25 protein-coding genes and 2 pseudogenes (1 of these 27 running past the window's edge) are annotated in these 57,671 nt (G+C 42.8%); 18 read left to right on the forward strand and 9 right to left on the reverse strand.

Annotation, left to right across the window (positions count from 1 at the left end; genetic code table 11):
- A pseudogene (locus LC586_RS20590) lies at window positions 1–465 on the forward strand (filamentous hemagglutinin N-terminal domain-containing protein); the annotation flags it as partial.
- 454 nt (window positions 466–919) lie between these two features.
- On the opposite strand, the gene LC586_RS20595 reads toward LC586_RS20590, so the two are convergent.
- From LC586_RS20595 to LC586_RS20615, 5 genes are all read right to left on the reverse strand, one after another.
- Window positions 920–3,625 (reverse strand): CHAT domain-containing protein, encoded by a 2,706-nt coding sequence (locus tag LC586_RS20595; RefSeq protein WP_229486565.1) that lies wholly within the window; start codon window positions 3,623–3,625, stop codon window positions 920–922.
- A gap of 220 nt (window positions 3,626–3,845) precedes the next feature.
- On the reverse strand, window positions 3,846–4,631 hold the full coding sequence (locus tag LC586_RS20600) for a DUF928 domain-containing protein (protein WP_229486566.1): 786 nt from the start codon (window positions 4,629–4,631) through the stop codon (window positions 3,846–3,848).
- An 825-nt stretch (window positions 4,632–5,456) separates the two neighbouring features.
- Complete coding sequence (locus tag LC586_RS20605; protein ID WP_229486567.1) at window positions 5,457–7,829, reverse strand: CHASE2 domain-containing protein; 2,373 nt, start codon at window positions 7,827–7,829, stop codon at window positions 5,457–5,459.
- 26 nt (window positions 7,830–7,855) lie between these two features.
- Window positions 7,856–8,773, reverse strand: coding sequence for a DUF1822 family protein (locus LC586_RS20610; RefSeq protein ID WP_229486568.1), 918 nt, complete (start codon window positions 8,771–8,773; stop codon window positions 7,856–7,858).
- A gap of 49 nt (window positions 8,774–8,822) precedes the next feature.
- The gene (locus LC586_RS20615) at window positions 8,823–9,476 is read right to left on the reverse strand and encodes a sigma-70 family RNA polymerase sigma factor (protein ID WP_229486569.1); all 654 of its coding nucleotides are present in this window, start codon (window positions 9,474–9,476) and stop codon (window positions 8,823–8,825) included.
- A 1,805-nt stretch (window positions 9,477–11,281) separates the two neighbouring features.
- On the opposite strand from LC586_RS20615, the pseudogene LC586_RS20620 reads away from it, so the two are divergent.
- From LC586_RS20620 to LC586_RS20695, 17 genes and pseudogenes are all read left to right on the forward strand, one after another.
- Window positions 11,282–15,013: pseudogene (locus tag LC586_RS20620) on the forward strand (beta-ketoacyl synthase N-terminal-like domain-containing protein); the annotation flags it as partial.
- A 99-nt stretch (window positions 15,014–15,112) separates the two neighbouring features.
- Complete coding sequence (locus tag LC586_RS42705) at window positions 15,113–15,361, forward strand: phosphopantetheine-binding protein (RefSeq protein WP_438822917.1); 249 nt, start codon at window positions 15,113–15,115, stop codon at window positions 15,359–15,361.
- A gap of 52 nt (window positions 15,362–15,413) precedes the next feature.
- Window positions 15,414–16,100: a Rossmann-fold NAD(P)-binding domain-containing protein gene (locus LC586_RS20625; RefSeq protein ID WP_229486571.1), complete on the forward strand. Its 687-nt coding sequence runs from the start codon at window positions 15,414–15,416 to the stop codon at window positions 16,098–16,100.
- A gap of 154 nt (window positions 16,101–16,254) precedes the next feature.
- Entirely contained in the window at window positions 16,255–18,021 is a 1,767-nt protein-coding gene (locus LC586_RS20630) for an SDR family NAD(P)-dependent oxidoreductase (RefSeq protein ID WP_229486572.1), read from the forward strand.
- Window positions 18,022–18,051: 30 nt separating this feature from the next.
- Window positions 18,052–22,218 carry a type I polyketide synthase gene (locus LC586_RS20635; RefSeq protein ID WP_229486573.1) on the forward strand — a complete coding sequence of 1,389 codons (4,167 nt, stop codon included), beginning with the start codon at window positions 18,052–18,054 and terminating at the stop codon, window positions 22,216–22,218.
- 48 nt (window positions 22,219–22,266) lie between these two features.
- The gene (locus tag LC586_RS20640) at window positions 22,267–23,946 is read left to right on the forward strand and encodes a PfaD family polyunsaturated fatty acid/polyketide biosynthesis protein (RefSeq protein WP_229486574.1); all 1,680 of its coding nucleotides are present in this window, start codon (window positions 22,267–22,269) and stop codon (window positions 23,944–23,946) included.
- Between the two features lie 227 nt (window positions 23,947–24,173).
- Window positions 24,174–24,497 (forward strand): acyl carrier protein, encoded by a 324-nt coding sequence (locus LC586_RS20645; protein ID WP_229486575.1) that lies wholly within the window; start codon window positions 24,174–24,176, stop codon window positions 24,495–24,497.
- Window positions 24,498–29,990 carry a type I polyketide synthase gene (locus tag LC586_RS20650; RefSeq protein ID WP_229486576.1) on the forward strand — a complete coding sequence of 1,831 codons (5,493 nt, stop codon included), beginning with the start codon at window positions 24,498–24,500 and terminating at the stop codon, window positions 29,988–29,990.
- A 307-nt stretch (window positions 29,991–30,297) separates the two neighbouring features.
- Window positions 30,298–31,572, forward strand: a complete 1,275-nt coding sequence (locus LC586_RS20655) for an NAD(P)/FAD-dependent oxidoreductase (RefSeq protein WP_229486577.1) — start codon at window positions 30,298–30,300, stop codon at window positions 31,570–31,572.
- Between the two features lie 168 nt (window positions 31,573–31,740).
- On the forward strand, window positions 31,741–36,726 hold the full coding sequence (locus LC586_RS20660; RefSeq protein WP_229486578.1) for a type I polyketide synthase: 4,986 nt from the start codon (window positions 31,741–31,743) through the stop codon (window positions 36,724–36,726).
- A gap of 470 nt (window positions 36,727–37,196) precedes the next feature.
- Window positions 37,197–41,960, forward strand: a complete 4,764-nt coding sequence (locus LC586_RS20665) for a type I polyketide synthase (RefSeq protein WP_229486579.1) — start codon at window positions 37,197–37,199, stop codon at window positions 41,958–41,960.
- A gap of 242 nt (window positions 41,961–42,202) precedes the next feature.
- Complete coding sequence (locus LC586_RS20670; protein ID WP_229486580.1) at window positions 42,203–45,169, forward strand: amino acid adenylation domain-containing protein; 2,967 nt, start codon at window positions 42,203–42,205, stop codon at window positions 45,167–45,169.
- 129 nt (window positions 45,170–45,298) lie between these two features.
- Entirely contained in the window at window positions 45,299–46,441 is a 1,143-nt protein-coding gene (locus LC586_RS20675; protein WP_229486581.1) for an MFS transporter, read from the forward strand.
- A gap of 68 nt (window positions 46,442–46,509) precedes the next feature.
- Entirely contained in the window at window positions 46,510–46,992 is a 483-nt protein-coding gene (locus LC586_RS20680; RefSeq protein ID WP_229486582.1) for an SRPBCC domain-containing protein, read from the forward strand.
- A 369-nt stretch (window positions 46,993–47,361) separates the two neighbouring features.
- A complete protein-coding gene (locus tag LC586_RS20685) occupies window positions 47,362–48,723 on the forward strand; it encodes a cytochrome P450 (RefSeq protein WP_229486583.1) in 1,362 nt (453 codons plus the stop codon).
- Window positions 48,724–48,882: 159 nt separating this feature from the next.
- Window positions 48,883–49,617, forward strand: coding sequence for a DUF4386 domain-containing protein (locus tag LC586_RS20690; protein WP_229486584.1), 735 nt, complete (start codon window positions 48,883–48,885; stop codon window positions 49,615–49,617).
- A gap of 441 nt (window positions 49,618–50,058) precedes the next feature.
- Window positions 50,059–51,015: a hypothetical protein gene (locus tag LC586_RS20695; protein ID WP_229486585.1), complete on the forward strand. Its 957-nt coding sequence runs from the start codon at window positions 50,059–50,061 to the stop codon at window positions 51,013–51,015.
- Between the two features lie 448 nt (window positions 51,016–51,463).
- Here the strand turns inward: LC586_RS20695 and LC586_RS20700 are convergent, their stop codons facing one another.
- The 4 genes in view from LC586_RS20700 to LC586_RS20715 are tightly spaced (at most 49 nt apart) and all read right to left on the reverse strand, a layout consistent with a single transcriptional unit that may run on beyond the window.
- Window positions 51,464–54,352, reverse strand: coding sequence for an NHLP bacteriocin export ABC transporter permease/ATPase subunit (locus tag LC586_RS20700; RefSeq protein WP_229486586.1), 2,889 nt, complete (start codon window positions 54,350–54,352; stop codon window positions 51,464–51,466).
- 19 nt (window positions 54,353–54,371) lie between these two features.
- Window positions 54,372–54,638 carry a ribosomal eL19 family protein gene (locus LC586_RS20705; protein ID WP_229486587.1) on the reverse strand — a complete coding sequence of 89 codons (267 nt, stop codon included), beginning with the start codon at window positions 54,636–54,638 and terminating at the stop codon, window positions 54,372–54,374.
- 49 nt (window positions 54,639–54,687) lie between these two features.
- The gene (locus LC586_RS20710) at window positions 54,688–57,084 is read right to left on the reverse strand and encodes an NHLP family bacteriocin export ABC transporter peptidase/permease/ATPase subunit (protein ID WP_229486588.1); all 2,397 of its coding nucleotides are present in this window, start codon (window positions 57,082–57,084) and stop codon (window positions 54,688–54,690) included.
- Window positions 57,071–57,671 carry the end of an NHLP bacteriocin system secretion protein gene (locus tag LC586_RS20715; protein ID WP_229486589.1) on the reverse strand. Its footprint extends 845 nt past the window's final position, so the window shows 601 of its 1,446 coding nt (coding positions 846–1,446); the start codon falls outside the window, past its right edge; the stop codon is at window positions 57,071–57,073. Before LC586_RS20715 ends, LC586_RS20710 begins: the two co-directional genes overlap by 14 nt.

Raw genomic sequence — 57,671 nt, forward strand, 5'->3', positions numbered from 1 at the left:
GACATCACTGCTACAGGAGCAAGTTCTCAATTCAACGGTTCAGTAGAACTTAATACACCTGGTATCGATCCCAACAGTGGCTTAGTTGAGCTACCCACAATAGCTGTAGAAACTGAAGTCGCGCAAGCCTGCGATAGTCCAGGTTATGCTCAAAGCAGCTTTATTATCACCGGACGAGGGGGTTTACCTCCTAATCCCACTAAGGATGTTCTCCCGAATGGCACAGTAGAAGTAGCTTGGGTGGCGCTCAAACCTAGCAGCGATGCCTTTGGCGGGCTACGCCGGAGCAACAGTCAACCTGTTACTACTAACCCAGTTACCACCACACCAGAACGTATTGTAGAAGCAAATGGATGGGTGGTAAATGAAAAAGGAGAAGTGGTACTTACAGCTAATGTTCCAGGTGGGGGTCGTGGTTCATGGCACAAGGCTGTATCTTGCAGTAATTATCAAGCTCATCAGTAAATGAGCGTCAATAATTGCTCAAATACTAGACATCTCCAGAAATTAAATATGCGTTATCTAAAACCCTTGTAGAGACGTAGCAATGCTACGTCTCTACATTCTTTTCACCAGATGTCTAATGAACAATACAGGAATATGTCTCATATAATGTCCGCTTGATTGCTTACTAAATCCCAAGAACCCCACCCCGCCAAAGCTACGCTTCGTCTCCCCTCCCCGCAAGCGGGGAGGGGTTGGGGGTGGGGTGTAATGACTGTGGTAATCATAACTAATTATCCGGACTTGATATCAATACGGTTGGGTTAAGAAGAATAGTAGGTTGGGTTGAGCATAAGCGAAACCCAACAAAGCCTTGATAATGTTGGGTCTACGTTCCTCAACCCAACCTACGCCAGTTTTAGTTTTTAGCCTTAACCCAAGCGTATTGGAATATGTCTTGTAGCAATTGTATATCTCAAAGCCAATTTCCTACTAAAACATAAGGTGCCCAGAAATAAGGGCTTTTTTGTTTAGCAAATACAGTTAATTGAGCACGCTGGAGTGCTTGGGCTTTACTGATCCCAGTATTTAAGTTTCGATAAAACTCACTCATAAGTTTAGCAGTCCATTGGTCATCCACTGACCATAAACTTGCTAGCGTACTGCGTGCGCCTGCTCGTACAGCTATACCAGCTAATCCTAAAGCAGCTCGCTGATCACCAAGAGCAGTTTTGCAAGCACTCAAGACAAGTAACTCGATGTTACCAGACCTACTTCTATCGCCAACTCGTAATAAACTATCAAATTGCTTAACTTTCAGTAGCTTATCCCAGGTGAGAAGAAAAGTTCTTTCAGGATCTGAACTAAACTCACCGTGAGTTGCTAAGTGAATTATAGAAAAAGGAGTTGCAAGCAATTGTTTTTGCAGGTTGCTATCGAGAAACTGCTGATTTAACAGTTCTTCACTTCTAGGAACCTCAGTTTGAATTTCTTTGAGTTCCCGTGCTACATTTTTCAGGGCTGAAAATTTCTGACCTCCTATAGAACGCGCTTCTCCTACTCCGGCAGTTAAAGCATTTAACTGTACTTTTTGCAAGGGTTTAGGATTAAACAATTGTAAACCAGGAGTTAAAGCGATCGCATATTTCTCCATGAGATATTTATTTTGCTGTGGATCGTAAAGAACCCCCATCGGAATATTTCTTAATTCCCCATCCAGTACAAAAACTAAAGTATTGATGCCACTTTTAACTAATTCAGTTTCGGCTCGTTGAATTAACCAGTTATATATTTTTTGGGACTGTTCTTTCACTTCATAAGTGCCCGCGACATCTGTTAAAGATTTCCGTAGTGAAGTAACAGTACTCTCTACTTTTTCTTGAGGTATCTTAGTGGTATAGTGCTGTAATTGTTGATTAGGCAAGGTAAGGATAACATCGAAACGATCGGGCAAAATAACTGAATAGATAACTGCTGCCTTTTTATCCTGCTCCACCACTTTGTCAATCTCTACAATTGGTTCTAAACAAGGTGAGCGAAAAAAGTTATTCAGTTCTGCAACCTGGAGTGACTCAATGACTTTACGTGCCTGTTTAAGATTGTATTGACTACTCTGTTGATCCTCTTGGGTATTTTCTGTTAGCAACTGTAATTCAACTAACTCTCGATAGATAGGTTCTACACTTTCTCGGAAAGAAAACTGAACATCTAAATTACTAGCAACTAAATCACCACGAAGAGATTCTAAAGTTTTGTAAGCTGTATCATACGCCTTGAGCGCAGCATTGAGATTTCCTTGTTGCTTGAGTAAACGTCCTTGCTGCCATTGCCACTGATAGAGAATGTCTGATGCATCAACAGTTTGAGCAATAAATAAAGCTTTTGTTGTTAGTTCTAGAGCATCAGCTAACTGCTTATTCTTTTCATACAGACGACCCAAAGTTCCAAGAGCATAAGATTGGGCTTGCTGGTCTTTTAGGCTTTGGGCCTCCTGTATCGCGGTAGACAAGAGTTGGGCAATATTTAAATTTGATAAAATAGGTGCATTAGTTTTTTGTGTTAAGTCCATTAAAATAGAGGCGAATTGAATCCGAGCGTATACTGAGTTTCGGCTAGGAACCAATTTATTAATTTCAGCCAGAATTTGCTCAGACAAGGATAAAGCTTGTTTAAACGTATTTGCGGCTTCTTTTTTAGAGAAAAATTCTAGAAGCAGGCTAAGTTGATTTAGCTGTGCTTGAATGCGCGTAGTACCTAGTGCGTTTATAGCCGCTTGCTGATAAAAGTTTAAAGCAGCTTGAAATTCTTGTTGACTAAGGTCTGTATTCCCTACCTCATGTTGAGTTTTTCCTTCGGCAAAGGCTGTATTACCTAAACTTAAAAAGGTATCACCTATAGCTGTTGGAGATTGTATAGCTGTTGCTAGAGTTAAACTTTGCTCTAAAACTTTTCGTGATTCATTGAAATCACCAATAACTCGTAGGACATTGCCAAGGCTATCTAGTCCAGCAACTTTGAGCGATGAATCTGGAAGAGTAGTAAGGTTTTGTTGAACTTCAGTTAAAGTTTTTTGTGCTTGGCGATAAAGCCCTAAAGCCTGCATAGCTTGAGCAGAGTTAATCTGATTACGAGTTAGTGTGGCGCGATCGCCTATTTGCTCATATATATCAGCAGCTTTTTGCCAAGTGGACAACGCGATTTCAGTTTGTCCTTGGGCTAATTGTAACTTTCCTTGTACATCTAGAGATTGCGCTATAATTGCAGCACGGTCTTTTGAGCTATCTAAATTCTTTAACAAATTAAGACTTTGGTTAATTGTTTGTTCGGCTTGTGTCTGTTTGCCAAGCTGTTGATAAATCAAGGCAAGATTGCTTAACACTACAGCTTGGTTAAGTTTGTCTCCTGTGTTATAGAAGCCAATAGCAGCTTGTTCTAAAACCTGAAGTGCTTCAGTAAATAAACCCGCCTCATACAAAGCTTTACCCTGTTCTACTAAGCTTTGATCTAAGGCAGATGAGTTTTGAATCTTAGTTTGTGGAATATTTAGGCTTATATGAGAAAAAGTTGCTAAAACAGGTGAACTAAAAATGCACAGTATGGCTGTTCCTACTAGGAGTAAGAAAAAGGTCAAGAATCTCGAACAAGATTGTAGCATACGCAATAATATTGTTAATTTAGCCATATCTCTTAGAGGTTGTTTGAAAAGTGGTTGGCTGTATCTTTGCACTAACTGATCCCCCCTAGCCCACGCCAGTCGCTCCACTTGGGGAGACCCCAAGACCGCGCTGGCTCCCCTTAAAAAGGGGGGAACCGGAATTAAAGTCCCCCAATGTATCGGGGGATTTAGGGGGATCTAGAACGTTTTGTTACCGAGAAGAAAACTTTTCAAACATCCTCTTATACTAATTTGATTGAGTTACGGTCTTTTCCTCACTCTCAAGTTCTACAATCGGTGCTGTTGCAAGTTCTGCCAAACCAACATCTTTTAACAAAAGTGTCCAATCTTCTGTAAAAATGCGTGAGTTGGGATTAGAACGATGCAGAGTAGCTAAATTAGTTAAAGCATCTTGCCAAATTTGGTTACGAGCATAGGTAGTATATTCTTGTGGTGTGCTTTTCAATTGAATTTCAAGATTAGAATTTAATGGCACACGCTGTATCCATGCATTCACATAAAAATACTCTGATTGTTCCTGGAGATTGCCACAGAAAACTTTAAAATACCACTGATAGTTTTTCTTGATTTTTAGAGCCGACTGTGAATTGTGCGGTAACTTAATACCAAAAATACTAGCCTTTCGTGGTAGTGATAGAGATGTCGTGTAGATGTTTTTGCCATTTTCATCTTGAAGTTTAAACTCCCCAAGAACAGCATTCTTTGGTAATTCGGGTACAAAAAACCAAAAAGTTGGATATTCAGAGATAGTGAATGTTAAAAAAGATTTTGATTCATCCCCAATTTCTTCACCAGGAACTAAAGCAGTAATTGGCGTGTTCAACGGAGTGCAACCATCACGGCTTGTACCTCCTTTACGACGTCCAGTAGGTGCGCCGCCGCCGCTAGCTGGAAATTTTGGAAGTTGAGTAGATTGGCTAGGTTTATTAACAAGGGGTTGGTTAAGTAATTGAACCAGTTGTGCCGAAACTGTTGTGGGGCAACTTACCAATCCAAAAAGTACTAAAGTCATAATGCAAGTAAGTTTCATCAAAAATATACTCCGTTGAACTAAGCAATATAAACGTCAGTAACAGAAAAGAAACTAACTTTAAGCTTGTAGTAAGAATGATAAATGTGAAACACACTAAAGTTTTATAAGCAGCGATGAAAGCAGGGCAAACACACGTAATTATTGAAATCCTTAATGTGTAAGGATATTGATTTAAAATAGCCGAGACAATGAAAAGTCCAAACCCTTGCTATTAAAGGGTTTTTATTCTTTAAATGCATTTACCGTGACTATGAAAGACATTGCAGTAATTTACTGTATTCAACAATTTACTAATGTAACTACACTAGAAAGATATAAGATTACGGAAAGTGAGTTTATCTAAATTTTTCTTGACAAAAACTTTAATTTGTGTATAAACGAATAATTAAAGTTTCTCGTTTGGTTTGTTTCCCAAGGATTAAAGCGATGCCTAAGCACTTACCCTATAAAAAGATACCATCTGTCACATTTTAGATCCACGCTACACAACAAATAATTACGCCTAAAATAATATCAATAATGCTTACTTATTGATACTAAGTCTTCTTCTTGATCAGATGTGCTGAACCTCTAAGATTACGGTAGATATAAACTATAAAATGCTTAATCTAATTTCCGCTCAAATATATAATTTTGAGTTAAGTAAAGAATTGTAAATATTCTTGACTACTTTGGGAATGAAAAATTTTATATTTATTTACAATGTTTGCAATGTTGCATGGTGTTATTTTGAGCTTTTTAGCGTGTTAATACTAAATATAATAACATTATCAATGTAAATATATAAAAAGTTGCTTACGAAAGCTACCGATTACGAACGCCTCTAGACACAACAGCTACTTGTGTAGCTATTAATGCCAATGCTGGTGGGATAAATGGTATCCATCCTGCCTGGGTAAAAATCCCAAAACATATATTAAATAATGAGAATAGCATTATTATCCCAGCTGCCCCAAGACGCATAGGATGCCGAATATACCATGCTAAAATTCCTCCTAATAACGACCATCCCCATACCCAAAGTGCTTCAACCCAAGTCGGCCACCACCAAAGCAGAGGTCGATGATCTAGAACAGCACTGAGGATCTGGCTGGTCATGTGAGCTTGAACAAAGACCCCTGGTATCAGCTTTTGATTTGACTCTGCTTTAGCACTATAAGGAGTTTTCCAGTAATCAGTAGTTGTTGGAGCAGTAACACCAATCAAAATAATCTGCCCCTTCAATAACTCGACTAATTCCGAATTAATTTTATTGTTAAGAACATCTCTGAGAGATACTTGTTGAGCAATGTTTTGAGGAGAAGAAAGCGAACGGTAATTTGCTAGCACTTGATAACCCGATGCATCGATTCCTTGGTAGCCGCTAGTATGAGATTTTAATTGCTTAAATACGACGTTGCCTATCTGCAAGTTACCTTGTGAGTTGATATATGAATTGATACCTTTAGCCTCCAAATAATGAAGCGCGATTTGGAGGCTAAAAGCATATTCTGCCGCACACGGAGATGTTAAAGGAGGTGTTAAATGCAAAAGCTGACGGCGGGCTATGTCATTATCATCTGCAACAAAATCACTAAAGCTTTGGCGTTCTTCTGGAACTTCAGGCGGTGGAGGAGTGCCTTCTGGCGCACCATCAAGAGCCGCAGAAACTTTGCATACGGTAAAAAGACGTTTATCTTGTTGTAGCCTAGTTGCTAAATCTGCACTATTGGAGTCTACAGGAAAATCACGATAGATGTCTAAGCCGATAGTTCTTGGCTGATACTGATCTAGTTTTTTTAATAATTCTGCGAGTGCTTGGTCTGAGAGTGACCATCGCATATTCATATTCATGCGGTTCTGATACTGGATATCCGCTTCATCAATAGTGACGATCACAAAACGCGAATCTGGTTTTTCCTCTGGGCGTAGCCCCATCATGTGGTCGAAAGCTTTTAATTCTGATGGTTGCAATAACCCAAGCGATCGCACCCCCATTACCAAACCACTAATAACCAAACTTGATAACAGCACTGCTTGAATACTACGCCACCGTAACTGTGCTTTAGTTCTATATTTATTTACTTGAGGCTTGCTAATTTCTGTTTGGGGATTTCTCAGAAAATCTTTCCAAGTAGGTGGCACTGCTGCTGGATTTTGGCAAATTACAGGTAAGCAAACCGCACAAGGATATTTATCTTCAATGCCATGTAATTTTTCCCTTGATTCTCGTACTGCTAAGTACATAGACTCACCACTGGAAAATTTTTTGAGGAAATTCTTTAAAAATTCCTGTGCCACTAAGTCTGGCACTGCTTCCCGCATAACGATAATTTGTGGGATGTGCAAGTCTTCTAATTGATGTGCTAGTCCTAGTCCATCACAAGAATTAAAAATCGCTAACTGCAACCCTTTGCTGACAGCTTTTAAAAGACCATACTTTAGTTCATCAATTGTCAAGCAATCTGTTTTATTAATATAAATATTGCCGCTCTTACCATCCTCAAGGCTCTCACTATGACCTGCAAAAAATAATATGTCCCAGTCTTGTTCCCAAATTTGTTCATTTAACTGGCTGCGCTGTGGTTCTACGAGAAAAGTTGTTTCTGCATCTGGTAACATCTCCAATAGCTCTCGATCTTTCTCAATTAAGATTCCCTCACTATTACCCAGAATTGCTAAGATTTTTACCTTCCCTCCAGTAGTACTTGTCTTTGATTTTGCCAGATATTCATATTCTGGTGCGCTTAAGGCAACTTCTGCTTGAGAGTAATCCTCAAAAAAATCCCATAAATGCCACGGAAGACGACGTAGCCAAGTGTCACTGGTTTTAATTAGTACGCGCACTGTATCATCTAATGTTAGCTGTTTGAGTAATTTCTCCTTGAGTGGGCGAAACGAGTTACAGTTGAGCCAACTATTCATTTGCTGACTTAACTTTTCGTTTAACTTGCGGCATTTTTTAAGATACTCACTAAGAGAACTTCCGACATGAATGTTCACAGGTGTAAGGCGAAAATTTGATAAACTGCGATAGGTTATTCGCCAAAGCTCATAATCTGCAATGATCTCTGGCTTTGGGGTCAGATAGCCTTGAACTTCTATACTGGCGCGATCGCCTTCTGCTCCGATCTCAAGTGTGACTTTTACCCCCTGGCTTAAATCACCATCTAGCTTCAACACAACCAACTTCTGCATGAGTAGGAATCAACCAATGTATGTACTTAAATAACAAAATTCTCAGTAATATTAGTATTTCCCAATTCTAAGTTAACGCTAAAATGTTCTCCTATTTGAGCATTAAACTCTAGTGTTACATGAGTACTGCCACTTCTAGCGTGAGCTTCCATAACAGTAGTCCCTTTCTCATCTATCACTTTAACGATGAGATTGTTGGGTAAGTAGGCTTGCTCATCGGATGGATGCACCTGCAATTTCAGTTGGATTTCTACAGAATTTTTTGGTGTGAGTGTAACAACTAATGCCAGCGATTGTCCCGGAAGTTCTATCCCCATGTCAATTAGCTTACCCCGCGTCACTCCGTTTAGATAACGAAAAGCTAATTGTGGTGTTTTTGATGCTAAAATTTTTTCTATTGGCTGCCAACCTGCATCAATTATATTTTGTAACCAGTAGCTCAACTTGACTTCCGTCGGGTTGCTTTCAAGTGAATCAAGATATGCAAGTAAGTCTTCAATAGTCTCTAACTCGTTAAAAAAAAGTTCACCAGCTTTTACTGTTTTAGCAAACCCCACTAAAACTGCTTGTTGATGTTCTATGTCTAGCTCAACTACAACTACGCCGATTCTGTCATCCGGGATTTCTGGTGGAATATAGCAGAGATGACCAGGGCTTGCGGGGCGACATTCTAAGTGACCCAATGCACTCAACTTGAGGTCAGCCACATCTGCATAATAGCGCATGGCACAATTCCAACTATCGCTAGCCTTTGGGTATGTGGGAATGTTCATCATTTCCATATAATCATTTACCGCACATACGGCCAACGTATTAAGATATACCTGCTTTTTCTTTTCTGGTGTCACCTGTTCATCAGCAAAAAAGCGTGCTATCTTTAGCGCTGCTTGGGTAATAGATACCGGAATGGATTTTTCTTCTAAGTTTTTAGTGTTATGAATCATAAATTTCCTTCCACTTTATAGATAGTCTTCTACTTTAGATATCTCTGCCTTAATCCCAAATTTCGTGATACCCTTGCCTGAGAGCAAAATTTCGTAAGCGAGGTAAGCATTCACGTTTATAGAAATTGGGTGCAGTTGATGGGGGTAAGTTGAATTCCTTAGCGATGTTTTTCCAGGGAGTTTCTGGAGGCAGGCGTCGCAGGATCAATATTTGGCAAGTTACCTCAGGTCGTCCTTTAACATGAGTACTGGCTAAGTCATTGTCTGGATCTGTAAAAGCCCATTGGTAAGTCTCTTCCAAAATTGGTGGAATATCAGCTGCTGCTGGCAAACTTTCGATTGCTTCCGTTGTATTTTCAATTTCCAAGCTAGATATAAAAACAGTCTTAGCTTGAATTTGGGCTTCTCTAGAGCGAAAATCTTGCAGTCGCCACTTGAGACAATTGTCGAGCCAGGTGATCACACTACAACTCTCCGGGTTATACTGCTCTGGGTTCCGGCAGAAATATAACCAAGTTTGTTGCAGAGCATCATTATAATAAGCTGTGTTCTCTTTCCAGAGTTTGCCCGATTTCATTACGACTCTAACTATCTCACTAAGTTTTTGCCGCCGCATCAAACTTTTTGCTGGATACGAACAGGCTTGGGCAACGAGATGCTGGAGTTGTTGGTTTAGATTACTTACTGTGTGGACGTTTGTCATAGAAAATCTCCTGGTGAAATACTTGCAGAAGTAGTCTAGAGATGCCTCTGACTGTTTAAATTTCTAATAAACGAATCCATAACTTAACGTTTAATACCTGTGTTATTAGAGCTTATTATCTAGTTATCAAACTCAAGTTCAAGTTTTTCGCAAAAATTCATAAAAAGTTTTCTCACCAGTCTTTCATAGGGATTTGCCTTTTTTGTATGTAGCAATTTGCTTAAATTACGTGAAAAATCTAAGTATATATAGGGCGCGTTAGGACGGAGACTGTAGCGCAACAAAGTCTCCGGATGGTGCATTACAAAACGCTTTTACATCCTACATGTATTTCAAAAATCAAATATCATTCCTATAGAACTAATCTGCCTATTGAATACATAATTTATAGGACTTACGCATTGACAAGAAATATTAAATATGGATCAATGTTAAAAACTATATCTTTCGTAAGGGCACAGCATTGCTGTGCCCCTACAGCATGGTCTATTTAGGGACTTCCAAGAAATAAATTACCCAAATAAACGTAGACGCTGCATCGGCTTGCCGCAGGCTACCACTCCAGACACAGAGAAGCCAGTGCGCCCTTGCGGTTAAGAGACTTGTAGCAACTGGCGCGACACAGAGGAATGAGGAGGAGAGAGCTTTTTCGTTAATTTTTGAGTATTTTTTTATTTGGAAGTCCCTTATACCAATTCTGTATAAAGATGCGCTAAACCATATTTAAGTACAAGAAAGAAGAAAGAGAAACGAACCGCAAAGGACGCAAAGGACACAAAGAAAGAAAGAAAGAAGTTAAAAGGGTTTGGCGCAGCCTCACAAAGAAATGGTATTACGATCGCAGAATAATTAAGAAAAGCCTGAAAACTTCCTATTTTAGGTAATGCACATCACGATGCATTTGTACAGTGCGTAACTCCTAATTTAGTTTTGTGTCACCTGTAAGTTGATTTTGGTTAAATATAAACTTTTGTAAAGATATTAAATTCCTGCGAAAATTTTAAATTTTGGAATGATGACACTACAGAGGCAAAAAGGAAGTGGCAGGAGAGAATTCAAAGTTTAATCCCAGACAACACAACTTTGCCAAAGTCAAATCACATAATTATAAGAAGATTATCATGGCAGGCAAGCTGGAAGCTATCATATCGTGTCCGGTTAAAGACTTATCATTAAGACCATACGGGGCAGAGGGAAAGAGGGGTTTCAAATTTTTGTGGTATCTGTAACTAATTAGCCGGACATGATATCAGGTATAGTTCTCATCAATGGGACAGATGATAAAAACTGGTCTTTCGATTATATTAAGGAGATGTCTAATGAGAATTGCTGGTTAGAGGAGCGTTTTATCGTCGTTTACGTTTTCAACCTGATTTATTCCTATTTTTTTAAATTTTTCACCTTTAGATCCTGATTATTTGTTCTTTGATTAATTCTATACCTGATTTTATATAGAATATTTACCTGATTTTTTCCTCTTGTATTCTAGTTGAATAAGATAGTTAATGTAAAGAGTGTTCACAGCAAAATTAAAAATACATAATTCAGTAGTAAAACACTCTTTATACCTGGGTAATATACTTAGCTTGTGTACCTCACCAACTTGAAATCTGCTGTATTTTTAACGTTGGTTGTGAGCAAAAGTAATTTAAATGGGTTTGCGCCATAACACCAACTGCTTATATTCCTACCCAAGAGGTAGCTTACCAGTGAGAAATAAATATGAAAATAAAAAAAGCTGAAATTTCCGTAAAACATGAATTAACCCTTGAATATTAATTAGAGCCAAATAAACCAGCAAGTTTATCAAAGTGCATCAAAATAGTTCTCTAGGAAAAGAAATAAATTATATGGATGCTCAAAGTCAAGAGCAATTGCATAGTCAACTGCAACGGGTTCCAATTGCCATTATAGGTATGTCTGCTTTATTTCCGAAAGCTAAAAACTTGCAGGAATATTGGGATAATATTATTGGCAAAGTCGATTGCATTACTGATATTCCCACTTCTCGCTGGAATATAGACGACTACTACGACCCAGATCCTACATCTCCCGATAAAACCTACTGTAAGCGGGGTGGATTCATCCCAGACATCGATTTTAACCCTCTGGAATTTGGGCTGCCTCCAAATATTTTGGAAGTGACTGATATTGCCCAGTTACTATCGTTAGTTGTGGCAAAAGCTGCGATGGAAGATGCCGGTTACGGGGAATCGAAAAACTTTAGTAGCGATATCCACGATAAGCTTCGTCAACGCACCGGTGTAGTTTTGGGTGTGATTGGGGGATGTATGCAATTAATCGTCCCGTTGACTACTCGATTGCAATATCCTGTTTGGGAAAAAGTTCTCAAAAGCAGTGGAATGTCCGATCAAGATACGCAGAAAGTCATTGAGAAAATGAAGCTGGCTTATGTAGGTTGGGAAGAGAATTCCTTTCCGGGTTGGCTCGCCAATGTAGTTTCTGGACGGATTGCCAACCGCCTGGATTTGGGAGGAATGAATTGCGTAGTAGATGCAGCCTGTGCTAGTTCCCTAACCGCTCTGAAGATGTCTATCAGCGAGTTAATTGAGCGCCGATGCGACATGATGATCACCGGTGGGGTAGAGACTGATAACTCTATTTTCAACTATATGTGTTTTAGCAAAACACCCGCCTCATCTAAAAAAGACTATTTGAATCCTTTCGATGCGGAGTCGGATGGGATGATGGTTGGTGAAGGTATTGGGATGTTGGTGCTGAAACGCCTTGAGGATGCAGAGCGCGACGGCGATCGCATTTATGCAGTCATCAAAGGTATGGGTACTGGTAGTGATGGGAAATCTAAGAGCATTTACGCCCCTCATCCAGAAGGGCAAACTAGGACATTACGCCGGGCCTATGAAGATGCAGGTTTTCCTCCCACGAGTATTGGGCTGATCGAAGCGCATGGTACGGGAACCCCAGTTGGTGACTTATGCGAGTTTACAGCCTTAAATGAAGTTTTCAGTGAGAACAACCTTCAAAAAGAGCATATTGCACTAGGGAGTGTCAAATCTCAGATTGGACATACTAAGGCTGCTGCGGGTTCTGCGAGTCTGATTAAAGCGGTACTGGCTCTACATCACAAGGTACTACCGCCCACTATTAACGTTACTAATCCGAATCCTAAGTTTGGAATTGACAACTCTCCGTTTTACCTAAACACGGAGGTAAGACCTTGGCTCCAACCGGATGCAGACACACCGAGACGAGCTGGAGTAAGTTCATTTGGTTTTGGTGGCACAAATTATCATGTAGTTTTAGAAGAATATAAGAGCGAACAAAACTTTGCTTATCGTTTGCACAACGCTCCCCAGTCAGTTCTACTTTGGGCTGATACTCCAGAGCAGTTGTTGGCTAAATGTGAGGATGCAAAGTCACAGTTAGAATCCGCTACTGGCAATCAATACTATAAAGAACTAATTAATTGCTCTAAATCTTCAGATATTCCTCTTGCTGCCGCCAGAGTGGGGTTTGTAGCTATATCCCAACTAGAAGTTGGGGAATTACTACAGATTGCGATTAAGCAGCTCCAAAAACAACCGCAAGCATCAACTTGGGAACATCCTCGTGGGGTTTACTACCGCAAGTTAGGTATGTCTCTTGAAGGTAAAGTGGTGGCTATGTTTCCAGGGCAGGGATCTCAATATTTGAATATGGGTAGTAAACTAGCCATTAACTTCCCTACTCTGCGCCAAGCCTACAAATCTCTGGATGACCTCTTCATTCATAATGGTTTACAACCAGTTTCTCAAGTTGTTTTCCCTCATCCTACATTTGACAGCAATCAAAAAGCTAGCCAGATTGAAGCTTTGCAACGGACTGAAAATGCTCAACCAGCGATCGGCGCTTTTAGTGCGGGTTTATACAAAATCCTCCAACAGGCTGGGTTCAAGGCAGATTTTGTTATGGGGCATAGCTTTGGAGAATTAACGGCTCTCTGGGCTGCTGGGGTTTTGAGTGATGCAGATTACTTCTACCTAGTTAAAGCTAGGGGTCAAGCAATGAGTAGCACAAAAAATGATGCTGATTGTGATGCTGGAAGTATGCTGGCTGTAAATGGAGAAATTCGGCAAATTCCCGAAATAATCAAGGGTTTATCTCATCTTAATGTTGCCAACTTTAATTCTCCAAATCAGGTTGTGCTATCGGGGGCAAAGCCAGAAATTGCTACCATCCAACAAATTCTGAGCAAACGCGGTTATTCTGTCACCCCACTACCCGTATCTGCGGCATTTCATACCCGTTTCGTCAGTCATGCGTGCCAACCCTTTGCCGAAGCGATTGGGGCGATCGCTTTCCACAGTCCAAAAATTCCCGTCTATTCCAATACCACTGGCAAAGCTTACTCAACTGAGCCTGAGAGCATTCAAAAAACCCTTGAAGGGCATCTTCTTCAGTCGGTACTGTTTGAACAAGAAATAGAGAATCTCTATGCTGCTGGTGGTTATTGCTTCGTGGAAATTGGCCCCAGACAAATCCTTACCAATTTTGTGAAAGCTACCCTTGGCGATCGCCCCCACCTAGCGATCGCCCTAAATCCCAGTCGGGAAAAAGATAGCGATCTCCAAATGCGGCAGGCAGTTATGCAACTACGTGTAGCTGGTTTACCCTTACAAAACCTTGATCCTTATCAGTTTGAGCCTCTATCTACCGAAGTTGCAAAAAATAATCGGCTGAATATAACTCTTAAGGGCAGTAACTATGTCAGTGAGAAAACAAAAACAGCTTTTGAAAAAGCTTTGCAAGATGGTCACCAGATACAGCCAGAAATGGTCAATCAACCTGAAACAGCTACTGCTGCTCAATTCGTTTCACTGACAGCTCCAACTGTCAATACAAATGTTCCCATCAATGTCACGCTACCAGAACCAACTGTCAACGCAGATATTGCCTTTTTAGAACCTATAACTGTTAACACAGATGTGATTTCAACCGACTTTATGTCTGCGACGTCTGCACATCCGCTAACAGAGACTGCTAATACTTCAGATTTGTCTTTTATTGTTCCTTACATTGAGTCAAAAGAAATGATGCAACCTATTTCCCAATCCGCTCATAATACCTTTCCTGTTGTAGGTACTTATTTAGAGAATGTTTTGATCCAGTTTTATAATCATCAGTCGGAAATTCTGCGGGTACATGACCAATACCTCAAGAGTCAAGCACAATCCTCTCAATCCTTTTTCCAACTGATGCAGGAACAATATCGTGTGCTACAAGGAAGTACTAATACCAACCGTCAGTGCATAGATTCAACTGTTGAAAAAACACTAACTAACGAGCTACAAGCTAATTTAGGTGCAACTGCCAGTACAGAAATTGCTGAACTACAGGCTACTCCTGTTGTTACTCAAGCACCAATATTAGAAACTCAACAACAGGTTCCGGCAAATACTTTGGCATTTACGACGCCAGTTGTCCAGCCACAGGTTACTTCTGTTGGTGATCAGACACCTAAACTAGAAACTCCTGTTAATACTTTGGTATCTATCACACCAGTTGCCCAAGTACAAACTAATTCAATCAATCATCTGACTATTCCATTACCCGCTACGCAAGAAAATTCATCTATAGAAACAGAGTCTTATAATGCTTCTATAGTCGAGTCTTTGTTGAGTGTAATCAGTGATAAAACAGGTTATCCAGCAGAGATGTTAGAGGCAGAAATGCACTTAGAAGCAGATTTGGGAATTGATTCAATTAAAAGGGCCGAAATTATCGGTGCAATGCAGGATTTATTTCCTAATTTGCCCAAGTTGAGTCCAGAAGAACTAGGAGAACAGCGAACAATTGGCAAGATTAGTGCCTACTTGGGGACAAAGATAGCAGAGGCTAAAAAAAAATGCTTCAGCGTGGTCTGATAACCAGCAACCTCAAATAAATCACCGCATTCGGCGCTGTCTGGTCAAACTTATGCCTCTATCTGTACCTGATTTCTGGCAATTTACTCTACCTGAGTTTCATACTTGTCTACTTACAGATGACGGTTCCCTGACCACCAATAGATTAGCTAAACTATTGAGCGAGGAAGGTTGGCAAGTAGTTGTTCTTAGCTTTCCTCAATCTATGATTATGGAGCGCCCACCTCTACCCCAAGGAGTGAATCGCGTCGTACTTGCGGATTTTAGTGAAGAACATCTGCAACAGCAACTGGCAATTATCTCACAGACTTATGGTTTGATTGGAGCTTTCATCCATCTACATCCCGAACATAAGGTATGTGATTCTAAATCTGAAAAGTCCATCCTCAAGAGTGTATTTCTTTTAGCAAAGCACTTAAAGCGATCGCTCAATCAAGTTGCACAAACAGGACGTAGTTGTTTCCTCACTGTTGCTCGTCTTGATGGTGAGTTTGGACTAGGGGCAACAATTGACTTCAGCGCCATTAGTGGTGGTCTGTTCGGTCTTACAAAAACTCTCAATCTGGAGTGGGAAGGAGTGTTTTGCCGAGCAATCGACCTGAGTCCCGAATTAAATGCAGAAGCTTCAGCAAACTTGATTATGGCTGAACTGCACGATCCTAATTCCCTAATTTTGGAAGTTGCATATAACTCTCAGGGAAGAGTAACTTTAGCATCCGAAACAGCATCTATCGCTTAGTAATCCACAGGTATAACTTAGAGCGGTTTTACAGCAGATTAAAAGCTGGGTTTCTTGAAGGTTATACATAACACATAACAAAGGTTAAACCACAGAAACCCGCTTTGTTTAAGCTCATCTCAATCCCTGTGTTGGCGCACTAAAAATAAGTAAAATGAATAGAAATACCAAAATTGATTCATCATCCGTTATTCTTGTTAGCGGTGGAGGAAGAGGGGTTACAGCGCAATGCACCATCAAATTAGCAAAGCAATATCAGTGTAAATTTATATTGCTTGGCCGCTCTCAACTTGCTAAAACTGAACCGGAATGGGCTAAAGACTGCTATAATGAAACTGAAATAAAAAAACGGATTATGCAGGATTTAATTGCCCAAGGCGATAAACCTACACCTGTAAAAATCCAAAAAGCATTTAATTATTTATCAGCCCAGCGAGAAATTAGCACAACACTCTCTACGATTCAACAAGCTGGAGGGCAAGCAGAATATCTCAGTGTCGATATTACCAATTATTCTGCTTTACAGGTGGAATTAGCACCAATCGTTCAGCGACTAGGGCAAATTACAGGAATTATTCATGGGGCTGGTAACTTAGCAGATAAGTTAATTGAAAACAAAACAGAGCAGGATTTTGAAACTGTTTATACTGCTAAAGTTGAAGGTTTAGAAAGCTTAATTAATTCTGTAAAACCAAATCAATTAAATTTCATTGTTCTCTTTTCCTCCTTTGTAGCTTTTTATGGTAATCCAGGTCAATCGGATTATGCACTAGCCAACGAAATACTCAATAAAACAGCCTATTTACTCCAGCGTAAATACCCTTATTGCCGCGTAGTTTCTATCGGTTGGGGCCCTTGGGATGGCGGGATGGTTACACCACAATTAAAGAAGTTCTTCGAGCAGCTAAATATGGAACTAATCCCGATGGAAGTTGGGAGCCAGATGTTAGTTAATGAACTGAATTATTCTAATCATGGAACTGCACAAACTTTGATAATTAGCAGCCCAATTGTAGCCCAAAGAAAACAGCTAAATCCTGAGTTACAGTCATTTCGGATTCGCCGGAAATTAACATTAGCAGCCAACCCATTTGTCTACGATCACGTAATTGGCGGTAATCCAGTTTTGCCAGCGATGTGCAGCATAGCATGGATTGCTAATACTTGTGAGCAACTTTACCCAGGTTACAAATTTTTTAATTGTAACAGTTACAAAGTTCTTAAGGGAATTATTTTCGATGAAACTCTTGCAAAAGAATATTTCTTGGATTTAAAGGAAATTAATAAATCTGATTCTGGAGAAATAAATTTTGAAGCGTTGCTATGGAGCGAAAGTAGCAAAGGTATACCTCATTATCATTACAGTGCTCAAATAAAGCTTGTACAGGAAATTCTTTCAGCGCCTACTTATAAAGAATTTACTCAAAATCAAGATCCAGAGGTATTCAGTCTTTTACCTTATGAAAATGGAATGTTATTTCACAGACCAATTTTTCAGGGAATAAAACGGATTCTCAATATCACTTCTGATAAACTAACTGCTCAATGTTTATTAGACAATGTTGAAGTAGAAAAACAAGGGCAATTTCCCTTACAAACATTCAATCCTTACACATCTGATATTTTATTTCAGTGCCTATTAGTTTGGGTCAGACACTTTTATAATTTAGGTAGCTTACCCTTGAAAGTGCAAAATCTGAAACAGTTCAGACCGATTCCATTAGACCAAGAATTTTATGTTTCTGTAGAAGTTTTATCAGAAAGTGAAAGTAATGTATATGCTAGCGCCACAGCACATGATGCTCAAGGGCAAGTATATATCCATATTTCACAAATGCAAGTTACTACAAGTGAACGGCTTAACCTTCTTTTCTTAAACAATTCTTGTTTAGAAATAGATAACTCAAAAATTGTTAATTAATAATACTTAGTTATATATAAGGAAATACAAATGACAGTAAAACTGGCAATTGTAGGCATGGATGCTTTTTTCGGTACAAGCTATGGATTGGATAACTTTGAGCGTAGTATTTACGAGGCAACTCAACATTTCATTCCTGTTCCTTCTACAAGATATCAAGGCACACAGCAAAATCAGCCAATATTGGAAGGACAGGATTCTCAAAATGATGAAGTATCACTGGGAGCTTACATTCAAGATTTTGAAATCGATGCCTTTCATTTCAAAATCCCACCCAATGACTTAGACAAATACGATCCTGAGCAGTTACTAATGCTGAAGGTGATTGATAATGCTTTAAGTGATGCAAATTTAAACCAAAATCAAAAAAAAATAGCTATTGTTACTGCTATTAGAGAAAATCAAAACAGCGAAATTAATACTAAATTTGATGCGTTTAACCAACAGATTATAGATAATGAAAATAATCCCAGTGAAAAAACAAATATTATTTTGCAAAAAATTTCTAGTTTATGGAATATTTCCGGCCCTAATTTAACTGTAAATGTTGAAGAAAATTCAATTTTTGAGGCGCTAGAGATAGCAAAAATGCTGCTCACCGTTGGGACAGTAGATGCTGTTGTTGTAAGTGCAGTATATTTGGCTGGGCTGGACTGCGATCGCACCACCGACACAAATACTGGTATTACCCTCAGTTATGATTGTAATGCCAGTGGCTCGATAGTAGGTGAAGGGGGCGGAGCGATCGTTTTAAAGCGATATGAAAAAGCTCACCACGATCAAGACCGTATCTATGCAGTGATTGACGCGGTTAGTTTCATACATAAAAGTTCTGCTACCCCAGAGAAATCAGTCAGACAAACCTGCCAGAACGCTTTTGAGAAAGCAGGAGTGAGTCCCAGAGACATCGGCTATGTGGAAGTTTTTGCTAGTGGGGTTGAACAACAAGATGAGGCTGAAATCCAGGGTTTAATCGAAGCCTATCGAGTTCCTAACTCCGAATTTATCTGTGCAATTGGCAGTGTCAAAACCAATATCGGACATACGCATATTGCATCTGGAATTGACAGCTTAATTAAAACTGCTCTGTGTCTTTACAACCGCTATATTCCGGCAACACCGCAGTGGTCTAGCCCGAAAAAGCCAGAAATTTGGCAAAACAGTCCTTTCTACGTCCCTACCGAGTCTAGACCTTGGCTTTTGAGTACAGGACTAACGAAAAGAGTAGCGGCTATTAACAGCCTAGCTAATAACTGTACGTTCGCTCATTTAATATTGTCAGAAGACACCAGTCAGCAAAACCGCAGCAACAGGTATTTGGAACAAAGCCCCTTTTATCTTTTTCCAATTGCTGCTAGCGACCAATCGACTTTACTTGAGAAACTTGATGTATTAGAGCAATCGATTAAAAATAGCTCATCTTTATCTACCACTGCTAGTCAAACTTTTGCTGCTTTTCAAAGTGATTCCCAGGCGACGTATGCATTGGCAATTGTCGGACATAATCAAGACGAATTGCTTCGGGAAATCCAGCGCGGGCGTAAGGGTATTTCTAATGCCTTTGCTCAAGGGAAAGAGTGGAAAAGCCCATCAGGTAGCTATTTCACCGCTAAACCTCTAGGGAAACAAGGTACTATCGCCTTTGTTTACCCAGGTGCTTTGAATTCCTTTATTGGGATGGGTCGAAAACTTTTCCACTTATTTCCCAAAATTCATGACCGTGCCTCCAAATTTGTTTCTAATTCCAGCTTATTTTTTAGAGACAAAGAACTTTATCCAAGAAGTTTAAATAAATTATCAAAAAGGCAACTAGAAGACTTAGAAGCAAAATTGCTCAATGATCCTCTAGCAATGCAAGTTACTGGAACAGGTTTTTCAGTATTGTTAACATATATATTAAGAGATTATTTTAAAGTGGAGCCTCAAGCTGCATTTGGATACAGTATGGGCGAAAGCACCATGCTGTACGCTCTGAATGCTTGGACTAGCGGTGAAGATGTTAGCAACTTTGTCCATTCATCTGAACTATTTAAAACACGCTTAGTTGGTGCTAAAAATACAGTTCGGGATTATTGGGGCTTACCTGACAATCCCAATAATGAGGGCGAAGCTGTGTGGCATAGCTATGTTCTCATGGCTCCGGTATCCGCAGTTAGTTCTTGCTTAGAAAAAGAAAACCGGGTCTATTTGACAAATATCAACACGCCGACAGAAGTTGTCATTGCTGGAGAACCCCAAGCCTGTCTCAGAGTGATTGCAGCTTTGAATTGTGAAGCTTTCCGTTCACCTGCTGATATGGTACTTCATTGCGATTTGATGCTTTCTGAATACGATGATCTGATTAAACTTAATACCTCACCCGTTCAAAATGTATCCGGAATTAATTTCTATTCATCAGCTAATTACAACTTGATTCCCCTTGAGAAAGAATCCCTAGCTCACAACATTAGTCGAGGATTTTGTCAGCGTGTTGATTTTCCTCAACTGATTAACCGAGTTTATGAAGATGGAGCCAAGATATTCATTGAAATAGGCCCAGGTAACACTTGTTCCCGATGGATTGCTGACAACCTAAAACAGAAAGAACACACTACCGTATCCATAAATCGCAGAGGATGTGATGATTATACTGCCATTGTCAAAGCTTTGGCACAACTTCTCAGCCATCGTGTATCTGTGGATTTATCACCACTATATTCTTTAGTACAAGAAAGCGTTAGTAAAAAGAAATCTTTACTAAAAACTATTACCCTAGAACGCTACCCACTTATTCCTGTTGCTACAAGTAGTGAAGATTTAAATATAGTCAGCTTGTCAGCAAGTGATTTACAACCGCAACAGAAACAACTAAGTTTAGTTGGATCTGAAAAACTACAAACAAGCATGAGGATTGCTAACAATGCCTACATAGCAAATGATTCGTCGAAAATCGCGGTAACTATGGATAAAGAGCGTGATTTTTATGATGCGGATCGCTCTAAAAATTATGTTAGCCGTAAGCCTGAAAACGTTGTTTACGATGAAGTAGATGTTTTGGAGTTTGCTAAAGGTACAGTTTCAAAAGTATTGGGTAAAGATTTTGAAGTTATCGACCCCTATCTGAGACGAGTACGCCTACCAAATCCTCCTTATCTATTTGTCAGTCGCGTTACGAAAATTGCAGGTGAACGAGGTGAATATAATACAGGTTTCATCGAAACTGAATATGATTTTCCTCAAGATGCTTGGTACTCGGTTGATGGTCATATTCCGCTAGGAATATATGAAGAGTCAGCACAGGGTTTTTTACTTTTACTTGGCTATCTTGGGACTGACTTCGAGAATAAAGGGCAACGGTCATTTCGCTTACTAGACTTAACTGCTACATTTATCTGCGAGCAACCCGAAGAGATTAAAACTGTTCGTTACACTGTCAAAATCAATTCTTATGTCAGAACTAATTACAATTTGATCGTCTTTTTTACTTGTGAATGTTTTATTAACGACAAACTGTTTCTGAAAGTATCTGGAGGCTGCGCCGGACTATTTTCAGATGAGGAACTAGAGCAAGGACAAGGTATTATTGTTTCGGCGCGTGACGAAAAACTAAAAAGCCAAATTCAGAAGCAGAATTTTCAAGCGCCACTATTTTGTGAAAAATCTACTTTTGAATGGAAAGACCTGCTCTATTTGAGCCAAGGTAATATTGCTGGTTGCTTTGGCGATCGCTATCAGCAAAATGGCTTGAATCCATCCCTACGCTTACCCCCACAAAAGCTGTTAATGATTGATCAAGTGCTATCTGTTGATCCTAAAGGGGGAGCAGCAGGATTAGGTTTAGTTACGGCTCAAAAATCTGTAGAACCAGATGATTGGTATTTTCTCTGTCACTTTCAAAATGACCCGACTATGCCCGGTAGTCTCATGGTTGAAGGTAGTTCTCAGTTATTACAATTTTATCTCCTCTTCTTGGGACTCCAAACTAGTACTGTAGATGGCAGATTCCAAATCGTGCCTCAGCGTCCCCAAATAGTACGTTTTCGTGGACAAGTTACCCCAACTTCAGGAATTTTGAACTATCGACTTGAAGTTATTGAAATTGGCTTATCTCCAAAACCTTTTATTATAGCCAATGTCGATGTTTTCTTTGGTGGTAAAACAATTGCTTACGTCAAAAATTTGGGCTGGCAATTAACTGAAAGATATGAAAATTCATGATAGCAATTCAAAATTCAAAACTATAGATATGAGTGGAGATTTTTCCAAATGTTAGGAAATAGCAAGAAAAATAAAGATGTTTTTGCAACTCTACTAGCTGAAGACAGCAATGCTACAAGCTATTTTAATAATGCAAATAAAGCAGGGAAAGGTGATTTAGATTTAATTGCTTTTGACGAAATAGAAATCAAAAATCGGTTGTTGAATTTGCATCAACCCTGTTATGTCCTCAGAAACCAGAGTCGGATTGGTATCGCCAACCAAGGCAATTTTTACTTCCCTGACAACAGTCGAAGTGGATTGTTAGAGACTTTGATGGTTGCTCCGGCGCTACCGCCTCAACAGTTAGGCGATCGCAGCTTCCTAGATTTTCATGGGGTAAAATATGCATATACTGCTGGTGCTATGGCAGGTGGCATTGCTTCTGCAGAATTAGTAATTGCTCTGGGAAAAGCAGGTATTTTGGCTAGCTTTGGTGCGGCTGGTTTAGTTCCTTCCCGGATTGAAGCAGCTATTCACCAAATTCAGCAAGCTCTGCCCCAAGGGCCTTACGCATTTAACCTAATTCATAGTCCGAGCGAAGAAGCCTTGGAACGTCAGGCCATTGATTTGTACCTCAAACACGGTGTTCGGACTGTAGAAGCTTCTGCCTTTCTCGGTTTGACACCTCATATCGTCTATTATCGAGCTGCTGGATTGAATCTCAATGCACTCGGTCAAATCGAGATAAACAACAAAGTCATTGCCAAAATTTCTCGCTCAGAAGTTGCAACAAAATTTTTACAGCCAGCGCCTACAAAAATTCTCAAGCAGCTTGTTGAACAACAACTGATTACAGAGTTACAAGCGACGTTGGCAGAAAAAGTGCCAATGGCTGATGATATTACCGTAGAAGCAGATTCGGGTGGACATACAGATAATCGTCCCCTTGTCTGCCTTTTACCCTCAATCTTAGCTCTCCGGGACGAGATGCAGCGCCAGTACCGCTACGACAGACAGGTAAGGATCGGTGCTGCGGGAGGTATTGGCACACCTGAGTCAGCATTAGCCGCCTTCATGATGGGGGCGAGTTATGTGGTAACGGGGTCGATTAATCAATCCTGTGTTGAAGCTGGTACTTCTGTTCATACAAAAAACTTGCTAGCTAAAGCTGCTATGGCAGACGTAATTATGGCTCCTTGTGCCGATATGTTTGAAATGGGGGTAAAGGTACAACTGCTCAAACTTGGTAACTTTTTCCCCATGCGGGCGCAGAAATTGTATGATCTTTACAAAAATTACAACTCAATTGACGAAATTCCACTTGAGGAAAGACAAAAATTAGAACAGCAAGTATTTGGTAGAAACTTAGAAGCAATTTGGGAAGATACAGTTAAATTTTTCTCTGAACGAGATCCAGAGCAAATTACTAGAGCAAATGATAATCCCAAACGGAAAATGGCTCTGATTTTTCGCTGGTATCTAGGATTATCCTCTCGCTGGTCTTCCTCTGGTGAAAAAGGCCGAGAAATGGATTATCAAATTTGGTGCGGGCCTGCGATCGGTGCTTTTAATGAATGGGTAAAAGGGTCTTACTTAGCTGAACCGAATGCACGGCGTGTAGTTGATGTTGCCTACCATATTATGAATGGAGCAGCCTACTTGTACCGATTACAAAGCTTGAAACTTCAGGGATTGCAGCTACCGGAGGACTACCGTTATTATCGTCCCATGCCTTTAATCTCCTAGATTTTCTTAAAACCTCGCATAATTTCTGGATTTAGTGATGAATAGTTTATAAGGGTTAGTAGTTTTGGTTGAGAACATAACCCAAAAATTTCCGGTTTATTCTCAGAGGATGCAAAAAAAAATCTACCTGAAGTCCTGAATCACGGCAATTTATATTAAAGCTTCAGCAAAAGTGAAACTTAATTCCAAATCTCTTTGAGTCCAACTTAGTTACTTAAGGTATGCAAATGAACCAACATATTACTATTTCAAATGATGCACACTCTCAAAGTGTAGAGACTATTCAAGTTTGGTTAGTTGCCCAATTCGCCGAGCGACTGGAAATTGATCCCGAAGACATAGATACCTCTGAGCCTTTCGATAACTACGGTCTAAATTCAGCAGAAACAATGATCCTGCTCGGAAGGTTAGAAAAGTGGCTCGGACGAAATTTGAGTCCTACTTTAATTTTTAATTACCCGACTATTGCAGAACTTGCCCAGCGATTAGCTGAGGAAACTAGTGTTTCAAAGCAATTTCATAAATGTAGTACAACCCAGGAAGATAGTTGAATGGAACCGATCGCAATAATTGGTATTGGCTGCCGGTTTCCTGGTGCAAAAGATCCAGAGGCTTTTTGGGAGCTTTTGCGTAACGGCGTAGATGCCATCACAGATATACCCACAAATCGATGGGATTTGAGTGAACTCTACGACCCAGACCCGGAAATAATCGGCAAAATGAACTCGCGGTGTGGCGGCTTTTTGCAACAAGTAGACCAGTTTGACCCCCACTTCTTCGGAATTTCGCCGAGAGAAGCCATGTCTATGGACCCCCAGCAACGACTTCTGCTAGAGGTGGCTTGGGAGGCATTGGAAGATGCTGGACAGGTGCGAGAACAACTGTTGGGGACACGCACTGGTGTGTTTGTGGGGATTTCATCAGCTAACGATTACAGTTTAATTCAAGGAGAGGATTATTCTAATCGACCCAATAGCTACGATCTGACTGGTAACGCATTGAGCGTTGCGGCTGGTCGCCTTTCCTATCTATTTAACTTTCGGGGGCCGAGTATGGCAGTTGACACTGCCTGCTCCTCCTCACTCGTTGCAGTTCACCTCGCCTGTCAAAGTCTATGGAACAAAGAGTCTACCCTGGCTTTAGCTGGAGGTGTGAATCTCATTGTTTCACCAACTGGTAATATTGGCTTAACCAAGTTAAAAGCTCTGTCTCCCGATGGTCGTTGCAAAACCTTTGACGCACAAGCCAATGGCTATGTTCGCAGTGAGGGATCTGGTTTTGTTGTCCTCAAACCTTTATCTCAGGCTCTGGCAGACAATGACCAGATATATGCACTCATCCGTGGTAGCGCCATCAATCACGATGGTCGCAGCAAAGGGCTGACTGTGCCTTATGGCCCTGCTCAAGAAGCACTGATTCGTCAGGCTTTGGACAATGCTGGGGTGACACCAGACCAAATCAGCTATGTTGAATTGCACGGTACTGGCACTCCTTTGGGAGATCCCATTGAAGCGATCGCTCTCGGAACTGTTTTGGCTACTGACCGTCCTGCTGGAAATTACTGTGCTGTCGGCTCGGTAAAAAGCAACATTGGGCATTTAGAAGCAGCCTCTGGCATCGCTGGTTTAATTAAAGTTGCGTTATCCCTCAAGCATCAACAGATACCACAAAATCTGCATTTTCACCAGCCTAACCCCTATATTCCTTTTGACACTCTACCCATCCGAGTGCAGCAGTCTTTGACACCTTGGCCTCAAGGGTCTAGTCAAGCCAAGGCTAGCATTAGCTCTTTTGGGTTTTCGGGAACTAATGCTCATGTTGTCTTAGAGCAGCCTCCCCAATTCGCAGATATCTCGCAACAGCAACAATCTTACTTACTACCCCTGTCAGCCCAGAGCCAGGAAGCTGTCAAATCACTAGCACAAGCTTATCAGAATTTTCTAGAAACTCAAGAACCCGATGCTGTTTTACTGGCAGACATTTGTTATACAGCAAGTGTGCGACGCACTCACTATGAACACCGCCTAGCTTTGTTGGCTGATTCTCCCACACAACTCCAAGAAAAGTTACAAGATTTTTTACAAAGCAAGTTAGAGACTAATCAATCTTCTAATCGCAAGCATCGCCATCGCCGTCCGAAACTAGTTTTTGTGTTCTCCGGTCAGGGGCCGCAATGGTGGGCTATGGGTCGGGAGTTACTAGAACAGGAACCAGTCTTTCGCGCCACTATAGAAGAATGTGATGCCCTAATCAAATCTCATACTAATTGGTCTTTATTAGCAGAACTGACAGCTGATGCCTCTCAATCTCGTTTGCAAGAGACAGAGATTGCCCAGCCAGCAATTTTTGCACTGCAAGTGGCGCTTGCTTGTCTGTGGCGGGCTTGGGGTATTGAACCGAAGGCGGTGGTGGGTCATAGTCTGGGTGAAGTAGCAGCAGCCCATATTGCTGGCGTTCTGAGTTTAGCAGATGCCGTGCAGCTAATCTGCGATCGCGGTCGTTTGATGCAACAAGCTACTGGCAATGGCAAAATGGCAGCAGTGGAATTGTCGCCGAAAGACACAGAGTATTGGTTGCGTGGATACGAAGGGCGACTAGCGATCGCTGCTATTAATAGTCCCACTTCCACAGTAGTTTCGGGAGAACCTGCTGCCATAGAATCATTTCTAGAGTTACTCCAACGCGAACAACCTACGGTTTTCTGCAAGTTGCTACCTGTGAATTATGCCTTCCACAGCCCGCAAATGTTACCCTTTGCTGAGGAATTAGTAGAAACACTAGATCAACTCCAGCCACAAGCAGCAAAAATTCCCATCTTCTCAACCGTCACAGGTCAGTCTAGGAATGGTGCAGATTTCGATGCCGCCTACTGGGGACGCAACCTACAGCAACCCGTCCGCTTTGCACCAGCAATTGAAGAACTAGTAAGTGCAGGTCAAACTATTTTCCTGGAAATTAGCCCCCACCCAGTACTTTCGGGTTATATTTCCCAGTGTCTTAGTCATCTTGGTCAAGAGGGAACGGTATTATCTTCTCTGCGGCGCGGTCAGCCGGAACGGGCAACGCTACTTAGTTCTTTAGGCAACCTTTACAATTTAGGATTTACCGTTGACTGGAAGCAACTATATCCATCTGAATATCAGGTTGTTAGCCTACCCTCCTACCCTTGGCAACGCGATCGGTATTGGTTTGAACGTAAACCTCAAGCAAAGCTATCAACTGGCAAGACAAATCTGCATCCGCTATTAGGTCAAAAGGTACGTTCAGCCATCAAGGAGACTTTATTTGAGTCGGAATTGAGCATCAATTTACAGCCGTTTCTAGTTGGTCATCAGGTTTATGGCATAGTGGTTTTGCCAGGAGCGGCTTACTTAGAAATAGCTCTAGCTGCGGCGAAGGTAGCTTTTGGCTCAGGATCTTCTCTCCAGGAGGTATTGATTCAGGAACCACTAATTATCCTAGAAGATGCTAGTCGGGTTGTCCAGTTAATTCTGACACCTGAAGGTGTTGGGCAAGCTTCTTTCCAAATATTGAGCCAAGCAGATGATGCAAGCTCTTGGATACAGCACGCAACTGGAAAAATTCACGCAGGGCAGACAAACTCAGGAGAAATTGTTTCTCTCAAAGACTTCCAGGCACGCTTTCAGGAAGAATTATCAGCCAAAACATACTATCAAAATCTGCGAAATCGGGGATTGGAGTATGGAGAAAGTTTTCAAGGAATTGAACAACTCTGGCGACGCGATGGAGAAGCTCTGGGGCGGATTCGGCTGCCATTAGGATTAGTTTCAGAAGCGGCAGCATTTGAGTTGCACCCTGTACTGGTGGATTCTGGTTTTCAGCTTTTATTTGCTACCTTAGCTGATGTTGCTGAAGGAGATACTTATCTCCCAGTCGGGTTGGATAATCTGCGGGTATACCGTCGCCCCGAAAGTCAATTGTGGATTCATGGTCAAATACGTCCCCAAGATAGCTCAAATCAAGAAACCCGCATCGGCGATCTGCGGCTTTTTGACGATGCTGGACAGGTAATAGCAGAAATTGAGGGTTTGCACGTCAAGCGTGCCAAACGTGAAGTACTGCTACAATTTGCTCAAAAGAACCTAAATAATTGGCTTTATGAAGTAGAGTGGCAACCTAGAGGGCGTCAATCCAATTTGGCTGAATCTGCGCCAAATCATCCAGGTAGCTGGTTACTCTTCGCTGACCAAGAAGGCACAGCAGCAGCCCTAGCAGGACTTCTGGAAAGTCAGGGTGAAACTTGTGTTATGGTCTTCCCCGGTGAACGATATGAGTTATCGAAGGCGGGACATTACACAATCAATCCTGCCTGTGCAGAAGATTTTCAGCAGTTATTCCGGGAGGTTTCACAGACATATAAAGCCCCGTTGCGTCAAGTAGTCCACTTATGGGGATTGGATACTCTTTCTTTAGAAGAGATCACCGCAGATTCTCTCAAAATCGCTCAGACATTGGGTTGCCAAAGTGTACTGCATTTAGTAAAGGGGCTGACCCAGGTTGAAAAATCGGCGTCTCCCCGGCTGTGGTTGGTGACACAAAATACTCAACCCGTAGAATCGTCAGCTACTCCCTTGGCAGTGGTACACTCAACCTTGTGGGGATTAGGTCGAGCGATCGCTCTAGAACACCCGGAGATTTGGGGAGGAATGGTAGATTTAGCGGCTGGCATCTCTGGTGATGAAGCTGCCACACTGTTTACCGAAATTTCCCAGCCGGATAGAGAAGATCATTTAGCTTTCCGCAGTGGACAACGTTATGTTGCCCGCTTGGTTCAAAGTAGCAGTAAATCAGTACCGCCTTTATCCTTGCACAACGATCGCACTTACCTAATTACTGGTGGTCTGGGTGGTTTAGGACTGAAGCTCGCTGAGTGGATGGTGGAGCAAGGAGCGCGGCACTTAGTATTAGTAGGGCGCAGTGATGCTACTGATGCTACCCGCAAAGCTGTGAACCAACTAGAACATTCTGGTGCTAAAGTCCTGGTGGCTAAGGGAGATGTTTCTCAACACAGAGATGTTAGCAATATCTTGGGGAAAATTTCGGAATCAATGCCGCCATTGCGAGGCATCATCCATGCTGCGGGTGTTCTCGACGATGGAATGCTGCGCCAACAAAACTGGGAACGCTTTACTAAAGTGATGGCTCCGAAAATCCAAGGAGCTTGGAATCTGCACCTCTTAACGCAGAACTTGCCTTTAGACTTCTTTGTGATGTTTTCATCAGTAGCCTCCTTGCTTGGCTCACCAGGACAAGGCAACTATGCCGCCGCCAATGCTTTTTTAGATGCACTTGCCCATTATCGCTACGCTCAAGGATTACCAGGGTTGGCTATCAACTGGAGTACCTGGGCAGAGGTGGGAATGGCCGCTAACTTGGGTAGTCAAGAGCAACAGCGCTTGGCTGCAATGGGGATGGATACCATTGCACCACAGCAAGGATTACAAGTACTGGGACAATTACTTCAACAGTCATCTGCCCAGGTTGGGGTAGTACCTGTGGAATGGTCGCAATTTATGCAGCAATTTTCTGCTGATACCGTTCCAGCGTTGCTTACCGAGTTAGGCTCACAACCCAAAGCTGAACCACCATCGGTACAACAGCTAGAGTTTGTTCAGAGATTAGAAAAAGTTTCTGTGCGCGATCGCCACGAAATGTTACTTGCTCACGTCCAAGACCAAGTTGCTAAAGTTTTGGGTCGAGGTTCGTCTCATTCCTTAGAGCCGCATCAAGGTTTCTTCGACATCGGTATGGACTCTCTAACCTCCGTCGAGTTGCGTAACCGTCTGCAAACTTCTCTAGGGCGCTCTCTGTCTTCAACATTAATCTTTGACTATCCAACTCTCGATACTCTTGCTAAGTATCTGGCTAATGAGATGTTTTTTGTGGAACAGTCTACAGAATTGCCTACTGCGATCGAGAACAATCATCATCAACAGATTATCACCTCGGCAGAACTTAAACAGCTTTCAGAAGAAGATGCAGAGGCATTACTGCTCAGGGAATTAGAAAGTATTAGGTTCTAGTAGTTTGCATTAATTTTGATGAGTTCGTAGTAAGGACTTTAGTCCTAGATAGGACTTACGCAAGAGTTACGGAATAACGAACCACAGAGGCGCAGAGTACACGGAGAAATCAGAGTTTGAGAGATATTTTGCGTAAGTCTTACTAGATTTTTAAGCACTTCAGTGCCTACTACGAACCCAGCAAATTTAATGAGACAAACCACTAGTATTTAACCAACCTAAAAATTTCTGGATGAGGCTTTTCCTTGAATCGCGGCTTTGTACGAGCAATAACTAAGTTTAATTTACTCATTAATTGGAGGATTTTATGGAGAGATTAGCTATTGTAGGTGCGGGTATTTCTGGAACACCAGCAGGATATTACCTACAAGATCAATACGATATTGAGATTTATGAACAAAGCAACCGTGTGGGTGGACATGCTAACACAATAGAGGTTTTTGAGGGAGATAAAAGTTTTTTCATAGACACAGCTTTTGTAGTTTTTAATAAGCCCAATTATCCTTGCTTGACACAATTTTTTCAGGATTTAAAGGTTGAAACCCAAAAGCATATAGGAGGGTTTAATTTCTATAATTTAGATTCAGGAATCCAATTCAGTTCCGAAGAATTTGATCTAAAAAGAGAAGAAGTCGAGCAAAATTGTAATCCTTCTTTTCTCAGCTTATATGACGAAGCCAATCGTTTCTTTACTCAGTGTAGAAATGATTTCTGGGAAGGCAAAACAAGAATTCCCATGAAAGATTATTTAGACAAAAATAATTTTAGCCAGGAATTCACAGATAATTTTGTGATGTTGATGGGTTCAGCCGTCTGGTCAATTCCTACAGATTCGCTGATGGATTTTCCCGCGTCTACCTTTATTAGCTTTTTTATGACTCATGATAAAGGAGGCCTGGGTGGAAAATCTGTAGAATGGGAAACAGTTACTAAAGGTAGTTCAAGATATGTAGAAAAAGTCAAATCTTTGCTGAAGCGACCTATTAGAACCGGACAAAAGGTTATCTCAGTTAAACGAGAGCAAAACCAGGTTATTGTTAAGACTGCAACTGGAGAAGAAGTTTTTGACAAAGTTATTATTGCAACTCATGCTGACCAAGCGCTACAAATTTTAGAAGAACCAACCGATTTGGAAAGAGAATTACTTAGTACTTTTAAATATCATGAAACTGCTGTAACATTGCATACTGATTCTGCTGTCATGCATCCTGATATAAATACGTGGAAATCATGGAACTATGGACAAATAACCAGAGATGAAAAAAATTATACCTTTGTAACTTATTACTCTAATATGGTGCATAATTTTCAAGCAGAGAAAGACTACTTTGTATCTCTTGATACTCCTCCTGTAGAAATTGATAAAAACAAAATTATTCAGGTCATCAACTATAAACATCCAGAGTATGACATGAATACTCTAGAGGCTCAAAAACAGCTTAACAAACTAAATGATACAGGCCCTGTCTATTTCTCAGGAACTTATTTTCACATCAAGAAAAGAGGAATTGATTCTTATGGTTTCCATGAAAGTGGAATTGCTAGTGCCTTAGAAATCGTCAACAAATTAAAACAGGCATAGCAATTTGCTTCAACTTTCATATAGGACTCCTTTTTGATTTTTGAAAAAACTCCTCCTCAACTCGAAAGGGCTGATTCCCTACTCCCTACGCAAGTAAATTCAAAAATCAAATTGGATTGCTATAGTTCGCCAATTTTTCACCTATATAGAAATAGGGAACGTATTGATATGAGTAACAATTTAGAAAACTCCCAACCTTTATCCCCAACAAAACGCGCTCTTTTGGCCTTGCAGGAAATGCAAGCGAAACTAGAAGCCAACGAACGGGCTAAGACAGAACCAATAGCCATTATTGGTTTAGGTTGCCGATTTCCAGGAGGCAGCAACGATCCAGAATCATACTGGCAAATGTTGCGTAATGGGATAGATGCCATTACAGAAGTACCCGCAGACCGCTGGGATATTGATGCTTACTATGACCCAAATCCTGATGCTACAGGGAAAATGTATGTCCGCAACGCCGGGTTTCTAGACCAGGTAGATCAGTTTGACCCCCAATTTTTTGGGATTGCGCCTCGGGAAGCTGTGAATATGGACCCGCAGCAGCGGCTACTCTTAGAAGTGAGTTGGGAAGCCCTAGAAAATGCTGGGCTGGCACAGGAGGGGCTAGTTGGTAGTCCAACTGGGGTTTTTGTCGGGATTATGAATCTGGATTATTTCCAGGTAGCAGCCAACGACCCCAGTCTCGCCGATGCCCATACTGCCACTGGTAGCGCTTTTAGCGTTACTTCTGGTAGATTGTCTTACACTCTAGGTCTACAAGGGCCAAGCATGGCAATAGATACAGCCTGCTCGTCGTCCTTGGTGACAGTCCATATAGCTTGCCAGAGTTTACGTACAAGAGAGTGTAATTTAGCTCTGGCTGGCGGAGTGAATTTGATTCTGACACCAGTGGTAACTATTAATGAATGCCGAGCGAGGATGCTAGCTGCCGATGGTCGCTGTAAAACCTTTGATGCTGCGGCTGATGGCTATGCACGGGGAGAAGGGTGCGGGATTGTAGTTCTCAAACGCCTAAGTGATGCGATCGCTGATGGTGACAATATTTTAGCCCTAATTCGGGGGTCGGCTGTCAACCAAGACGGTCGTAGCGGCGGTTTAACGGTTCCCAATGGCCCATCTCAGCAAGCAGTTATCCGCACAGCTTTGGCTAACGCTGGGGTAACGCCTAATCAGGTGAGTTACGTAGAAGCTCACGGCACAGGCACATCACTAGGAGACCCCATCGAATTGCGGGCCTTAGCAGCAGTACTAGGTCAAGGACGCTCTCCAGACCAGCCGTTGATAGTTGGTTCAGCTAAAACCAACATGGGACACTTGGAAGCAGCAGCTGGAGTGGCGGGTTTAATCAAGTTAGTACTGGCTCTGCAACATCAAGAAATACCACCTCATCTACACTTACATAACCCTAATCCTTATATACCTTGGGCAGAACTGCCAATCAAAATTTCTACAGAACTCACTCCCTGGTCTTCGCCCAACGGATCACGCATTGCGGGTCTGAGTTCCTTCGGTTTTAGTGGCACTAATGCTCATTTGGTAGTTGAAGAAGCGCCAACCCGTCAGCAAAAGCCAAAGGAAGTAGAACGCCCCCTGCACCTGCTAACTCTCTCGGCAAAAACTGAAGGCGGATTACAGGAGTTAGCCAGTAAATTTTACACCACATTCAAAGCCTATCCCGATCTGAACTTAGCTGATGTCTGCTTTAGTGCTAATACAGGTCGCTCTGTATTTGCTAATCGCCTAGCAGTAATAGCTGAAAATTCAGCCCAGATATGCGAACAGCTAGCAGCCTTCAGCAGTGGTAATCATCTATGGGGAGTATTGAGTGGGCAACCTCAAGACAGTCGTCGGCCCAAGATCGCCTTTTTGTTCACCGGACAAGGTTCCCAATATGTAGGCATGGGATACGAACTTTATGATACCCAGCCGACTTTCCGCCAAGCCCTAGAGCGCTGCGATGCTATTTTGCGCCCTTATCTGCCAAAACCTCTGTTGTCTGTAATTTATCCCGCCACAGGTGAGAATTCCCCCCTCGACCAAACACTTTACACCCAACCAGCTTTATTTGCTTTGGAATATGCTCTGTATGAATTATGGCGCTCTTGGGGAATTGAGCCAAATGCCGTCATGGGTCACAGTGTCGGCGAATATGTAGCAGCTTGTGTAGCTGGGGTGTTCAGCTTGGAAGATGGGTTGAAGTTGATTGTGGATCGCTCCCGTTTGATGCAAGCATTACCACCAGGGGGTGAGATGGCGGCGGTGTTTGCATCGGAAGCGCAGGTGGTCGCGGCGATCGCTCCCTATACTCAGCAAGTAGCGATCGCGGCGGTTAATGGCCCACAAAATATAGTTATTTCCGGTGAAGGCGTGGCTTTACAGGTGGTGTTAAAGGAATTAGAAGCCGAAGGAATAGTCACTCGTCCCTTAACAGTATCTCATGCCTTTCACTCTCCTCTGATGGAGCCGATGCTAGCGGAGTTTGAGCAGAAAGCAGCAGCAGTAACTTATGCGACTCCCCGGATAGACTTGATTTCCAATGCGACTGGACAAATTGTACAGGGAGCAGAAATAGGTCAAGCCAGATATTGGCGTCGTCATGTGCGGGAGACGGTGCGATTTGCCGCAGGTATACAGACTCTCCAAGCCCTTGGGTATGACCTGTTTGTGGAAATCGGCCCAAGTCCCATACTGATCGGTATGGGGCGGCAATGTTTACCAGAAGGAACTGGGGTTTGGTTATCAAGCTTACGCCGTGGACAAAACGATTGGCAGCAGTTGCTCCAGAGTTTAGCCTTGCTCTATGTCCAAGGCGTGAAAGTGGACTGGTCTGGCTTTGACCACGATTATCAACGCGATCGCCTGCCTCTGCCTACCTATCCCTTCCAAAGAAAGCGTTATTGGTTTGAGAGCCAAGCACCCAAGCAGCCAGAAGTACAGATTGTATCAAACAAAAATGTTGGATACCCGATTCACAATCTTTTACAATCTGGAGATACCCAACAACTAGCTCGAAAGTTAGAAATAGTTGAACAACTACCAGCAGCACAAGTGCAATCCATCCTGGAGAGTATGCAGCTTGCTCAACTTTCTCAACGTATTGTCCAGCTTTCTCCAGACAGATATGAGCTACTTAAACAGTTGCTCTTACAAGATCAGCAGCACTTGATTCTGGATTATCTGAGTGATTCATTATACGAAGTGCAGTGGCAACCCCAAGAGCGTTTGAGTGTACCGCCTGTTTCCGTTAACCAGCCGGGCAAATGGCTGATATTCGCAGATCGGGCTGGTGTGGGACAGACACTAGCAGAACTGCTGCGATCGCGCGGTGAAAAATATGTAATGATTTATCCTGGCGAAGCCTATGAAATCTTAGAAGGTGGACATCGGAAAATCAACCCAGCAAATCCTCAAGATTGTCAACGACTATTGCAGGAAACTCTCGGAAATAATGGTCTGTCGTGTCGTGGAATAGTGCATCTGTGGAGTTTAGATGCAGCAATGGACGACCAAATTACACCATCTTCTTTAGAGAAGGCGCAACTACTTGGCTGTGGAAGTGTACTGCATCTTGTTCAGGAACTCGTCAAACAGAGTAAGTCAGCATTAACTCGGATATGGTTGATAACTTCTGGCACACAAGCAGTGGAAACAAAACCTGTTTCTCTAGCAGTAGCTCAAGCACCTTTGTGGGGAATGGGCCGGGCGATCGCACTAGAGCATTCTGAAGTTTGGGGAGGGTTGATAGATTTAGATCCTAGTATCTCTAGCGATCGGCAAGCTCTTTCTCTATTAACAGAAATTTGGCAGCCTGATGGCGAGGATCAACTCACCTTACGCGGGGAAAAACGCTATGTTGCTCGTTTGGTGCGTAGCAATAAACTGCCATCTAAACCTGTGCAATTGCAAGCTGATGGTACTTACCTAATTACTGGCGGCTTAGGCAGTTTAGGGCTGAAAGTTGCCCAGTGGCTGGTAGAACAAGGGGCACGAAACTTGGTGCTAATAGGACGCAGGGGCCTTCCCGATCGTGCTACATGGGCAACTTTGCCAAAGGATACCGAAATCTGGGAACGGGTGCAGGCTATTCAAGCCTTAGAAAATATAGGTGCTAATGTCGTCGTCGCTCAGGCTGATGTCAGCAACCAGGCTCAAATCTCTGCGGTTTTTGAACAGTTACACAATGCTCAAATTCCTTTAAAAGGAATTGTTCATGCTGCTGGAATAGCTGAGTATAAACCCTTACAAGACATCGACCTTAAGACCCTTGAATCCACTCTGCAATCGAAAGTAGCGGGTGGGTGGCTTTTACATCAACTCAGTTTGGGGATGAATTTAGACTTCTTCGTTTGCTTCTCCTCAATTGCTTCAGTGTGGGGTTCTAGAGGACAAGCACATTATGCTGCTGGCAACCACTTTCTCGACACCCTTGCCCATTATCGCCAAGCCCTTGGAGTACCAGCTTTAAGTATAAATTGGGGCCCTTGGGCAGGTGGCGGGATGGCTTCGGAAGAAACTCAAACCTTATTAAAGCGGATGGGGTTAGAACCTTGGCAACCAGAAGAAGGGATTGCAGTCTTAGCGCAGCTTTTGGGTACAAACATTGTCCAAACAACAGTGGCTAAGGTTGACTGGAATATCTTCAAAGCAGTTTATGAAGTCAAGGGACAGCGATCGCTACTCAAACAAATTGGCACACAGCTACAAGAACAAGGTGAAGTGCAGCCAGCATTGCGCCCACAGTTTTTAGAGCAATTGGATGCCCTACCAGCCAACAAACGTCAAAGTTTCTTAATTGCTCATCTGCAAAGCCAAGTTGCTGAGGTTTTAGGACTAGAACCATCGCATCTGGCAGACGTACAACAGGGCTTTCTCGAACTAGGCATGGATTCCTTGATGGCTGTGGACTTGAAGAATCGCCTTGAAGTCAGTTTGGGACAATCCTTAAGTTCAACACTAGTTTTTAACTATCCAAATATTGAGGTTTTAGCTAATCACCTGGCTACCCACATTCTTTCCCTAGAGCCATCGACACAACAGGAGTTACAAAAAGATCCCAAAGAATTGTCTCAAGCTTCAGTAGAGCTAGAACAATTTTCTGAAGACGAATTGGCTTCATTACTAGACGCAGAATTAGCCGCCTTGGTTAATTAGGGGCCTAGGGGAGTGTAGGTGAAATCCCATAACAGGAGTTGACCGTGCCAATTTTAGATTAAAAATTATTTCGGTTCATGCCCTGTTCCTAGTAGTCTGTCCCATTAATTCTGATAGGTGAATCAAATTTCGATTTCTCTTCTTCCCTTCTTCCTTTGCGACGGACACTTTCCTCAAGTCGGGAAACCCGCCCACGGAAGTGTCCTCCTCTTTGCGTCCTTTGCGGTTCGTTCTCTTATCCCTCAAAATTAATGACATAGACCACTAGTGGGCGGAACAAATCCAAAATCCAAAAGACGCTCAAAGGACTCGCTAATGCTGCGCTATCGGCAATCCAAAATTGATTGACTTTTTAATCAATTCTGATTTTTTGTTAACCCTACACCCCTTCTTCAAAAGATTTTCAGTCTACTGCATCAAAGATCCTCGATTTTTTGATAACTCTTTAAACACCCTCAGAAATTATTAAAATGAGTAATATTCCCGAAACTATTGACCATCGCGATCGCTTAAAAAATGCACTGCTGGCAGTTAGAGAAATGCGCTCTAAGCTTGACGCAATGGAGCGTGCCAAGACAGAGCCAATTGCCATTATTGGTATGGGTTGCCGACTTCCGGGTGCTAACAATCTGCAAACTTTCTGGTCTTTGCTCCATGATGGAGTGGATGCCATCACAGAGGTTCCTGGAGATCGATGGAACATTGATGAATTCTACGATCCAGACCCTGATGCACCAGGAAAAATGTATGTTAGAAATGCCGGGTTTCTAGACCAAGTAGACCAGTTCGATGCCCAATTCTTTGGCATTACCCCACGGGAAGCTGAGAACATAGACCCCCAGCAACGGCTGTTGTTAGAGGTCAGTTGGGAGGCGGTTGAGCAGGCTGGCATTGCACCCGATCGCTTGAGGAATAGCCAAACCGGCGTATTTGTCGGGATTACCACCAATGATTATTTGCAACTCCAAATTGGGTCTAGCGATCGCACCAAAATCGATGCCTACAGTGCCACAGGCAATTGTCTTAATGCTGTAGCTGGTCGCTTGTCATATACTTTGGGTCTACAGGGGCCAAGTATGGTGGTAGATACGGCTTGCTCATCTTCATTGGTAGCCATCCATTTAGCCTGCCAAAGTCTGCGTAGCCAAGAGTCCGATCTAGCCTTAGCTGGTGGGGTGAATCTCATCCTCTCACCAATTGCTACCATTGCCACTTGTCGAGCCAGGATGTTAGCCCCCGATGGTCGTTGCAAGACTTTTGATGCTGCTGCCGACGGCTTTGCAAGGGGAGAAGGGTGTGGGGTTGTTGTTCTCAAGCGCCTTAGTGATGCGATCGCTGACGGTGACAATATCTTAGCCCTAATTCGGGGATCAGCCGTCAACCAAGATGGCCCCAGTAGTGGTTTGACAGTTCCGAATGGAGTCGCCCAGCAAGCACTGATCCGTAAAGCCTTAGCTAACGCTGGGGTAGAGCCTGGACAAATCAGCTATGTCGAAGCCCACGGCACAGGAACATCTTTAGGAGATCCGATCGAAGTCGAGTCTTTGGGAGCAGTGTTGTGCCAAGAGCGATCGCCACAGGAGCCTTTAATCATTGGCTCGGCAAAAACCAACATTGGGCACTTGGAATCAGCAGCAGGGGTGGCGGGACTGATCAAGGTGGTGCTGGCACTGCAACATCAAGAGATACCGCCTCATCTGCACCTAAAAAATCCCAATCCTTTCATCCCGTGGGCAAAGCTGCCAGTGCTAGTGCCAACCGGGCGATCGCCTTGGACTTCTGGAGATAAACCCCGGATTGCTGGGTTGAGTGGGTTTGGTGTAACTGGTACTAATGCTCACCTCGTCATCGAAGAAGCCCCTACCCGCCAGCAGCAGCCCAATGAAGTAGAACGCCCCTTACATCTGCTCAGTCTCTCAGCGAAAACTGAAAGCGCATTACACGAGTTAGTTGGTAACTTTTACACAGCCTTCAGAGCTAATCTTGACATAAACCTAGCCGATGCCTGCTTTAGTGCCAATACAGGTCGCTCTGTATTTGCCCATCGCTTGGCAGTGGTGGCTGAAGACTCAAATCAGGTGTGTGAACAGCTAGCAGCCTTCAACCTTGGGCAAAATACTGGTGATTTCCTCAAAGGGCAAGTTGATAAATCCCGTCAACCCAAGGTGGCCTTTTTGTTCACCGGACAAGGTTCCCAATATGTAGGCATGGGACGTGAACTTTATGATACCCAGCCGACTTTCCGCCAAGCCCTAGAGCGCTGCGATGCGATCTTGCGCCCTTATCTGCCAAAACCTCTGTTGTCTGTAATTTATCCCGCCACAGGTGAGAATTCCCCCCTCGACCAAACACTTTACACCCAACCAGCTTTATTTGCTTTGGAATATGCTCTGTATGAATTATGGCGCTCTTGGGGAATTGAGCCAAATGCCGTCATGGGTCACAGTGTCGGCGAATATGTAGCAGCTTGTGTAGCTGGGGTGTTCAGCTTGGAAGATGGGTTGAAGTTGATTGTCGATCGCTCCCGTTTGATGCAAGCATTACCACCAGGGGGTGAGATGGCGGCGGTGTTTGCATCGGAAAAACAGGTAATCGCAGCTATGCCTAATACTCAGCAAGTGGCAATCGCGGCGGTTAATGGCCCGCAAAATGTGGTGATTTCAGGGGCGTCGCCAGCAGTACAGACAGTGTTGCAAAAACTGGAAGCACAAGGAATTGAGTCCCGAAGCTTACGAGTTTCTCATGCCTTTCATTCTCCTCTGATGGAACCAATCTTGGCAGAGTTTGAGCAACGCGCTAGCGAGTTGGTTTACCATGAACCTCAAATAGACTTAATTTCCAATGTGACTGGACAACTAGTGCAGCCAGCAGAAATTGGTCAAGCCAGTTATTGGCGTCGTCATCTGCGGCAGCCAGTACGATTTGCCGCAGGGATGCAGACTCTCCAAGCCCTTGGGTATGACTTATTTGTGGAAATTGGCCCACATTCAGTACTTATAGGAATGGGGCAACAGTCTTTACCTGATGGCGTGGGAGTTTGGTTGCCTTCTTTACGTCGTGGACAAAACGATTGGCAGCAGTTGCTCCAGAGTTTGGCATCGCTGTATGTTCAAGGTGTGAAGGTAGACTGGTCTGGCTTTGACCACAATTATCAGCGTAGCCGCGTACCTCTGCCTACTTATCCCTTCCAGCGCCAACGTTTTTGGATTGATACAGCAGTCACTCAGCAAGAGTCAGTTCCAGTTCAGAAGCCAGAAATTCCTGCCATCAGCATCTCTGATACAACCCTAGAGGAGCGTATCCTAGCTCTAGCTGCTAAGACAACTGGACTCAAGTTAGAGCAATTAAATTTGGATATTTCCCTAGAGGCAGACCTGGGATTGGATTCAATCATGATGATGCAACTGATGAGCGGTCTGATAAAATTGGTTCCAGTAGACCAACAGACAGCATTTAGTAGCAAGTTCTCTTTGCGAGACTTGATGCAGTTGCAAACATTAAGGCAAGTAATTCAGATATTTGAGGAGTGGCAAACCTCAGATGAGCAAAACATCGTCAGTGGTGGAGACGCTGTAGTTAGTAACGCAGAAAAAGTTAGTAGAGAGCAGGGCGAAATAAATAATGTGGAAATGCTTCATGGACAGTATTTTCACTTATTAGGTCACTGGGTGGTAAATTCCAACAGCCTGTTTTCTAGTTTACGTTTACAAGGGCCTTTCGACTTAGATATTGCTTGGCAGAGTTGGAAAGACTTGCTATCTCGGCATCCCATGTTGCGATCGCGCTTTCATGTCCCAGAGGGTGCGACTCGCTTTCATGACTACTTAATGGAAGTTATGGAAGATCCAACTCCTCCAGAAATTCCAGTTACAGATATTAGACATCTTGACAGTGATGCTAAAGAGCAGGCTGTACAGGCAGAAGTTGATCGCTGGTTAAATTATGAATGGCCCCTGACTGAATGGCCATTGCATAAATTTTCTGTATTGCGCTTAGAAGATTCGGTATATCAGTTCTTTTTAGGCAACGAACACCTAATTTCTGATGCTCTGGGAAATCATCTCATATTGCGTGAATTTCTAGAAATTTATCGCGCAAATATTTGCAACGATCAGCCTGATCTGCCTCCAGCTACGACCTTAGAAGATTACCGCCATTTAGTGCAAGCCATGAACGCTTGGCACGATCCCGAAGAAGACCGAGCGCTGGCAGCCTACACTAGTAGCCAAGGTAAGGATTCTTACTTCTGGAACCCCAAAGGCGATATTGTTGACCACCCACGCCCCCAATTTCACACTCAACGGTACATTCTCGGACGCGATCGCACTGCTAAACTGATTGAACGTACCCGTGACTGGCGATTACCTGTAAATTCTTTGCTGCTGGGAGCTTTTCTGCGAGCCGTTGTCAAGTTACAGCAGTCTTCACAATCTGTAATCGTTCAAGTCCCAACCGGTGGTAGAGTTTATCCTGGCGCGGATGCTTCTAATGTAGTCAGTAGTTTCGCGCAGAATTTAGCCCTGAGTTTTACGCCACCACAACCGGATGAAGATTGGCAAATTCTGTTAAACCGTGTGCATCAAGAAGTTCAAAATGGCATCGCCATCGGTCTAGACCGAGCGCAGACTCGCCAGATGGGGCTGATGTTCCGGGACAATATAGCCTTAGAAGACGGCAAAATACCTGAGCATAGTTTATCTATGTTTAGGAGCGTATTGAAATCAAATTTATACTTTCCCTACACAGGTCATACTCGTATCAAAACTCAATACGGCCCTGTAGAGGTAATTGATTATCAAGCAGGTGGCATAAATGCTGTTGGAACCATTGATATATTACAAGAGATATTCGACGGCAGTTTGCATCTGTTTGCTAGTTATGACTACAAATTCTTCAACTTGTCCGTTATTGATCAGTTAATGCAGGAATACATTGCTCAGATAGAGGAATTATGCTCACTGACAATTCAACCCCAACAGCCAACAGAACTGCTATCAATATCACAAGTAGATGCAAAAATTGAGTCCACAATTCGACAGGTAGCGGAGGAAATTTGTCACTACCAAATTAGTTCCGAGGAAATGGACAAAGATATGGAGGCGGATTTAGGTGTAGATTCCCTAGAACGTATCCGCATTATTACCCGCTTGGAAAAGCTAATTGGCAAAGTAGATCGCCAAGCCTTACTAAGTTGCAGGAGTTTGCAAGAAATGGCAAACACACTCACCAAATGAGTGCTGAGTTAGAAGTGCTGAGTGAGGCGTTAATACCATTTTTTCGTGAGGCTGCGCCAAATTTTCTTTCTTTCTTCTTTGTGTCCTTTGCGCCCTTTGCGGTTCGTTTCTCATATAGTTTGGTGCATCTTCATACAGAATTGGGATAAGAGTTATTATTTTCCCCTTGCTCTCTCCTGCGTTCTGCCTCCTGCTTCCTGTCTCCTTGTAATAATTTAAAACTTCAGAGGAAAATCATTGAGATGAGCAATATTACAGAAATTCCTTACCTGAAAATTGTAGAACAAGTTCAGCAAACACCTGAGGCGATCGCAGTTCTACATCAAGAAACTAAACTTACTTACGCCCAGTTACATCGCCTTTCTAATCAGCTGGCCAATTATTTGCGGACTCAGGGTGTCGGCCCAAACACTCTTGTCGGCATCATGACACAGCGCAACCCTTTAATGCTAGTCGGAATTTTGGGCATCCTCAAAGCTGGTGGGGCTTATGTTCCTCTTGACCCTTCCTACCCAGGCGATCGCATCCGTTACATTCTCGAACATGCTAAAATTGGCACTTTGCTAACTGAGTATCAAGTAACTAATAAACTTGAAGAGTGTTTGGATGCAGCGTTACCATTGCATACTTTGCTATTTTTGGACGATGGCAACGGGTTCAGTCCCAGCAAAGAACTAAACTTACTTAGTAAAGATACTTGGTCTACTTTCTCAGATCAAGATCCGCCCTATACTAATGATCCCGATGATTTAATGACGGTTCTATATACTTCTGGCTCCACCGGACGCCCCAAAGGAGTAATGCTCAACCATCGGGGTTATATGAACCGCCTGCGCTGGATGCAAAATACATTCGGGCTGAAACCTGGAGACAGAGTTGCCCAAAAAACCTCTTTTTGTTTCGATATCTCCGTTTGGGAACTCTTCTGGACGCTGATGGAGGGAGCGACTATTTGCCCAGTAGAAAGGGAAACAGTAATCAATCCTTGGAAATTCGCTCAGTGGATCAAAGATACCCAAATCAATGTTATGCATTTCGTGCCTTCATTGTTTGGCGAATTTATCAGTGCTTTAGAAGATGAATCTTGGGAATTTCCTGGCTTACGCTGGTTAATTTTTAGTGGTGAAGCTTTGCCCTTACCTTTTATCCAACGTTGGATTGACAAGTATGGAATGGGTACTGGACTAGCAAACCTCTATGGGCCAACTGAGGCATCCATTGACGTGACTGCTCATATCATTGAGCAACGTCCTAATGAACAAGTGACTAATCAAATTCCCATCGGCAAAGCCATTGATAATGTTTACATCAAGATTTTAGATGAGCAAATGCAGCCAGTCGTACCTGGGCAGTTGGGAGAACTTTGGATTGGAGGTGTACAACTTGCCAAAGGTTACTTAAATGATTTGCAACGCACATCAGAAGCTTTTCGCCTCAATCCCTTTCTCCAAATTCCCGGAAATTATCTCTATCGGACTGGGGATTTGGCGAAGGAATTGCCAGACGGTAGTTTTGAATATCACGGACGTATTGACAACCAGGTAAAAATTCGCGGTTTTCGTGTAGAATTAGGAGAAATCGAAAGCGTTCTTAATACTCATCCAGCAGTGCGTGAAGCAGCAGTTTTAGCTGTAGATTATGGCGCTGGGCAGAAAAGATTAATAGCTTGGTTGTCTGGAAACAAGGTGGATAATCGACAAATTAAGGAACATCTATCCCGACTACTACCTGATTATATGATTCCGCAACGTGTGGAATGGTTGCCCAGTCTGCCTAAGAATCATAATGGCAAGCTGGATCGTAATGCTCTCCAGGCGCTGCTGAACGAGAGTCAGCCGAAGAAAAAACTGGATGAAACCATTGATGCTGCTCAAGAATACTTACCACTGGGGCCGGCGCAGAAATGGCTGGTGACATACTTCGAGCCTCCTTATCAGTGGATGGGGTATACACGTTTTCGCTACCGCCAAGCTTTGAATCTGGACGTTTTCAACAAAGCTTTCAACTTGATGATGGCACGGCATCCTGCTCTGCGTACTTTGTTTGTGCAACGCAATGGACAATGGCAGCAGCAAATCATGGGTACAGAAAAGCAATTTCCTGTAGATTTCTTTGATGGTAGTCACCTGAGTGCAGCCGGGCGCGATCGTGAAATCCGCTCTCGCATAGAGCAAAGCAGTCAAAAACTGCGTCTTGAGCAGTGGCCGCTATTAGCAACAATCGTGGTCAAAGTTGATGAATCATCGTACGACATCACCATGATTGCACATCATATCATCGCTGATATGCTGAGTACAACTGTGCTATTTAAAGAACTCTGGTACGCTTATGACCAGATTTTGGTGGGTGGTGTGCCTAGTTTTGAAAACCCCTCGCCACCTTCCTACGCAGATTTTGTCCGTCTGCTTGTGGAAGAAGACAAAAAAGGAGCTTTGGCCAGCCACGTTGATTATTGGAAATCCCAATTTCCTTCTCGACAATATGCGTTTCATGTTCCCTTTGACCATATCAAGGGGACTAACATCGAAGCTTCTGCTGCTACTGAGCGATTTACTCTCACCAAAGCTAACAGTGACACACTGTTACGCAAAGCTAAACAGCACTATGGTTGCAATCTGTATACACTTTTGCTCGCTCCTTTATACCAACTGACGGCTGTTTGGTGTGGGACTTCTTGGGTAGTATTGAGTCATCGTAGCCACGGTAGGGATCTGGGCGATAACCACATTTTCTGGGAAAGCTTTGGTAACTTTGCAGTGAATTTTCCCGTCGGCGTAATGGTAAACTATGAGGAAAAGTGGGAGAAAACCATCAAGCATATCAAAGATGGTTTTGATGCACTGCCAATGAACGGCGTCACCTTTGATTGGATATGCGATCGCTTGCCAAATTATATCTATCCTGATGCTAATCTGACATCGATTAGAGCCAATTACCTAGGGAATCGCACCCAACCTGTGTTTGAATTGTTTGAATTCATTGAGGAAGAACGCGATCGGCGTTTGTCCCCTCCTGAACAAAAACGCACAACCTTGTTAGAGTTCTTCTTTTCTATTATCGATGGCACTTTCCATTTAGAAATCGAATACTCTCGCAATTTTCATCTGCCTGCAACCATCAACCAACTGGGCAAGCAATACTTGGATCTAATAGAGAATATGCTTGCAGTTATATCGCCGGTAGAAGAAGGCGTTCGGCAGCGCAAATAACTTTAGGGAGTACTTGTGACGCAAGTCGTCGTTGCTGTTTACTCGAATGCTCAAAATAATTCCTCCATTCTTGGATTCAGCAACGCCAACATATTACTCTGACTGCAAATATATAACTTTACCAAAACAATGCAGGAAATTTCTTCAAAAGTATCAACTTCTCCCTTTTCCACAGGTTTACCAGCCTTATATATTATCGGTTTTATTTCCGGTATCTCTATGGGGCTGTTTACTCCCTTTATCTCAACGCTCATGGCTCAACATCAAGTTGATGATGTCTGGATTGGAGCTAATTCCACAGTATACTTTATGTCGATAACCCTGGGCGCACCCTTGGTGGCATATATATTGCGTCAATTAGGATTGCGTAAAACTATGATGCTTGGACTGGCACTTATGGGTTTGAGTGCGCCCCTATTTCCCATGACTACGCAATTGCCTTTATGGTTTTTAATCCGCACTATCATGGGTATTGCTTCCTGTTTGTACTTAGTGTGTGGACAAACTGGATTACACTGCTTTTGCCATGACAGTAATCGGGCAATAGCTAGCGGTTTTCATGCTCTAGCTTATAGCTTTGGATTTGGTATTGGCCCAGTTATAGGTTCCGCCCTCTATAGTGTTTCTCCAAAAATTACTTTCTTTTTAGGCAGTATTCTAGTTCTTAGTGGTATAGTTGTTGTCTGGATAGGTCTGCCAGAAAGAGCGATCGTTTTTCAACCTTCGTCACGTATTGGGTTCAAAAAACTTACACTCCCGCTTCAAGGTGCATTTGCCTATGGTTTTACCGTAGCTACTCTAGTATCTTTATATCCAGTGTATCTGCTGCGACAGAACTACAGCGTGGCGCAAATAGGTTTTACCTTTACTGTATTCGTGATTGGAGGTTTGCTTGCGACTATTCCAGTTACCCATTTAGCAGACAAATTTAGCAGATTAAAGATTCTTTTAATTTGTGTGTGTGTTTCACTAATTTCTATTCTGTCTCTTTCGTTAGCCAATAACTTCATTACTATTCAGATTTTTGCCTTTACTTCAGGAGCTAGCGTGAGTCCAATTTTCCCGTTATCACTGGCACTCATTGGAGCAAAGCTTTCTAGGAATGAATTATCTTCTGGAAGTGCAATTTTTACAGCTATATATGGTTCTGGATGTGCATCGGGGCCTATACTCTCCTCATTGCTAATGAAAATTTTAAACCCACAATACATATTTAGCTTAATTGTAATTATGTTTGCACTATTTCTAGCTCAATTAATGAGAAAAATTTAACAAAGCTAGCATCAAAACTACTAATTTATATTTTCATTTACACAAAAAACGCTAACAGGATAAAAAGCATGAAAGTTTCTATATTTTCCCAAACAAAACAAACACTAAATAGGAGAAATACTTTGGAAATTTATACAGATATTGAAATTTCAGCTAAAGCTGAAAAAGTCTGGAATATACTAACTAATCTGAATGATTACTCCAACTGGAATCCTTTTTTGGTCAAAGCAGAAGGAACGATTCAGAAAGGTGCTAAGATTACCATCCATGTGCAACCCCCTGGTCTAAAAAGTATGGTTTTTAATCCGACAATTGTCAAAAACGAAGAAAATCGGACATTGGCATGGGAAGGTAAGTTTATATTACCTGGTATATTTGATGGCGAACACACTTTCATTATTGAAGAATTGGGAAGTAAAAATGTTCGCCTTATCCAAAAGGAAATTTATACAGGTTTACTTATTCCTTTTATGGCAAAAAAGCTAAATCAAAATACTCTAAGTGGCTTTGAATTAATGAATCAGGCTGTTAAAAACTTAGCAGAATCATAAAGTTAATACTTTGCAATTAGTTGAGGGGGATTAACCGAATAATTCGTAATTCGTAATTCGTAAATTTGGAGTTTATTAATTAGTAATTAATTAATAATTAAATCATTGAGGGACAGAGCAAATACCTTTAGGTATGGGGTAATAATTACGAATTACGTTAGCGACGCGCAAAGCGATAGCGCAGCGTAAAGCCTTCTCTACGAGAGGCTGCGCCAACGGCATAGCAACGCTATGAGCGAGTCATCGAGCGTCGGAACGAGCGTCATTATCAATTACGAATTATTTTGACACTTACTACCCTCCCTAATTGGAGTTATTTAAGCAATCTGATTAGATGATAAAAACTTATAATCTCAAAGGAGATCACCGATGTCTATTGATATAAACTCAACCCAGAATATAACTCAAGGAAAAATTCAGGGGCCAAACTTGTTAGCCTCTATTAATGCTTTTAACAGGCTAGCAAATGATCCTCTCCAGCTTTTTTATAATCTTCATGCTCAGTATGGAGATATCGTTTGTTTGAACCTGGGGTTTCAAAAAGTTTTTGTTATTAATAATCCTCTTTATATTAAGTATGCTTTACAGGAAAATATTAAGAATTATAAAAAGCTCCAGCGTTTGGAAATGCAAACCAAGCTGCTTTTTGGAGAAGGGTGGACTAATAAAATTAACCGTCAAATCATTCGACCATTTTTCGAGCCTCAACACTATGCTACTATGGATACTGCCATAGCAGATGCTACTCAGAAGATGCTGGCTCGTTGGCAGACTTTTGCTGACAATCATCAGTCATTTGATGTGGCAGAAGAAATGATGAGGCTCAGTCTGTCTTTTACAGCACAAACCTTGATTGGTAATGATTTCCACACTGGTTTGGATGATGTTGCTTTAGCAATGCAAGTGATCATCAATCACTTCAATGCTACGGCTGTATCGAACTTCAATGTACCAGAGAGCTTTCCCACGCCAGCCAATCGGAAATATATGGCAGCTGTGCAAACACTCCAAACAGCAATAGACAAAATCATTGAAGAACGCCAAGATCATGGGACAGATAAGGAAGATTTGCTTTCGGTGTTGCAATCATGGCGTGATGAGACGGGTACAGGCTTGAGTCCCAAACTTTTACGCGAACGACTCTTGTGGATTCTTCTACCCGCCTTTGAACCGATTGGGAGGGCGCTATCCTGGGTCTGGCATTTGTTATCACTCAACCCAAATGTTGAGCGCCAGATGCAAGCTGAACTAGTGAGAGTACTTGGCGATCGCCAACCAACTTTCGACGATTTACCAAAGTTGAATTACACCAAGATGATTGTACAGGAAACACTGCGGATGTATCCGCCATTTTGGGTGATTGGTCGGGAAGCGCTCGAAGACGACGAAGTTGGTGGTGTACACATACCAGCTAAATCTATGCTTTTATTCAACATATATGGAGTACAGCACAACCCACAATATTGGGATAATCCAGAAGGCTTTGACCCGGAACGCTTTATGCCAGAGCGTGCTAGAAATCGTGTTGGCGCCGCCTTCATTCCTTTTAGCATCGGGCCTCGTGCTTGTCTTGGGTACAATTTATCTATTATGCAGATACAATTGGTTGTTGCTTTAGTAGCACAAGCTTATCGTTTAGAATTGGTGCCGGGACATCCAGTAGAGCCGGCTGCAATGGTTTCTCTATTACCGCGTCATGGCATTCGGATGACTTTATCCCAGAGGATATGACTTTGGTTTTAAGATTTATTGACAGCGAAGCGATCGCAGTAATTTGCTCGTTTCCTATTGAGTTGAGCTACTTTACTACATACAATAACTAATGGCACAATTCCCAATTCTACTCTCTAACTCTCACGGTGTAGCAGCGTCTATAAAGGAGTTGCATACATGAAAAACGCTACTATGCACACTAACCATAAGGAGCGAGCATCCGCAGTGTCCTTACCTAAACTAACTGCTCTGTTTCTGGTGCTGGAAGTTATCCTTTTTATGACTGCTTTTAGGGTGCTGTCTAACGCAGTCAATTGGCCAGCAGGTTTGGACGAACCCGCGGCTGTGGTCTTACCCTTGCTTGCTCAACGGCAAAGTGCTGTAATCGCGGGTTATTACAGCTATATGCTTTCAGCAATTTTGGTAATCCCGCTTTCCCTGTTGCTGCATCGCGTACTGGCTAGCGAGAATGGCCCACTCTTGGCGATCGCTACCACATTTGGTGTGTTAAGCGGCGTCATGAAGAGTCTGGGAATCTTGCGCTGGCTTTTTCTTATGCCATTTCTGGCAAACACGTATGTCAATCCGGGAACAAGTCCCGCCACACGCGAGACTATTGCACTGGTCTACGACGCCTTCAATTTGTATGCAGGTAAGATTGGCGAGCATCTTGGGACACAGATGTTCACCGCCTTATGGGTTGGGTTGATTGCGATCGTGCTGGTGCGGTCTGGGTTAGTGTCACGCTGGATTGGCTGGGTTGGCATGGTTGTTGCGATCGGATGGCTCGTGAGTTTAGTTAAAGACTTTGGCATATATGTGGGGCCAGTGGTGTTCATCAGCATGACGCTGTTGAATTTCTGGTATCTCACCCTTGCTGTGGCGCTTTTTCAATCTCGTACTAGAAGTTAACGTGAGCTAATAACCACAAGTTGCACATCCTCACCTGATTTATGGTGACGTGTACTAAGTATACTGACAAAGAAACCTTTTCTCAAATTTTTTCTAACTTAACTATGCACACCTACAATCCCCTAATAATTCTGGGACTGACTACCACCCTTCTAGTATCAGCACCACTGGCTGCTCATGCTGAATCCAAAGTCTATAAATTTGTGAGCGGTTACGAGAGCAATTTTTTTTTACGTAGACGCAAAGCGGCTTGCCGCAGGCTACCACAGAGACCCAGAGCAAACAGAGAGAAGAAAAAAATGCTTAACTGAACTGTATTGCTTGATAATGTTGAGTTTTCTTCCTCAAACGCCACTTTGCTCAATGAACTGAATGTATGAGACTATAAATGCGAAACAATCTCTAAATAATTTCACCAAAACACTTAAACTTCATTCAACTATGCGTAATTACAAACTTTCAATATTTCTTGGTTTAACGACGGCTGTTGCAGCGATCGCGCCTTTACCTGCTCAAGCTGTAAGCTTTAACTACGACTCAGCCCAGAATATTTCCGCACGACCAATTGAATCTAACAACAAGCTATTCTTTTTTGGAACTCCTTCCGATAACCAAGGATATACAGCTTTCTTTAACCTAAATGCCGATGCCCCAGATCGTGGTCACACTGAATTTAGCCTTAATTCACCAGGCAATATTGCCCCCTATTACACAACAGGTCGGGATAAAAGCCCTGAAGAGCCTCCAAGCGGTGCTACCAGATCGGCTACTTTACAAAATATCACCAGTGGCTTCTCTAACTTTTACAATTACCTGACTAATAATAATCTTTCCCTAGATAGGATTGGCTTGAGCTACGGACAAAAAAGCGATCGCGATTTTACTACTACCTGGAACTTAGGGGATGACAAGCTTGGAGAGGATTGGTTTTCCAGTCCCGATTCATCACTTGAAGAAAGAATTTATACCGCAAACCCAGATGATGTCGAGTTATATCTAACTTATGACACCACCAAGATAATTGATTTTGGATATACTCCTTTTTATTCATTTCTCGAATACGGCCCTACTCCTGCAACGGTGGATGATAGCGAAGCCATTCTTACTGACCCATTTAATGCGAGTAAACCTGCTGGATTAAATTCCTTAACGGCAGGTTTAGCAGATGCTTTTTTACAAGATGTCGATAGTGCTGGTGGTGGACTTCAAATAGTTTATGAAGACGTCCAAGTTGAGGATGTTGGCTTTACAACTGGTAATGGATACGGTGTCATACGTATTCCCTTTCCATTATCTTTAAATGTCGTTTCTAATACAAAAGTGCCTGAGTCCTCTTTAGCCATAGGTTTATTGATCTTTGGAGCTTTAGGTGCAGTTTCTTCTCGTCTCAAGAAATAGAAAAGGATATCTAGCCTTTGGCAAAGCGGGAACTATTGTGTCAAGCTCCGCAGCAAGTGCGAGGATATCTGTAGAGCTAAAAATATTTCCGTAAGACCTATGTAGGGGTTGCTGAAAAAGAAAAAGAAGCGAAGAGCGGGGAGGGGTTGTTTTATTATGGGTAATTTGGCGGACATGATATAATATCATGTTCGCTTGATTACTTATTAAATCCGAAGAACCCCACCCCGACAATCGTCGCTTTGTCTCCCCTCCCCGCTCTTCGGGAGGGAAGTAAGGGGCGGGGTGCAATAACTGTAAGAATCATAACTAATTATGCGGACATGATATAACAAGATTATGCAACAACTCAATTTGTTTCAGGAATCTAGTAGCATCGGCTGAAATGTTCACACAGCAAGGCTTATAAAAACTTTTTGATTTACTGAGCTTTCATAAATCCCAAGTACTACGCCATTTGCCGAGCCATTAACTGGGCAAATAGACCTTCAACAGCAGCTAGCTGCTGAAAAGTTCCTTGTTGTACAATTCTACCTGCTTGGAGTACATAAATACGGTTAGCGTTACGGATAGTACTAAGTCGATGAGCGATCGCAATTCTGGTAACTTGTAACTTGTCTAAACTTTCACTAACAATTGCCTGAGTTTTGTTATCAAGCGCACTAGTAGCCTCATCGAATAATAAAATACGGGGTTTTAATGCCAAAGCACGAGCAATCAACAACCGTTGTCGTTGTCCTCCAGAAAGATTGCCACCCCCTTCACTAATCACTGTATGCATTTCCATTGGCATAGCGGCAATATCGTCAGCAAGGCCAGACATGCGGGCAGCTTCCCAGGCTTCATCTAGGGTAATCTGAGCGCCACCAGCAATATTATCGAAAATCGAAGCTGCTGTCAGTTGCCCACCCTGCAAGACCACACCTAACTGTCGGCGTACAGCGTCTACATCTAAACCAGATAAGTCTTGACCATCGTAATAAACAGCACCAGTTTCGGGAGTTTCAAATCCGAGTAGTAATCGGAATATTGTCGATTTCCCACTTCCAGATCCCCCGACAAAAGCAATAAATTCCCCAGGTTCGGCAGAGATACTCACATCATCCAACGTCAACGCTCCATCATCCCGGTAGCGAAATGTTACACGATCTACCACAATTCTGCCGATAAGCTTGCCTGGATCGGCTTTGCTGCGATTCACTTCCGGTATGGTTGCCAAAATTGGCTGGGTGCGTTGCCACTGCGGGACAATTTGCAAAACATCGGTAACTGTATTGCTTAGGTCTGTAGCTCCCCTAATAAAGTTGCCAAAGGCTGTGTTGAAAGCGAGAAAAGTACCAAGAGATAATCCAATACCTCCTGAAGTCTGAGCTTCTTCAAACAAACTAATGGTAAACCAAAAAAGTATTCCAGAAGTTAGTGTGGGCATCAATGTATTGAAAAGTGCCACAAAGTCTTCAACTTGCTGTGTGCTGAGTTCAAGTTTGACTTGCCGAGAGTAGTTTTTACTCCAAGAAGCGAAGGCGCGATCCTCTGCACCAGCAACATGCAGTTTAGAAATCCCATTGATTAACTGCACCGTTTGTCCAAAAATATCTCCCTGCAATTCCAGTAGTGGACGCACTTTACTCAGGAGAAATATACCAGAGAGAGTAGTTACAGCGATCGCAACTACTGCTATTGCCACAGCAACTAAAGCTAATTTGAAGTTGTAGTAAAACAATTGCCCCAAGTAAAATAGTGCAAACAAACTGGTAATCAAATTTATCAGGGTTTTGCCACTCAGTTGACGACGAATCGTAGTAATCGATGACACGCGAGACTGAAGGTCGCCTGTTGTATACTCTCGAAAAAAGGATACAGGTAGGTTAAGCAACCGATCCCACACAGCTGCTTGGGTGGAAGCGTCAGAAGCCGTTTCTATTCGCAGTAGGGCAAAACCTTGAGTTAGCCCAAATAGAGCTGTCCCCAAAGCAGCAACTAGCAATCCCAATCCAATTTGCAACAATAGTCCGCGATCGCTATCTGGAATTGCGTTGTCCATGATAATTGCAGTTGCTTGGGGTGTAATCATTCCCAGTAATGTCACGGTAACGCCAGTAAATAAAATAGTAATTAATTCCCTACTACGTCCTTTAAGTGCAAACTGAAGTAAATCCCAAGCTTTGAGTGCTTTATCGGGCAAAGACCGATAAAACATATAAGCAACGGGAGCTAGTGTTGCAGATATACCCTCATTTACTCTTAAGCGAGTTTGCTCAACTGGGTCAAATATTTCATAGCTACTTGCAGATATCGGTAACAGCGCAACTGGTCGGTTATCTTGCTGGGTGTAGGCGACTAAAGCACCAGAATCCTTCTCCCACCAATTGTCCCGCAATAACACCCGCCGCATCCGAATGCGCGAAGCCCGGACAATTGCCTCCAACGGCTCTTTAACCCGCTTCAGGTTCTCCGAGCGAGCCGGAGGGCAGATTTTCACCCCTGAAGCCCTTCCTACCGCACCAGCAGCAACTAATAATGGTGTGCCTTCTAAGAAAAAGTCGCCATTTTGATCATTCAGAGTCGATGCTAGCTCTCCCAAAGCCTCCTGTGTGACTTGGCGATTGAGACGTTGGCGATCGCGTAATCGTTGTAGTTCATCCTCCACTTCCTGCTGATCTAAAAGTTCAATACAGCGTAGAAATTGAGTATGAAATTGGGATAGTCCCAAAAACAGAGTATCTGGGTTACGGATTTCTGAAGTACGTAGAGTGGTAAGTTGAACTCCCTCCACAGCTTTCAACCACATTTGATCGCTGAGGCAAAAAGTTCCGACTGCACAAGTCATTGTCAAATCCTCAAACCCCAGAAAGCGGACAGTCCCTTGAGTCAGCTGTACCCAAGAAACAACACCCGCTTCCGGCTGGAAAGTCTGACCAGCGATCAGAGAAAATCGTCCCTGTCCAGAAGCCTTCACATGAATTGCTGGTGTGGCAAACTTGGATATACTACCAAGTTGCTTAAGCCAATTTTCCACCCAAGCGATTGCCCTTGCATCTGCATTGGCTACTAACTCACTGAAACATTCTTGATGTACTTGTAGTAATTCTGTCTCCCCAAGTGGTACTGCCGAAATCTGGCGGTGCTGATTGCCAGAATTAACAGCTGTTCCAAAAAGTGCCTCCCCTGCACCTCTACTAAATAGATAACGGCGAGTACCTTCGATCGCACCATTTTTCACTGTGACAGCAAACAATGCGATCGAGCCAGACTGAATTACCCAAACTTGCCGGGGGTCGTCTAGCAGTATCGGCTCATTGCCTTTAACTTGATAAAGTTGTCCTTGTATTAACATAATTATTAGTTATTAGTTATTAGTCATTTATCATCGATCGAGGCTCAACATTCACCTTCTGAGGCTCAACATTCACCTTCTGAGGCTCAACATTCACCTTCTGAGGCTCAACATTCACCTTCTGAGGCTCAACATTCACCTTCTGAGGCTCAACATTCACCTTCTGAGGCTCAACGTTCACCTTCTGAGGCTCAACGTTCACCTTCTGAGGCTCAACGTTCACCTTCTGAGGCTCAACATTCACCTTCTGAGGCTCAACATTCACCTTCTGAGGCTCAACATTCACCTTCTGAGGCTCAAATTTTACGAACTTCCCCTTTGTCTCTCCCTCTCCCTTACCCTGACTGCAAGGCTTCACCTTCAGTGCAGATTAACCGCGAGTACACGCCCTCAACTTCCCACAATTCTTTATGAGTACCTCGTTGCACTACCTTTCCGCGTTCCAAGACGATAATTTCATCACAATCCCGAATCGTGCTTAATCGGTGTGCGACAATAATGCAGGTACATCCCCGTCGCCGCAGATTCTCGTCAATGTTTTTTTCCGTTTCCACATCTAGGGCGCTGGTAGCTTCATCCATGACGAGTATTGAAGGGTTGTTCACAAATGCACGGGCAATTTCTAACCTTTGTCGCTGACCTCCACTTAAATTAGCAGCCCCTTCTATCAGTTCTGCATCATATCCCCCAGACATTGAGAGAATCACATCGTCAATAGCCGCATCCTCACAAGCACGGATCAAATTTTTATCTGCGATCGTGGCATCCCAGAGGGTCAAATTTTCCCTGACAGTGCCGCTAAATAGCAAGATATCTTGTTCCACCATTGCAATAGAGTTAGTAAGTAATTCGTGAGGAATTTGCTCTCTGGGTTTACCATCAAAGAGAATTTCTCCTGCCCAAGGTTCGTAAAGTCCACTGATGATTTTGGCAATGGTGGACTTACCAGAACCGCTTCCACCTACCAGCGCTACTCGTTGTCCAGGTTTAATTGAGAAATTAAAGTTTTCAATCAAAGGAGGTTCAAGGGGGCTATAGCCAAACGAGATATTCCGTAACTCGACATACCCTTGTAATCTCGGCAGAGGGGATGAGGGGGATGAGGGGGATGAGGAAGAATTTACTTCCCTATCTCTCCCTGCTCCCTCATCTCCCCCTGCTCCCCCTGCTCCCTCATCTCCCCCTGCTCCCCCTACTCCCTCATCTCCCCCATCTCCCCCTACTCCCTCATCTCCCCCATCTCCCCCTGCTCTCCATTTTCTCTTTTCCAATTGCGGATCTGTCGGGTTGTCTAGCACATCATCCAGACGGATCAAATTGCCCTCTAGTTCTTGTAAGGTACTGCCGAAGTTGACGAGATTGTTCACAGGTTCTTCAAAGCTCTGCATTAAACCCTGAAAGGCTATAAGCATTCCAATACTGAGGTGTCCATCCATCACCCGTAAACCGCCTACAACCAAAAGAAGCATCGAAGAAAGAGCAGATAAGAGCGTGGGTAATACTGAGAATGTTTGATTTGTTACGCCGAGTTCCTGCTGAGAATTGAGAGCTTTGGTGTAATAACCTGACCACCGAGAAAAGAAATCTGATTCCAAACCTGATGCTTTGAGGGTTTCTATGCTTTGGAGAGCGGCAATCGACGCACCAGCAGCTTTACCATATTCTTGTATCAATCGCTGATTAGCATCTACGCGCTGTCGGGAAATCAATTGCAAAGTTAAGACGTTGATAGTAGCAAAACTAACCACGACTAAGGTTAGTAGCCAATCATATTGGAACATGATCAACGCGTAAAAAATCACCATGACTGCATCAATCACAGTAGTTGCCAAACTTCCAGAAAGGATATCGGCAACTTGGTCGTTGAGACTGGTACGGTTACTGATTTCTCCGGCAAAGCGTTGGGCGTAAAAGCTAACAGGTAAACGCAAAATATGCCAGAGAAAACGGCTGGACATTCCCACAGCCAGCTTAGTCTTCAAACGACGCAGATATTGTAAGCGTAGTAGTGTTAGCCACCCTTGAAGTACGGCTGCGATCGCCATTGTCAAAAGCAGTGGACGCAACCAGTGCTGCCGTTGTTCAACCAAAATCTCGTCAACAAAAACCTGGCTGAACACAGGTATTGCCAGCCCGATGATGGTCAAGAAAAATCCCGCTATTAGACAATATACTAAAGCACCAGCAGCGCCTTGCAATCGTTTCCACAACGATAAAATCATGCTGGGTTTACGACCACCTTTCGTAAACTGTGCGCTTGGTTCCATTACCAATACCACTCCGGTATACCCCTGGTCAAATTCCTCTAAAGATAGATGACGTGGCCCAGTTGCGGGGTCATTCAGATAAACACGAGAGGAGCTAAATCCCTCTACTACCAGAAAATGGTTGAAGTTCCAAAACACAATATAGGGAGGAAGCAGGTCTTGCAGTTGCTTCAGTTCCTTTTTAAAGCCTTTCGCCTGGAGTCCATAGCTTTTGGCAGCTTTTAGCATATTGGATGCTTTGCTACCATCACGAGAAACACCGCACTCTCGGCGCAGTTGTGGCAGGGGCACAATTCGACCGTAGTAACCTAAAATAATTCCCAGAGCAGCAGCACCACATTCCACAGCCTCCATTTGCAGGAGGGTTGGGGTTTTGACGCGCCCCCTGCTTCTGCTTTGCAGCAGTTTTTGTAAGGGCTGCAAAGGATTAATAGGTTTTACTAAAGTCGGATTAGTTGATACCACTGAAAGACCTCAGAATAGGTAAAACATACGTGATCGGAGTGCGTTCTTCTACCTTGACTCGAACAATAGTAGTAGTTCCAGAAGAAATTTTCAGTTGCGGCCCAGTGGAAGAAGACCACTTATAACCGCTAAAACTGGAGGAATCCGGCTCTAAGTCAGCGAATACTTGCATTACTCCTTCCTGCTTTTGAGACATCAAACCTTCCACTAGTTCTGGATTGCCCACTACATTAGCTGCTCCCTCCTTGGTCATCGGAAATGATGAAACACTGGTAATATTACCTACGATGCCACCAAAGCGTTCCCGCTTAACGGTTTGTGGGGTAATTTGGATTGTCATCCCTGGTTGAATTTTCTTGCCCTCTGCGATCGCAAAATACGTTATACTAACCAGCTTGCTAGATGAATTCTCTTCATCTATGCTCCCTAAACGGGTTCCCGCATTGACAACTTCTCCGGGCGTAACCGTGATTTCTAAAATGCGTCCATTGTGTTGACTGATAATCTGGCTGTTAGTGGCTAGTTGCTGTTCTAGTTTGGCAATCTCTCGCTTGAGTTCTTGAATCTCGTTTTTCCGGGTAGTTGTA

The organism is Nostoc favosum CHAB5714, from assembly GCF_020829495.1.
GTDB classification, from domain to species: domain Bacteria; phylum Cyanobacteriota; class Cyanobacteriia; order Cyanobacteriales; family Nostocaceae; genus Nostoc; species Nostoc favosum.

Coding starts and splice junctions, on each gene's coding strand:
- LC586_RS20640 (WP_229486574.1), top strand. CDS start 22,267: ATGTTAGGAAATAGCAAGAAAAATAAAGATGTTTTTGCAACTCTACTA.
- LC586_RS20600 (WP_229486566.1), bottom strand. CDS start 4,631: ATGACTTTAGTACTTTTTGGATTGGTAAGTTGCCCCACAACAGTTTCG.
- LC586_RS20635 (WP_229486573.1), top strand. CDS start 18,052: ATGACAGTAAAACTGGCAATTGTAGGCATGGATGCTTTTTTCGGTACA.
- LC586_RS20660 (WP_229486578.1), top strand. CDS start 31,741: ATGAGTAACAATTTAGAAAACTCCCAACCTTTATCCCCAACAAAACGC.
- LC586_RS20610 (WP_229486568.1), bottom strand. CDS start 8,773: ATGATTCATAACACTAAAAACTTAGAAGAAAAATCCATTCCGGTATCT.
- LC586_RS20650 (WP_229486576.1), top strand. CDS start 24,498: ATGGAACCGATCGCAATAATTGGTATTGGCTGCCGGTTTCCTGGTGCA.
- LC586_RS20655 (WP_229486577.1), top strand. CDS start 30,298: ATGGAGAGATTAGCTATTGTAGGTGCGGGTATTTCTGGAACACCAGCA.
- LC586_RS20630 (WP_229486572.1), top strand. CDS start 16,255: ATGAATAGAAATACCAAAATTGATTCATCATCCGTTATTCTTGTTAGC.
- LC586_RS20675 (WP_229486581.1), top strand. CDS start 45,299: ATGCAGGAAATTTCTTCAAAAGTATCAACTTCTCCCTTTTCCACAGGT.
- LC586_RS20625 (WP_229486571.1), top strand. CDS start 15,414: ATGCCTCTATCTGTACCTGATTTCTGGCAATTTACTCTACCTGAGTTT.
- LC586_RS20690 (WP_229486584.1), top strand. CDS start 48,883: ATGAAAAACGCTACTATGCACACTAACCATAAGGAGCGAGCATCCGCA.
- LC586_RS20680 (WP_229486582.1), top strand. CDS start 46,510: ATGAAAGTTTCTATATTTTCCCAAACAAAACAAACACTAAATAGGAGA.
- LC586_RS20615 (WP_229486569.1), bottom strand. CDS start 9,476: ATGACAAACGTCCACACAGTAAGTAATCTAAACCAACAACTCCAGCAT.
- LC586_RS20685 (WP_229486583.1), top strand. CDS start 47,362: ATGTCTATTGATATAAACTCAACCCAGAATATAACTCAAGGAAAAATT.
- LC586_RS20695 (WP_229486585.1), top strand. CDS start 50,059: ATGCGTAATTACAAACTTTCAATATTTCTTGGTTTAACGACGGCTGTT.
- LC586_RS20645 (WP_229486575.1), top strand. CDS start 24,174: ATGAACCAACATATTACTATTTCAAATGATGCACACTCTCAAAGTGTA.
- LC586_RS20605 (WP_229486567.1), bottom strand. CDS start 7,829: ATGCAGAAGTTGGTTGTGTTGAAGCTAGATGGTGATTTAAGCCAGGGG.
- LC586_RS20665 (WP_229486579.1), top strand. CDS start 37,197: ATGAGTAATATTCCCGAAACTATTGACCATCGCGATCGCTTAAAAAAT.
- LC586_RS20595 (WP_229486565.1), bottom strand. CDS start 3,625: ATGGCTAAATTAACAATATTATTGCGTATGCTACAATCTTGTTCGAGA.
- LC586_RS20700 (WP_229486586.1), bottom strand. CDS start 54,352: ATGTTAATACAAGGACAACTTTATCAAGTTAAAGGCAATGAGCCGATA.
- LC586_RS20670 (WP_229486580.1), top strand. CDS start 42,203: ATGAGCAATATTACAGAAATTCCTTACCTGAAAATTGTAGAACAAGTT.